The organism is Parahaliea mediterranea, assembly GCF_017255185.1.
Lineage (GTDB): Bacteria > Pseudomonadota > Gammaproteobacteria > Pseudomonadales > Halieaceae > JAFKCZ01.
On record NZ_JAFKCZ010000016.1, the window covers coordinates 1 to 57,366 of the forward strand.

Annotated in this window: 52 protein-coding genes and 1 tRNA gene (1 of these 53 only partly in view); 40 read left to right on the forward strand and 13 right to left on the reverse strand. The window is 65.8% G+C overall.

Features of this window, described 5'->3' with window-relative positions; all coding sequences use genetic code 11:
* The first annotated feature begins 565 nt into the window (after positions 1-565).
* The 11 genes from JYP50_RS18160 to lipB all read left to right on the forward strand — a co-directional run bounded on the left by JYP50_RS18160 (position 566) and on the right by lipB (position 10,461).
* Complete coding sequence (locus tag JYP50_RS18160) at positions 566-1,822, forward strand: glutamate-5-semialdehyde dehydrogenase (RefSeq protein ID WP_206561982.1); 1,257 nt, start codon at positions 566-568, stop codon at positions 1,820-1,822.
* A gap of 8 nt (positions 1,823-1,830) precedes the next feature.
* On the forward strand, positions 1,831-2,514 hold the full coding sequence (gene nadD / locus JYP50_RS18165; RefSeq protein ID WP_206561983.1) for a nicotinate-nucleotide adenylyltransferase: 684 nt from the start codon (positions 1,831-1,833) through the stop codon (positions 2,512-2,514).
* 5 nt (positions 2,515-2,519) lie between these two features.
* The gene (rsfS, locus tag JYP50_RS18170; RefSeq protein ID WP_206561984.1) at positions 2,520-2,858 is read left to right on the forward strand and encodes a ribosome silencing factor; all 339 of its coding nucleotides are present in this window, start codon (positions 2,520-2,522) and stop codon (positions 2,856-2,858) included.
* Positions 2,859-2,873: 15 nt separating this feature from the next.
* Positions 2,874-3,344, forward strand: a complete 471-nt coding sequence (rlmH, locus tag JYP50_RS18175; RefSeq protein ID WP_206561985.1) for a 23S rRNA (pseudouridine(1915)-N(3))-methyltransferase RlmH — start codon at positions 2,874-2,876, stop codon at positions 3,342-3,344.
* Between the two features lie 81 nt (positions 3,345-3,425).
* Positions 3,426-5,297, forward strand: a complete 1,872-nt coding sequence (mrdA, locus tag JYP50_RS18180; protein ID WP_206561986.1) for a penicillin-binding protein 2 — start codon at positions 3,426-3,428, stop codon at positions 5,295-5,297.
* Positions 5,297-6,436, forward strand: a complete 1,140-nt coding sequence (rodA, locus tag JYP50_RS18185) for a rod shape-determining protein RodA (protein WP_206561987.1) — start codon at positions 5,297-5,299, stop codon at positions 6,434-6,436. Before mrdA ends, rodA begins: the two co-directional genes overlap by 1 nt.
* Before the next feature lie 23 nt (positions 6,437-6,459).
* On the forward strand, positions 6,460-7,443 hold the full coding sequence (gene mltB / locus JYP50_RS18190; RefSeq protein ID WP_206561988.1) for a lytic murein transglycosylase B: 984 nt from the start codon (positions 6,460-6,462) through the stop codon (positions 7,441-7,443).
* Complete coding sequence (locus JYP50_RS18195; protein ID WP_206561989.1) at positions 7,443-8,246, forward strand: septal ring lytic transglycosylase RlpA family protein; 804 nt, start codon at positions 7,443-7,445, stop codon at positions 8,244-8,246. The genes mltB and JYP50_RS18195 overlap by 1 nt, the downstream gene beginning before the upstream one ends.
* Positions 8,247-8,340: 94 nt before the next feature.
* Complete coding sequence (locus JYP50_RS18200; RefSeq protein ID WP_206561990.1) at positions 8,341-9,504, forward strand: D-alanyl-D-alanine carboxypeptidase family protein; 1,164 nt, start codon at positions 8,341-8,343, stop codon at positions 9,502-9,504.
* Positions 9,505-9,538: 34 nt separating this feature from the next.
* Positions 9,539-9,826: an HP0495 family protein gene (locus tag JYP50_RS18205; protein WP_206561991.1), complete on the forward strand. Its 288-nt coding sequence runs from the start codon at positions 9,539-9,541 to the stop codon at positions 9,824-9,826.
* Complete coding sequence (lipB, locus tag JYP50_RS18210; protein WP_206561992.1) at positions 9,826-10,461, forward strand: lipoyl(octanoyl) transferase LipB; 636 nt, start codon at positions 9,826-9,828, stop codon at positions 10,459-10,461. The genes JYP50_RS18205 and lipB overlap by 1 nt, the downstream gene beginning before the upstream one ends.
* On the opposite strand, the gene JYP50_RS18215 is transcribed toward lipB, so the two are convergent.
* On the reverse strand, positions 10,458-10,985 hold the full coding sequence (locus JYP50_RS18215) for a response regulator transcription factor (RefSeq protein WP_206561993.1): 528 nt from the start codon (positions 10,983-10,985) through the stop codon (positions 10,458-10,460). The genes lipB and JYP50_RS18215 overlap by 4 nt on opposite strands.
* Positions 10,982-12,280, reverse strand: coding sequence for an ATP-binding protein (locus JYP50_RS22185; RefSeq protein WP_206561994.1), 1,299 nt, complete (start codon positions 12,278-12,280; stop codon positions 10,982-10,984). The genes JYP50_RS18215 and JYP50_RS22185 overlap by 4 nt, the downstream gene beginning before the upstream one ends.
* A gap of 137 nt (positions 12,281-12,417) precedes the next feature.
* Here JYP50_RS22185 and malQ point away from each other — a divergent pair, with 137 nt between their 5' ends.
* The 7 genes from malQ to JYP50_RS22190 all read left to right on the forward strand — a co-directional run bounded on the left by malQ (position 12,418) and on the right by JYP50_RS22190 (position 26,079).
* On the forward strand, positions 12,418-14,499 hold the full coding sequence (malQ, locus tag JYP50_RS18225) for a 4-alpha-glucanotransferase (RefSeq protein ID WP_206561995.1): 2,082 nt from the start codon (positions 12,418-12,420) through the stop codon (positions 14,497-14,499).
* A complete protein-coding gene (glgB, locus tag JYP50_RS18230) occupies positions 14,496-16,730 on the forward strand; it encodes a 1,4-alpha-glucan branching protein GlgB (RefSeq protein WP_241263301.1) in 2,235 nt (744 codons plus the stop codon). Before malQ ends, glgB begins: the two co-directional genes overlap by 4 nt.
* Positions 16,727-18,859: a glycogen debranching protein GlgX gene (gene glgX, locus JYP50_RS18235; RefSeq protein WP_206561996.1), complete on the forward strand. Its 2,133-nt coding sequence runs from the start codon at positions 16,727-16,729 to the stop codon at positions 18,857-18,859. The genes glgB and glgX overlap by 4 nt, the downstream gene beginning before the upstream one ends.
* Entirely contained in the window at positions 18,856-21,357 is a 2,502-nt protein-coding gene (locus JYP50_RS18240; protein ID WP_206561997.1) for a glycogen/starch/alpha-glucan phosphorylase, read from the forward strand. Before glgX ends, JYP50_RS18240 begins: the two co-directional genes overlap by 4 nt.
* Complete coding sequence (locus JYP50_RS18245; RefSeq protein WP_206561998.1) at positions 21,354-22,895, forward strand: glycogen/starch synthase; 1,542 nt, start codon at positions 21,354-21,356, stop codon at positions 22,893-22,895. The genes JYP50_RS18240 and JYP50_RS18245 overlap by 4 nt, the downstream gene beginning before the upstream one ends.
* A 100-nt stretch (positions 22,896-22,995) precedes the next feature.
* Entirely contained in the window at positions 22,996-24,573 is a 1,578-nt protein-coding gene (locus JYP50_RS18250) for a peptide chain release factor 3 (protein WP_206561999.1), read from the forward strand.
* Between the two features lie 447 nt (positions 24,574-25,020).
* Positions 25,021-26,079: a diguanylate cyclase gene (locus tag JYP50_RS22190; protein ID WP_206562000.1), complete on the forward strand. Its 1,059-nt coding sequence runs from the start codon at positions 25,021-25,023 to the stop codon at positions 26,077-26,079.
* 45 nt (positions 26,080-26,124) lie between these two features.
* Here JYP50_RS22190 and JYP50_RS18260 read toward each other — a convergent pair whose 3' ends face one another.
* The gene (locus JYP50_RS18260) at positions 26,125-26,610 is read right to left on the reverse strand and encodes a glutathione peroxidase (RefSeq protein WP_206562001.1); all 486 of its coding nucleotides are present in this window, start codon (positions 26,608-26,610) and stop codon (positions 26,125-26,127) included.
* A gap of 138 nt (positions 26,611-26,748) precedes the next feature.
* A complete protein-coding gene (locus JYP50_RS18265; protein WP_206562002.1) occupies positions 26,749-27,921 on the reverse strand; it encodes a fatty acid desaturase in 1,173 nt (390 codons plus the stop codon).
* Positions 27,922-28,195: 274 nt separating this feature from the next.
* Between JYP50_RS18265 and JYP50_RS18270 the strand changes: the two genes are divergently transcribed.
* Positions 28,196-29,587 carry an MATE family efflux transporter gene (locus tag JYP50_RS18270; RefSeq protein WP_206562003.1) on the forward strand — a complete coding sequence of 464 codons (1,392 nt, stop codon included), beginning with the start codon at positions 28,196-28,198 and terminating at the stop codon, positions 29,585-29,587.
* Positions 29,588-29,656: 69 nt separating this feature from the next.
* Here the strand turns inward: JYP50_RS18270 and JYP50_RS18275 are convergent, their stop codons facing one another.
* Positions 29,657-30,553 carry a LysR substrate-binding domain-containing protein gene (locus JYP50_RS18275; protein WP_206562004.1) on the reverse strand — a complete coding sequence of 299 codons (897 nt, stop codon included), beginning with the start codon at positions 30,551-30,553 and terminating at the stop codon, positions 29,657-29,659.
* Between the two features lie 116 nt (positions 30,554-30,669).
* Here JYP50_RS18275 and JYP50_RS18280 point away from each other — a divergent pair, with 116 nt between their 5' ends.
* Complete coding sequence (locus tag JYP50_RS18280; RefSeq protein WP_206562005.1) at positions 30,670-31,380, forward strand: FMN-dependent NADH-azoreductase; 711 nt, start codon at positions 30,670-30,672, stop codon at positions 31,378-31,380.
* Here JYP50_RS18280 and JYP50_RS18285 read toward each other — a convergent pair.
* Together JYP50_RS18285 and JYP50_RS18290 are read right to left on the reverse strand one after the other, a co-directional pair.
* Positions 31,377-32,723, reverse strand: a complete 1,347-nt coding sequence (locus tag JYP50_RS18285) for a glutamine synthetase family protein (RefSeq protein ID WP_206562006.1) — start codon at positions 32,721-32,723, stop codon at positions 31,377-31,379. The genes JYP50_RS18280 and JYP50_RS18285 overlap by 4 nt on opposite strands.
* Before the next feature lie 92 nt (positions 32,724-32,815).
* Positions 32,816-33,661: a helix-turn-helix transcriptional regulator gene (locus JYP50_RS18290; RefSeq protein ID WP_206562007.1), complete on the reverse strand. Its 846-nt coding sequence runs from the start codon at positions 33,659-33,661 to the stop codon at positions 32,816-32,818.
* A 203-nt stretch (positions 33,662-33,864) separates the two neighbouring features.
* Here JYP50_RS18290 and JYP50_RS18295 point away from each other — a divergent pair, with 203 nt between their 5' ends.
* Positions 33,865-34,917, forward strand: coding sequence for an AraC family transcriptional regulator ligand-binding domain-containing protein (locus tag JYP50_RS18295; protein WP_206562008.1), 1,053 nt, complete (start codon positions 33,865-33,867; stop codon positions 34,915-34,917).
* Between the two features lie 186 nt (positions 34,918-35,103).
* Here the strand turns inward: JYP50_RS18295 and JYP50_RS18300 are convergent, their stop codons facing one another.
* On the reverse strand, positions 35,104-35,721 hold the full coding sequence (locus tag JYP50_RS18300) for a lytic transglycosylase domain-containing protein (protein WP_241263302.1): 618 nt from the start codon (positions 35,719-35,721) through the stop codon (positions 35,104-35,106).
* 8 nt (positions 35,722-35,729) lie between these two features.
* The gene (locus tag JYP50_RS18305) at positions 35,730-37,442 is read right to left on the reverse strand and encodes a proline--tRNA ligase (protein WP_206562009.1); all 1,713 of its coding nucleotides are present in this window, start codon (positions 37,440-37,442) and stop codon (positions 35,730-35,732) included.
* A gap of 302 nt (positions 37,443-37,744) precedes the next feature.
* Here JYP50_RS18305 and JYP50_RS18310 point away from each other — a divergent pair, with 302 nt between their 5' ends.
* From JYP50_RS18310 to JYP50_RS18390, 17 genes are all read left to right on the forward strand, one after another.
* The gene (locus JYP50_RS18310; RefSeq protein ID WP_206562010.1) at positions 37,745-38,176 is read left to right on the forward strand and encodes an HU family DNA-binding protein; all 432 of its coding nucleotides are present in this window, start codon (positions 37,745-37,747) and stop codon (positions 38,174-38,176) included.
* A 203-nt stretch (positions 38,177-38,379) separates the two neighbouring features.
* Positions 38,380-38,685 carry an FmdB family zinc ribbon protein gene (locus JYP50_RS18315; protein WP_206562011.1) on the forward strand — a complete coding sequence of 102 codons (306 nt, stop codon included), beginning with the start codon at positions 38,380-38,382 and terminating at the stop codon, positions 38,683-38,685.
* Between the two features lie 40 nt (positions 38,686-38,725).
* Positions 38,726-40,522, forward strand: a complete 1,797-nt coding sequence (gene aspS / locus JYP50_RS18320) for an aspartate--tRNA ligase (RefSeq protein ID WP_206562012.1) — start codon at positions 38,726-38,728, stop codon at positions 40,520-40,522.
* Between the two features lie 47 nt (positions 40,523-40,569).
* On the forward strand, positions 40,570-41,313 hold the full coding sequence (locus JYP50_RS18325) for a YebC/PmpR family DNA-binding transcriptional regulator (protein ID WP_206562013.1): 744 nt from the start codon (positions 40,570-40,572) through the stop codon (positions 41,311-41,313).
* 205 nt (positions 41,314-41,518) lie between these two features.
* Complete coding sequence (gene ruvC, locus JYP50_RS18330; protein ID WP_206562014.1) at positions 41,519-42,037, forward strand: crossover junction endodeoxyribonuclease RuvC; 519 nt, start codon at positions 41,519-41,521, stop codon at positions 42,035-42,037.
* A 12-nt stretch (positions 42,038-42,049) separates the two neighbouring features.
* A complete protein-coding gene (ruvA, locus tag JYP50_RS18335) occupies positions 42,050-42,667 on the forward strand; it encodes a Holliday junction branch migration protein RuvA (protein WP_206562015.1) in 618 nt (205 codons plus the stop codon).
* An 11-nt stretch (positions 42,668-42,678) separates the two neighbouring features.
* On the forward strand, positions 42,679-43,755 hold the full coding sequence (gene ruvB / locus JYP50_RS18340) for a Holliday junction branch migration DNA helicase RuvB (RefSeq protein ID WP_206562016.1): 1,077 nt from the start codon (positions 42,679-42,681) through the stop codon (positions 43,753-43,755).
* The gene (ybgC, locus tag JYP50_RS18345) at positions 43,752-44,183 is read left to right on the forward strand and encodes a tol-pal system-associated acyl-CoA thioesterase (protein WP_206562017.1); all 432 of its coding nucleotides are present in this window, start codon (positions 43,752-43,754) and stop codon (positions 44,181-44,183) included. Before ruvB ends, ybgC begins: the two co-directional genes overlap by 4 nt.
* The gene (gene tolQ, locus JYP50_RS18350) at positions 44,184-44,894 is read left to right on the forward strand and encodes a protein TolQ (RefSeq protein ID WP_206562018.1); all 711 of its coding nucleotides are present in this window, start codon (positions 44,184-44,186) and stop codon (positions 44,892-44,894) included.
* 39 nt (positions 44,895-44,933) lie between these two features.
* Positions 44,934-45,332, forward strand: coding sequence for a protein TolR (gene tolR, locus JYP50_RS18355; RefSeq protein WP_206562019.1), 399 nt, complete (start codon positions 44,934-44,936; stop codon positions 45,330-45,332).
* On the forward strand, positions 45,329-46,084 hold the full coding sequence (locus JYP50_RS18360) for a TonB family protein (RefSeq protein ID WP_206562020.1): 756 nt from the start codon (positions 45,329-45,331) through the stop codon (positions 46,082-46,084). The genes tolR and JYP50_RS18360 overlap by 4 nt, the downstream gene beginning before the upstream one ends.
* A complete protein-coding gene (gene tolB / locus JYP50_RS18365) occupies positions 46,084-47,370 on the forward strand; it encodes a Tol-Pal system beta propeller repeat protein TolB (protein ID WP_206562021.1) in 1,287 nt (428 codons plus the stop codon). The genes JYP50_RS18360 and tolB overlap by 1 nt, the downstream gene beginning before the upstream one ends.
* A 68-nt stretch (positions 47,371-47,438) precedes the next feature.
* Positions 47,439-47,966: a peptidoglycan-associated lipoprotein Pal gene (gene pal, locus JYP50_RS18370; RefSeq protein WP_206562022.1), complete on the forward strand. Its 528-nt coding sequence runs from the start codon at positions 47,439-47,441 to the stop codon at positions 47,964-47,966.
* Between the two features lie 12 nt (positions 47,967-47,978).
* Positions 47,979-48,911 carry a tol-pal system protein YbgF gene (gene ybgF, locus JYP50_RS18375; protein WP_206562023.1) on the forward strand — a complete coding sequence of 311 codons (933 nt, stop codon included), beginning with the start codon at positions 47,979-47,981 and terminating at the stop codon, positions 48,909-48,911.
* A 26-nt stretch (positions 48,912-48,937) separates the two neighbouring features.
* Positions 48,938-49,630, forward strand: a complete 693-nt coding sequence (queE, locus tag JYP50_RS18380; protein WP_206562024.1) for a 7-carboxy-7-deazaguanine synthase QueE — start codon at positions 48,938-48,940, stop codon at positions 49,628-49,630.
* Positions 49,631-49,650: 20 nt separating this feature from the next.
* On the forward strand, positions 49,651-50,334 hold the full coding sequence (gene queC / locus JYP50_RS18385; protein ID WP_206562025.1) for a 7-cyano-7-deazaguanine synthase QueC: 684 nt from the start codon (positions 49,651-49,653) through the stop codon (positions 50,332-50,334).
* Positions 50,335-50,444: 110 nt separating this feature from the next.
* A tRNA-Lys gene (locus JYP50_RS18390) sits at positions 50,445-50,520 on the forward strand.
* Positions 50,521-50,618: 98 nt separating this feature from the next.
* Here the strand turns inward: JYP50_RS18390 and JYP50_RS18395 are convergent.
* The 4 genes from JYP50_RS18395 to JYP50_RS18410 form a co-directional block, all read right to left on the reverse strand.
* The gene (locus JYP50_RS18395) at positions 50,619-51,068 is read right to left on the reverse strand and encodes an SRPBCC family protein (RefSeq protein ID WP_206562026.1); all 450 of its coding nucleotides are present in this window, start codon (positions 51,066-51,068) and stop codon (positions 50,619-50,621) included.
* A 152-nt stretch (positions 51,069-51,220) separates the two neighbouring features.
* Complete coding sequence (locus JYP50_RS18400) at positions 51,221-51,802, reverse strand: DUF1415 family protein (RefSeq protein WP_206562027.1); 582 nt, start codon at positions 51,800-51,802, stop codon at positions 51,221-51,223.
* Positions 51,796-52,332: a DUF2058 domain-containing protein gene (locus JYP50_RS18405; RefSeq protein WP_206562028.1), complete on the reverse strand. Its 537-nt coding sequence runs from the start codon at positions 52,330-52,332 to the stop codon at positions 51,796-51,798. Before JYP50_RS18405 ends, JYP50_RS18400 begins: the two co-directional genes overlap by 7 nt.
* Positions 52,333-52,470: 138 nt before the next feature.
* Entirely contained in the window at positions 52,471-53,853 is a 1,383-nt protein-coding gene (locus tag JYP50_RS18410; RefSeq protein WP_206562029.1) for a diguanylate cyclase, read from the reverse strand.
* A 457-nt stretch (positions 53,854-54,310) separates the two neighbouring features.
* On the opposite strand from JYP50_RS18410, the gene JYP50_RS18415 reads away from it, so the two are divergent.
* The gene (locus JYP50_RS18415; RefSeq protein ID WP_206562030.1) at positions 54,311-55,261 is read left to right on the forward strand and encodes a M14 family metallopeptidase; all 951 of its coding nucleotides are present in this window, start codon (positions 54,311-54,313) and stop codon (positions 55,259-55,261) included.
* Between the two features lie 189 nt (positions 55,262-55,450).
* Positions 55,451-57,366, forward strand: the 5' portion of a protein-coding gene (katG, locus tag JYP50_RS18420) for a catalase/peroxidase HPI (RefSeq protein ID WP_206562031.1). It continues 259 nt past the right edge of the window; only the first 1,916 of its 2,175 coding nucleotides appear in the window; its start codon is at positions 55,451-55,453; the stop codon falls past the right edge of the window.

Sequence of the window (57,366 nt, forward strand, 5' to 3'; positions counted from 1 at the left end):
TCCAGCGGACTACCGAGGTTACGAAGCCCTAAAGCCATGCCCGGCAATCAGGCCATTCGAAGTTAGGAGCAACTCGCCACATTAAGAAGTAAGGAGGCAGACGCGCCGCATGCTCCCCGGAGCGGAACAAAAGAGGCACCGCCTGCCGGGGCACGACGCAGCGGCCGCAGGCCGCTTCTACGCAGGCCGCTTCTACGCAGGCCGCTTCTACGCAGGCCGCTTCTACGCAGGCCGCTTCTACGCAGGCCGCTTCTACGCAGGCCGCCTCTAAGTGAAGCGCACCAACAACATGGTTTGGATCCTATACTGCATGCTCCGCATGGCGAAACAGCATATCGTATCCCTTGCGGTGGGGCCCGACGTAGCGGCCAAAAGGTTGCCTCCCAGAAAGGATTCAACAAAAGCGGAGCAGAAGCTGCCCCTTTGCCCCGGTATGAGGCCGCGATCGCCAGGCCGACGCCTCCAACGCCGCCAAATGACCAAATCCAGGCCCCCACCAACCTACCGCATTCCCCCACCTTATCAGGTATAATGCCCGCCCTTTAAATGCCCAAGACCGGATGAGATGGACATAGAGCAGTACATGCAGAGCGTTGGCCGCGCGGCCCGGGAGGCCTCGGCGAAAGTCGCTGCCTCGTCCACCGCCGCGCGCAACGCCGCCCTGCTGGCCGCCCGGGACGCCCTCGACGGAGCGCGGGAGGCACTGGCCGAGGCCAATGCGCGGGACATGGCGCGCGGGCGCGACAACGACCTGGATGCGCCGCTGCTCGACCGGCTCGAACTCACTCCGGCGCGCATCGACGCCATGCTCGAGGGCCTGGCGCAGGTTGCTGCGCTGCCCGATCCGGTCGGCAGTATCAGCGACATGAACACCATGCCCAGCGGCATTTGCGTGGGCAAAATGCGTGTGCCCCTGGGGGTGATCGGCATCATCTACGAGTCCCGGCCCAACGTCACCGTCGAGGCCGCCAGCCTGTGCCTCAAGTCCGGCAATGCCACCATTCTCCGCGGCGGCTCCGAGGCGCTGTCTTCCAACTGCGCCATCGCCGCCTGCCTGGCCGAGGGCCTGCGCGGCGCCGGCCTGCCGGAGGCCGCGGTGCAGGTGCTCGAGACCGCCGACCGGGCGGCCGTGGGGCAGTTGATTGCCATGCCCGAGTTCGTCGACGTCATCGTACCCCGGGGCGGCAAGGGCCTGATCGAGCGTATCAGTCGCGACGCCCGGGTGCCGGTGATCAAGCACCTCGACGGCGTATGCCACGTGTATATCGATGAGGGCGCCGACCTCGACATGGCCCTCGACATCGCCGTCAACGCCAAGACCCATCGCTACGGTACCTGCAACACCATGGAGACCCTGCTGGTGTCCGCCGCCGAGGCCGCGGCGGTGCTGCCGCGGCTGGCGGTGGCCTACGCCGACGCCGGGGTGGAGCTGCGGGGTTGCGAGCGCACCCGGCGGGTGCTGTCGGGTGTCGCCGTCGCCAGTGAACAGGACTGGTACGAGGAGTACCTGGCGCCAGTGCTGGCGGTGAAGGTGGTGGACGGCCTGGAGCCGGCCATTGCCCACATCAACCGCTACGGTTCGCACCACACCGACAGCATTGTCACCCGCGATCACGGCCGCGCCATGCGCTTCCTGCGGGAAGTGGATTCCAGCTCGGTAATGATCAATGCCTCGACCCGCTTCGCCGACGGTTTCGAGTACGGCCTGGGCGCCGAGATCGGCATTTCCACCGACAAGCTGCACGCCCGCGGCCCGGTGGGCCTGGAAGGCCTGACATCGCAGAAATACGTGGTGCTGGGCGAGGGGCAGGTCCGCTCTTGACCCCGGCTGTGGCGTCCGGCCCCGTCGGGGTGTTCGGCGGAACCTTCAACCCGGTCCACCTCGGCCACCTGCGTTCGGCGGTGGAGCTGGTGGAGCTGCTGGGGCTCGACTACCTGAACCTGATGCCCTGCGCGCGGCCGCCGCACCGGGAGGCGCCGGATTGCAGCGCGGAGGACCGCGCGCGCATGGTGGAGCTGGCGGTGCGCGACGAGCCGCGGCTGCGCTGCGACCGGCGCGAACTGCGGCGCGCCGGCGCCTCCTACAGCGTGGATTCCCTGGCCGAGCTGCGCGCGGAGCTGGGCCCCGGGCGCAGTCTCTGCCTGGTGGTGGGTTTCGACGCGGTGGCGGCGCTGGACAGTTGGCACCGCTGGCGGGCGTTGCTCGATCACGCCCACCTGGTGGTGATCGCCCGCCCCGGCTGGCAACTGCCAGCGGAGGGGGACGTGGCCCGCTGGCTGCGCGAACACCGCGCCCGGGACGGCGCGGCGCTCGCCGCGAGTCCCGCCGGGCGGGTGCTGGTGGCGGAGCTGCGCCCGCTGGATATCTCCTCCACCGAGATCCGCGCGCTGCTGGCGGCCGGGCGCTCGGCGCGCTTCCTGCTGCCGGAGCCGGTCCTGGACTATATTGAGAGTCACCACCTTTATCGACGCGGGAGTCCCGCCCATGACAACACCGGAAATACCACTGGATAAGCTGGATGCAAGCTGAACAACTCAAACAGATCGTTAACGACGCACTGGACGACCTCAAGGCCGTGAACGCGGTCACCCTCGATGTCACTGGCCTCACCGATGTCATGGACTACCTGGTCATCGCCAGCGGCACCTCCAACCGCCACGTGAAGTCCCTGGCCGACAACGTGTGCATGGAGGCCAAGAAGCAGGGGGTACGCCCGCTCGGCGTGGAGGGGGAGGACGCCGGTGAGTGGGTGCTGGTGGATTTCGGTGACGTGGTGGTGCATGTGATGCTGCCCGCCACCCGGGATTTCTACGACCTCGAGCGCCTTTGGGTGAAACCGGAGGTCGAGCAACAGTAGCGTGAGCCCTTCCTGATGCGCCTCACCGTCATCTGCGTGGGCGGCAAGATGCCTGGCTGGGTGAACGCCGGCGTCGATGAATACGGCCGGCGCCTGCCCCGCGAGTTCAAACTCGCCTGGCGCGAGATTCCGCTGGCCCGCCGGGGCAAGGACAGCAAGCCCGAGGCCCTGCGCCGGGCCGAGGGGGAGCAGATCCTCAAGGCCATCCCCGTGGGCGACCGGGTGATTGCCCTGGATGTGGCGGGACGACCCTGGACCACCCCGGAACTGGCGCGGCAACTCGACGACTGGCAGATGTCCGGCGACAACTTCAGCTTGCTGATCGGCGGGCCGGACGGCCTGTCCGGCGACTGCCTGGCGCGGGCCGAGCGGCGCTGGTCCCTGAGCCCCCTGACCCTGCCGCACCCGCTGGTGCGCATTGTTTTGGCGGAACAGCTCTATCGGGCTTGGACAATCACCGTCAACCACCCTTATCATCGCGACTAGATAGTCGCCGTCAACAACCCGCGCCCGCCGCGCTGTTTCGCGGCAACCCTGGTTCGCAGACTTCCCGGAAAACACCGCTGAATGCCGCAACACATCGCCCTCAAGGATCCGCATCGGGAAGCCCGGATCTACAGTGCGCGCACGGTTACCGCGATTTTTATCGTGCTCGGCCTGATGGCGGTGATCCTGGCGCGCTACTACGCGCTGCAGATTACCGAGTACGAAACCTACCGCACCCAGTCCGAGCGCAACCGGGTGCAGTTGCAGCCGCTGCCGCCCAAGCGCGGCCTGATCTACGACCGCAACGGTGTGTTGCTGGCCGACAACCGCCCCAGTCACCTGCTGTCGGTGGTGGTGGAGCGGAGCCCGGATCTCGAGCACACCCTCGATGAGCTGCGCAAACTGGTCCCCATCTCTGAGTCGGACCTGGAAAATTTCTACGACAAAAAGGCGCGGCGTCGCCCCTACGAGCCGGTGCCCCTGCGTTTCCGTCTCACCGAGGCCGAGCGCGCGATCCTGGCGGTGAATCGCCATCGCCTGCCGGGGGTGACGGTCGACGCCCAGTTGTTGCGGCACTATCCCCACGGCGCCCTGTTTTCCCACGCCGTCGGCTACGTCGGGCGCATCAACGAGCGCGAGGCCTTCGAACTGGACGCCTCGGACTACCGCGGCACCTTCCACGTCGGCAAGGTGGGGGTGGAGAAGTTCTACGAGGACACCCTGCACGGCGATGTGGGCTACCAGAACGTGGAAACCAATGCCCACGGCCGGGTACTGCGGGTGCTGGAGCGCTACGACCCGACACCGGGGGCCGACCTGACCCTGCACCTGGATATCGCCCTGCAGCGCACCGCCCACGAGGCCCTGGGCGAGCAGCGCGGCGCGGTGGTGGCCATGGACCCGAAGAGCGGCGGGGTGCTGGCGCTGGTCTCCACGCCCGGCTTCGATACCAACCTGTTCGTCAACGGCATCAGTTCGGCGGATTACGGGGCGCTGCGCGACTCCCCCGACGTGCCGCTGTTCAACCGCGCGGTGCAGGGGCAGTACCCCCCGGGGTCGACCATCAAGCCGCTGATGGCCCTGGCGGGCCTGGAATCCGGCCTGGTGACTCCCGAGTACACGGTGCCCGATCCCGGCTGGTACCGCCTGCCGGGGGACTCCCGCCGCTACCGCGACTGGATCCTCAAGATTCGCGGCACCGGTCACGCCCCGCGGGTGGATTTGGAAATGGCGGTGGAGGAGTCCTGTGACGTGTACTTCTACGACCTGGCGCGGCGTCTCACCATCGACGGCATGTACGAATACCTGCACCCCTTCGGCCTGGGCGAGCGCACCGGCATCGACACCACCAACGAGCGGCGGGGGGTGCTGCCCTCCACCCGCTGGAAGCGAGACAATATGAACCAGGCCTGGTACCCGGGCGAAACCCTCAGCGCGGGCATCGGCCAGGGCTACATGCTGGCCACGCCGGTGCAATTGGCGGTGGCGGTGACGGCCCTGGCCTCCGAGGGTCGGCACTTTTCACCGCGGCTGGTGAAGTCCGTCGACGGAGAGGCGGTGCCGGCACCGGAGCTGGCGCCGGTCGCGGCCACCGCGGATCACTGGCAGGTGGTGCAGGCGGCGATGCGCGAGGTGGTGCACGGCAAGCGTGGTTCGGCGCGCAGGATCGCCAAGGGCATCGAGTACGAGATGGCGGGCAAGACCGGCACCGCGCAGGTGATCGGTATCGCCCAGGGGGAAATCTATCGCGAGGAGGAAGTGGCTGAGCGGCATCGCAACCACGGCCTGTTCATTGCCTTCGCCCCCTACGAGGATCCCACCATCGCGGTGGCGGTGATCGTGGAAAACGGCGGTGGCAGCAGCGCGGCCTATCCCATCGCGCGTCGGGTTATCGACACCTGGCTGCTGGGCGAGGAGATCGCGGCAGTGGCGGCGACGGGGGAGGCCGGCTGATGGGGGATTATGTACGCCAGTTGCCGGGGCACTCCGCCGACCTGGCGCGGCCCACCGGCACCGCCCAGCGCCTGCACCTGGACCTGCCGCTGCTGGGCTTGTTGCTGACACTGACTACCTTCGGCCTGGTGGTGTTGTACAGCGCCTCCGGCCAGGACATGGGGGCGGTGATTCGCCAGGGGCGCTTTTTCCTGGTGGGGTTCATGGTGATGATCGTGGCCGCGCAGATCAGCCTGCAGCGCTTCCAGCGCTGGGGCCCCTGGTTCTACCTCGGCGGCATCGGCCTGCTGGTGGCGGTGGATGTCGCCGGCGTGGGGGCCAAGGGCGCGCAGCGCTGGCTGTCGCTGGGGGGCTTCCGTTTCCAGCCCTCGGAGCTGATGAAGCTGGTGGTGCCGATGACCGTGGCCTGGTACCTGGCGGACCGCACCCTGCCGCCGCGTTTCAAGTACATCATGGCCTGCCTGGCCATTATCGCCCTGCCCGCGGCGCTGATCCTGATTCAGCCCGACCTCGGCACCGCGCTGCTGATTGCCGCCAGCGGACTGTTCGTGGTGTTCATGGCGGGCCTGGGCTGGCGCTACATCGTCAGCGCCGTGGTGCTGGCCTGCGCCTCCGCCTGGCCGGTGTGGATGTACGGCCTCAAGGACTACCAGAAACAGCGCATTCTCACCCTGCTCAGTCCCGAGAGCGACAAGCTGGGGGCCGGTTGGAACATTATCCAGTCCAAGACCGCCATCGGTTCCGGTGGCTGGGACGGCAAGGGCTGGATGAAGGGGACCCAGTCGCAGCTGGATTTCCTGCCCGAGAGCCACACCGACTTCATTATAGCGGTACTGGCCGAGGAGTGGGGCCTGCGCGGCGTGATCATGCTGGCGGGCCTGTACCTGCTGTTGCTGCTGCGCGGCTTCTGGATCGGCCTGCACGCCCGCAGCACCTATGGGCGGCTGATGGCGGGCAGCCTGACGCTGACGTTTTTCGTATACATCTTTGTTAACATGGGCATGGTCGCTGGCTTGCTGCCGGTGGTGGGTGTACCGCTGCCCCTGGTGAGCGCGGGCGGGACCTCTGTGGTCAGCCTGCTGGCCGGCTTCGGCCTGCTGATGGCGGTGAGCACCGAGCAGCGCATGGTGGCCCGTTGACCCGATTTTCCGGAGGAGCTTCAATGGCACGACACCTGTTCCTGGCGATGGCGGCAATGGTTTGCTGGCCCATCATGGCCTGCGCCGCCGACAACTACGGCGACAATCCCTCTGCACGGGCTCTCATCGAGGAGCTGGTGACCGAGCAGGGCTTCGACCGGGGCAACCTGGAGGCGGTGTTCGCCAACGCCGAGCGCCAGGAGAGCATCCTCGAGGCGATCGCCCGGCCGGCGGAGAAGACCAAGCCCTGGCACGAGTACCGCCAAATATTCCTCACCGAGAAACGCGAGCGCGAGGGGCGGGAGTTTTTCGCCGCGCACCGCGAAACCCTCGCCCGCGCCGAGGCCGAAACCGGGGTGCCGGCGGAAATCATCGTGGCCATTATCGGCGTGGAGACTTTCTACGGCCGTATCACCGGCAGCTACCGGGTGATCGACGCCCTGTCCACCCTGGCTTTCGATTATCCGCGCCGCTCGGCCTTTTTCACCAAGGAGCTGAAAAATTACCTGCTGCTCACCCGCGACCAGGGCCTGGACCCGCTGGCCATGAAGGGCTCCTATGCCGGGGCCATGGGGTACGGCCAGTTCATGCCCAGCAGCTACCGCAGCTACGCGGTGGATTTCGATGGCGACGGTTTCACCGATATCTGGAACAACCCCGAGGACGCCATTGGCAGCGTGGCCAATTACTTCAAGCGCCACGGCTGGCGGCCCGGTGAGCAGGTGGTGACCGCCGCCACCCTGGGCGGCGAGGTGCCCGACGACTGGTTCAACAGCGGGCTCAAGCCCGCGCGCGCCGCCGGCGAATATCTGGAGGCGGGCCTGCAACCGGCGATGGCGCTGGACCCGGCGGTGGCGGTGACCGCGATGAAGTTCGACGGTGACGAGGGCTTCGAATACTGGTTGGGACTGCACAATTTCTACGTCATCACCCGTTACAACCACAGCGCCATGTACGCCATGAGCGTGTACCAGCTCAGCCAGCGCCTGGCGGGAGGGCGAGGGTGATGGCGCCGCGCCTCGCGGGGGCGCTGTTGATCGCCGCGCTGGTGGGCGCGGGCTGTACCACGACCCGCGACCCGGGTCCGGGTCCGGCGCCGCCCGATGTGGTCGATGGCGCGCCAAGGGGAAGCATCGCCCCCGGGGACGTGGTCGACGCGGTCCCGCGTCCCGACCCCATCCTCGCCCAGGGCAACAAGAGCCCCTACACCGTCAACGGTGTGACCTACGAGGTGCTGGCCGATCACAGCGGCTATCGCGAGCGCGGTATCGCCTCCTGGTACGGCACCAAGTTCGACGGCAGGAAAACCTCGAACGGTGAAATCTTCGACCTCTATGCCGCCACCGCCGCCCACAAGACACTGCCCATTCCCTGCTACGCCCGGGTTACCAACCTCGACAACGGGCGCAGCGTGATTGTGCGGGTCAACGATCGCGGTCCGTTTCATTCGGACCGATTGATTGACCTTTCTTACGGCGCCGCGGTCAAACTCGGCTACATGGCACAGGGCACCGCCCCGGTGGAGGTCGAGGTGCTCGAGGTGGTCGGCGTGGACGATCGCCGCGATACCCCGCTGGGCAGCTATCGCTACCTGCAGCTGGGGGCCTTCGGTTCGGAGGATTCGGCCCGGCGCCTGCGTCGGGAACTGGCCGGGCGCATTGACGCGCCGGTGTTCGTGGCGCCGGTGAACGACGGCGGCAAGCAGTTGTACCGGGTGCGCGTGGGTCCGCTGGACAACAACGAGGCCCTGCTGGCCCTGCAGCGGGAATTGCAGGCCGGCGGTTACGGCGCCGGCCAGCTGCTGCCCTGAGGTCGCCGTCCGCGGCGAGGTCTGTGACGCGGGCTGTTTTTTTACGGCCCGCCAATACTTTACGATTCAAGCAAGCGACAAGGTTTTGAGCTCTATGAAGCGCTTTACACTCTTTATTTTTCTGCTCTGTTCCACCCTCGGCGCCGGGGCGGCCACCGTTGTGCCGTCGCCGCCGCAGGTGGCGGCGGAGTCCTACATCCTCATGGATGCCGATAGCGGTGCGGTACTGGTGGAGCACAATGCCGATGTGCCGCTGCCGCCCGCCAGCCTGACCAAGATGATGACCGCCTACGTGCTGGCCGGCGAGATCGAGGCCGGCCGCGTCAAGCGCGACGACAAGGTGGTGGTCAGCGAAAACGCCTGGTCCCAGAACCCCGTGTTCGCGGGTTCGTCGCTGATGTGGATCGAGCCGGGCAAGGACGTCACCATCGAGGACCTCGAGCGCGGCATCATCGTGTCCTCCGGCAACGACGCCACGGTCGCTGTGGCCGAGCACATCGCGGGTAGCGAGGCCGCCTTTGCCGAGCTGATGAACAGCAACGCGGAAGCCCTGGGCATGAGGAACTCGTATTTCGTGAACTCCCACGGCCTGCAGGACGCCGATCACGTCACCACCGCCCGCGACCTGGCCATTCTCGCGCGGGCGATGATCGAGGATTATCCCACTCACTACGCCCTCTACAAGGAGCGGGACTTCACCTACAACGGCATCAAGCAGTACAACCGCAACACGCTGATGGCGGAAGACCCCAGTGTGGACGGGCTCAAGACCGGCCACACCGATGCCGCCGGCTACTGCCTGGTGGCCTCGGCCAAGCGCCGCGACATGCGGCTAATTTCGGTGGTGATGGGGACCGCGAGCCCGAATTCGCGCAAGAACGAGTCGCGCAGCCTGCTCAATTACGGTTTCCGCTTCTATGAAACCGTGAACCTGTTCGACGCCGGGCAGGAACTGGAGAAACCCCGCATCTGGAAAGGCGCCGAGGACTACGTGGCCGTGGGTCTGCTGGACGGGGCGGTGGCCACCCTGCCGCGGGGCAAGCGCGACCAGCTCAGCACCGAGCTGGAGTTGCGCCAGCCGCTGGAGGCGCCGCTCTCCCGCGGCGACGAGGTCGGCACCGTGCGCCTGACCCTGGATGGCGAGCCGGTGTTCCAGTCCCCGGTGGTGGCGCTGCAGTCGGTGGAGTCCGGCGGCTTCTTCGCCCGGCTCTGGGACATGGTGCTGATGTGGATCAGCTCCCTGTTCAGCGCCGGGTAAATGCCGGCCGCGACGCGGGCGAAAGGAGGTCACTATGACAGATAGGATAGAGGGAACAGAACAGGAACCGCCCAAGATCGAGTTTCCCTGCGAGTACCCGATCAAGGTGCTGGGACGCCAGCAGGCGGATTTCGAAACCGTGGTGATCGAGGTGTTCGAGCGCCACGCGCCGGGCTTCGACAGCGAGACCATTGTCGCCAAGGCCTCCAGCAAGGGGACCTTTATCTCGCTCACCATCACCATCATCGCCACCGGGCCGGAGCAGCTCAAGGCCCTGCACGAGGAGCTGATGGCCACCGGCCAGGTGCAGATGGTCATCTGATGCCGCCGCTGGAATTCAAGCGCCTGGGCGCCGAGGTCGATTACCTCGCCACATTCGAGGCGATGAAGGCCTTCACCGACCAGCGCGGGCCGGATACCCCGGATGAACTCTGGCTGCTGCAACATCCGCGGGTGTTCACCCAGGGCCAGGCGGGCAAGGCGGAGCATGTGCTGGCCCCGGGAGATATTCCGGTGGTGCAGGTGGATCGCGGCGGACAGGTGACCTATCACGGCCCCGGCCAGTGGGTGCTGTACCCGCTGGTGGATATCCGCCGGCTGGGCATCGGTGTGCGCGCCCTGGTGGACGTGATCGAGCGCGGCATTGTGCGCCTGCTGGCGGACTACGGCATCGCGGCCGCGCCCAAGGCCGAGGCCCCCGGTGTCTATGTGGGAGCGGACAAGATCGCCTCCCTGGGGCTGCGGGTGCGCCGCGGCTGCAGTTACCACGGCCTGTCCCTCAACGTCGACATGGACCTGGAGCCTTTCAATCGCATCAACCCCTGTGGCTACGCGGGCCTGCAGATCACTTCCATGGCGCGCTGCCTGCCGGGGCGCGAGCTGGACATGGACGCGGTCGGAGACGCCCTGCTGGCCGCCCTGGCCACCGAGCTGGAATTGGCCCGAAGGGAGAACTAGCGCCTGACCGGCCGCTTTTGCAGCTTGCGCTGCAGGGTGCGCCGGTGCATGCCCAGGGCGCGGGCGGTGGCGGAGATGTTGCCCTCGTTTTCGTTCAATACCCGCTGGATGTGTTCCCACTCCAGCCGGTCCAGCGAGGTGGGTTGCCGCGCTTCCGCTTCCGGGGCCTCGCCGCTGAAGGCGCGCAGGATGTCCTCCACCGTCGCCGGCTTGCACAGGTATTGGGTGGCGCCGGCCTTGATCGCCTCCACTGCGGTGGCGATGGAGGAGTAGCCGGTCAGTACCACCAGGCGCGCCCGCGGCGCGGCCGCCAGCAGTTGCGGCAGCGCCGCCAGGCCCGACAGCTCGGGCATGTTCAAGTCCAGCAGGATGTGACTGGGCCGAAAGTCCGCGCAGGCCCGCACCGCTTCCAGCCCGTTGTGGCACTCCCGGGTGTCGAAGCCGCGGCGCTGGAAACCCCGGGCGAGCACGCCGCAGAACACCGCGTCGTCGTCCACCAGCAGGATGCGATTCGCACTGTTCATCGATTATCGCTCCCGGTCCTCGCCAGTGGCAGGGTGACGGTGGCCACCGTGCCGCCGCCGGGGGCCGCCTCCAGGCGCAGCTCGCCGCCGTGGCGTTCCACCGTGGCGCGACTCAGGATCAGGCCGATACCCAGGCCGCCGCCGTTGTCGCCAGCGGCGGGCGCGCGCAGTTGCCGGCGCACCGCTTCCGGCACTCCCGGCCCGCGGTCGCGCACCGCGATGCGGGCCTGCCGCCGGTCCCAGTCCAGTTGCACCTGGATGTGCTCGCTGCCGGTGTCGGCGGCGTTGTTCAGCAGGTTTTCCAGCGCCTGGGGCAGGGTCTGGTCGAAGGCGATGGCCGGCTGCCGCGCCTCGCGTGGCCACTGCGTGGTGCAGGAGACCCGGGGCCGCCGCGCTGCCCAGTGCTGCACCGTCGCTTCCAGGAATTCACCTACCGGGCGCTGCTGGCGCCGGCCCGCGGCGCTGGCCTCGGCGGTCTGGCTGAGGTCCGCCAGGATGTCGCGGCACTGCCCGAGCTGGCTCTGCAGCAGCTCGCAGTCCCGGCGCTGTTCCTCGCCCAGTGCGGGGTCCTGCCGCATTTCCTCGACCACCACGGTCATGGTGGACAGCGGCGTGCCCAGCTCGTGGGCGGTGCCGGCGGCCAGGCTGGCCACCGCCATAATCTGGTCGTTGCGCAGGCGCTCCTCGCGCAGCGCCGCCTCGCGAGTCTCCTGGCGGCGCAGCTCCGCGGCCATGCGCACCACGAAATAGGTGATGAGCCCAACGCTGAACAGGAAGTTGAACCACATGCCCAGCCGGTGCACGCCGCCGCTGTCGCCGTGCATGCCGCCGGCGTGGGGGGAGAACAGGGGGAAGGGCTGGCGAATGTACAGCAGCAGGCTGTAGGCCAGCACCGAGGCGCCGGCGATCAGCCAGGTGTGGCGCCAGGGCAGCACCGCCGCCGCCACCACCACCGGCACAATGTAATAGGACACGAAAGGATTGTCGGCGCCGCCGGAGAAGTACATCAGCGCCGTCCAGCCCAGTACGTCCACCAGCAGCTGTGCCAGGAACTCGGCGTGGGACACCGGGCGCGGGCGGGTGGTGCGCCACAGGCTGGCGGCCGTCACCAGGGCCAGCAGCACCAGGCTCGCCGCCAGGCCAGCCATGCTCTGGGTGGTGCGGCTGGCCAGCAGTACGTAGGCCAGCACACCCGCCTGGCCGAGCAGGGCGATGGCGCGGATGGCCAACAGGCTGCGCAGGTTGGCCACCGATGGCGTGAACGCGGGTGACTGAATGGAGGAAGCGGTATTCACCGGCCCAGTATACCGCCAGTGGCGGGCGCTGCCCCGCGACAATGTGTCACACCCGGGTCATGCGCCGCGCGGCGAGTCATTCCCCCGGGGCGAAATCTTCGCGGCCAGTTGCCCGCTTCTGTCTACACTTCCCATACATGGACGCACTCGAAAAGCTTTTGTACCTGTCTGGCATTTCCGCGGATTTCCTCGGTTACGACGGGCAGCGGCAGGCCGTTTCCCGGGAGGACCGCTTGCGGGCGCTGCGGGCAATGGGCTACGACGCGGGGGACCCGGAGGCGGTCGATCGCGCGATCGCCGAGCTCGACGCGGAACCCTGGCGCGATGTGCTGCGGCCATGCTATATCGTGGAGGCCGAGGCGGCGCATGTTGCCCTGCAGCTTCCTCCCGGGCAGGGGCAGCGGGACTTTGACTGGGTACTGCAGTTAGAGGGCGGCGCGCGGCGCTCGGGACGTTGCCGGCCCGGGCAACTGCCGGAAGTGGGGGAGTACCGCATCGGGGATCGGCGCTACGCGGCGCACCGGCTCGCGCTGGGACAATTGCCGCCGGGTTACCACCAACTTTGCCTGCATGACGGGGAGGGGGACATCCGCGCGCAGGTCATCGCCTGCCCCTCCCGGGCCCACGACATGCCCGGCGAGGATCGCTTCTGGGGTGCTACCTGCCAATTGTACACGCTGCGTTCGGCGCGCAATTGGGGGGTGGGGGACTTCACCGACCTCACGGAGCTGGTGAATCAACTGGCGGGGCTGGGCGCCGACCTGGTGGGACTCAATCCGCTGCACGCCCCATGCAGTGACAGCCCCGATGCCGCGAGTCCCTACAGTCCCTCCGACCGGCGTTTCCTCAACCCGGTTTACCTGGACCCGGAGTGCATGCCCGACTGGCAGGAGTGCGGCGGCGCGGCGCTGTTGACCGCGGCGCGCGTCGCGCGGCGGCGCGCGCTGCACGATGCCGCGCGCGTGGACTACCACGGCGTCAATACACTCAAATACGAACTCTACGAGGCACTGTTCGCCCATTTTCTCGAGTGTCACCTGGATGGCGGCAGTGCGCGCGCCGACGAGTTCAGGGCCTTTGTCGATACCCGGGGGGCGGCGCTCGAGCACTTTGTCGCCCACGAAATGGCGCACAATCCCTATGCCCGTCGGTTTCGTGACTGTCCCCGGTTTTTCGGCTACCTGCAATGGCAGGCGCAGGCGCAGCTGGCCCGGTGTCACCAGCAGGCCTTGGACGCGGGCATGCGCATCGGCCTGATGCGTGACCTCGCGGTGGGCGCGGTGCGCCCGGGCAGCGAGGTCGCTCAGTTTCGCGGCCTGTTCCTGCCCGGTGTCACGGTTGGCGCGCCGCCGGATCCGCTGGGGCCCCTGGGCCAGGATTGGGGGTTTCCGGCCATGAGCCCGCTGGCGATGCGCCGCCAGCGCTTCGGTCACTTTATCGAGCTGCTGCGCAGCAACATGGCGGCTGCCGGCGCGCTGCGCATCGACCATGCAATGGCGCTGGAGCGGCTCTGGTGGTGCTTGCCGGAATCCGCGCAGGGGCCGCGCTCGGGTCTGTATGTGTACTATCCGCGGGAGGAACTGCTGGCCCTGCTGCGGCTGGAAAGCCAGCGCAGCGGGTGCCTGGTGATCGGAGAGGACCTGGGGGTGGTGCCGGAGGGCTTTCGCCGACGGATGCGCGAGAGCCATATTTACGGCAATCGCCTGCTGTATTTTGACACCCACCTGGACGGTCGCCAGCGCCTGCCATGGGAGCAGGTGCCTGACACGCTGCTGATGGTGACCAATCACGATGTGCCGACCCTGGCCGACTGGTGGTCGGGAAGCGATCTGCGGCGTCGCTTCGAGCTGGGCCTGATCGCATGCCCGGAGGTGTTGGAAGCGGCGCGGGCGCGGCGCCGGGAGGAAAAGACGCGGCTGCTGGACTGGTTGGTACACAGCGGGGTGTGGGCGGAGCCGTCGGAGTCCCTCGACCCCGACCGGGTGTTCGACATGGCGCTGTGCCGGGCCATCCACCAAGCCTGCGCCCGGGGCCGGTCGCGGCTGTTGCTGTTGCAGCTCGAGGACCTGCAGCTGCTGCGCGAGCCGGTGAATATTCCGGGCACCTGGCGCGAGTATCCCAACTGGCGTCGCAAACAGGGCGCCGATACGCGATCACTGCTGGCCGACCCCCAGGTCCGCGATCTGCTCGCGGCGGTGGACCGGGAGCGCAAATCTTGAACCGGCGGGCCGGGGCAGGCAGCGCCACCCTGTCGCGGGAAACGGTGGAGGCGCTGGTGCAAGGCCGGCACGGAGACCCGTTTTCCGTCCTCGGGCCCCAACCGCGGGGGCGGGACCTGGTGGTGCGCGCCTTCCTGCCCGGCGCCACCGCCATCGCGCTGCTCCCCGGGGATGGCGACGGATCCGCGCGGGCCATGTGCCAGCTCCATCCCGCCGGCCTGTACGAATGCACTTTGGCGCAGTGCCCCCGAGACCTTGTTTACCGCTTGCAGGCGCACTGGGGGGAGCGGCAGTGGCTGCTGGAGGACCCCTACCGCTTTCCGCCCTGCCTGAGCGACGGGGACTTTTACTATTTTGCCGAGGGTTCGGAGGAAACGGCCTGGCGCTATCTCGGCGCCAACCAGCGCACGGTGGACGGCGTGGCGGGGGTGCTGTTCGCGGTCTGGGCGCCCAATGCGCGGCGGGTCTCTGTCGTGGGGGACTTCAACGGCTGGGACGGCCGGCGGCACGTCATGCGCCGACACCCGGCCAGTGGCGTCTGGGAGCTGTTTATACCGCAGGTGGCGGAGCTGTCCCTGTACAAGTACGAGCTTGTCGACGCCGCCGGCGTCGTGCTGCCACTGAAGGCCGATCCCTTCGCGCGCTCCATGCAGCACCCGCCGCAGACCGCCTGTCGCGTGCCGGGCGCGGGCAACTTCAACTGGCGAGACGGGGCGTGGCTGGAGCGGCGCGCGGCCGCGCGCGCGGTGGCGGAGGCGATCAGTATCTACGAGGTCCACGCCGCTTCCTGGCGGCGGCGGGTTACCGAGGGCAACCGCTACCTGAGCTACCTGGAACTGGCCGACGAACTGATCCCCTACGTCGTGGAGCAGGGTTTTACCCACATCCAGCTGCTGCCGCTGAGCGAATACCCCTTCGACGGTTCATGGGGCTACCAGCCCCTGGGCCTGTATGCGCCATCGATCCGTTTTGGCGCGCCCGACGAATTGCGCACCTTTGTCGACCGCTGTCACGTCAGCGGTATCGGTGTCCTGCTGGACTGGGTGCCCGGTCACTTTCCCGCGGACGACCATGGCCTGGGCCGTTTTGACGGCACCGCGCTGTACGAGCACGAGGACCCGCGCCAGGGCCTCCACCCGGACTGGAATACGCTGATCTACAATTATGGTCGGGGAGAGGTCATCAGCTACCTGCTTAGCAACGCCAACTACTGGCTGGAGGAGTTTCATATTGACGGCCTGCGGGTGGACGCCGTGGCTTCAATGCTATACCTGGACTACAGCCGCCGGCAGGGGGAGTGGATACCCAACCCGCACGGTGGCCGGGAAAATCTGGCGGCCATCACCCTGCTGCGCGAGGTCAATCGGCGCATGTACGCGCGCCACCCGGGTATCCTGATGGTGGCCGAGGAGTCCACTGCCTGGTCCGGGGTGTCCCGGCCAGTGGATGCCGGAGGCCTGGGTTTCGGCTTCAAGTGGAACATGGGTTGGATGAACGATTCCCTGCGCTATATGGCGAGAGACCCGGTGCACCGCAGTTACCACCACGAGGAAATGACCTTCGGCATTCTCTACGCCTGGGACGAGAATTTCATTCTGCCCCTCAGCCACGACGAGGTGGTGCACGGCAAACACTCGCTGCTGGAAAAGATGCCCGGCGACGACTGGCGGCAGTTCGCCAACCTGCGTGCCTACCTGGGTTTCATGTGGGCCTATCCGGGCAAGAAACTGCTGTTTATGGGCGGTGAAATCGCCCAGCGCAGGGAATGGAACCACGACCGGGAACTGGACTGGGAGCTGCTTGCCCAGGGCACCCACCGCGGCGTGCAGCAGTTGGTGCGCGATCTGAACCGGGTCTACCGCGACCTTGCGGCCCTGTATCGCCGGGACTGCGAGCCCGGGGGCTTCACCTGGCTGCAACCCGACCGGCGGGGGATGTCGCTGTTCGCCTGGTTGCGTCTGGGCGGGGAGGGCGCCCCCCCGGTCGTGGTGGTGGCGAACTTCACCCCGCGGGTGCATCACGGCTACCGGGTGGGCGCGCCCCGCGCCGGCTGGTACGCCGAATGCCTGAATACCGACGCCAGTGAATACGGGGGCAGTGGCCAGGGCAACCTCGGTGGGGCGATGGCCGACGACCGCGGGGCGGATGGGCAGCCCTGCTCCCTGGCGATCACGGTGCCGCCGCTGGCCACGTTGATACTGGTTCACCGCCCGGGCGGGGAGGCCTTGTGAAAATCACCGCTGGCAATGCGACCGCGCTGGGAGCGACCCACGATGGCGCCGGTACCAACTTCGCGCTGTTCTCGGCCCACGCCGAGGCTGTCGAGTTGTGCGTATACGCCCCCGACGGCCGGGAGGAACTGGCGCGGTTGCCGCTGCCGGAGAGGACCCACGATATCTGGCACGGCTATGTCGAGGACCTGGGGGAGGGCTACTGCTACGGCTACCGCGTGCACGGGCCCTACGAGCCCCGTGCCGGCCACCGTTTCAATCCCCACAAACTGCTGCTCGACCCCTACGCCAGGGCCCTGCGGGGGCAGTACCGCTGGCACGACGCCAATTTCGGTTTCCAACACGACCACCCGGACCAGGACCTGGGCTTCGATACCCGCGACAATGCCGACCACGTTCCGCGCGCCGTGATCCAGGCCGCCTTCGAGCGCCGCGACCGGGCACCACTCCCCGTCGTGCCCTGGCACAAAACGGTGATCTACGAGGCGCACGTGCGCGGTTTCACCCGGCAGAACCCCGAAGTGCCCGCGGCGCTGCGGGGCACTTTTGGCGGCCTGGCCCAGCCGGCGGTGATCGACTACCTGAAGGCCCTGGGCGTCACCAGCGTGGAACTGTTGCCGGTGCACGCCTTTATCGACGAACACGCGCTCCACCTGCGCGGGCTCCGCAACTACTGGGGCTATAACACGCTGGCTTTCTTCGCCCCCCATCCCGCCTACCTCGGCGGTGCCGGACCGGAGGCCTTCCGCGACATGGTGGCGCGCTTCCACGACGCCGGCCTGGAGGTGATCCTCGACGTGGTGTACAACCACAGCTGCGAGGGCAATCACCTCGGTCCCACCCTCAGCCTCCGGGGCATCGACAACCTGTCCTACTACCAGCTGCTGCCCGGCGACCGCCGCTTCTACGTGAACGACACCGGCTGTGGCAATACCCTCAATATCGCCCATCCGCGGGTGATGCAACTGGTGACCGACAGCCTGCGCTACTGGGCCGGAACCATGGGGGTCGACGGCTTTCGCTTTGACCTGGCCACCGTGCTGGGCCGCCGGGAACAGGGCTTTGACAACGGCGCGGCTTTTTTCCAGGTGCTGGCCCAGGACCCGCTGCTGTCCACCCGCAAGCTGATCGCGGAACCCTGGGACGTCGGCCCCGGGGGCTATCAACTGGGACACTTTCCCGCGGGCTGGAGCGAGTGGAACGACCGCTACCGGGATACGATCCGCCGCTTCTGGCGGGGCGAGCCGGGTCAACTCCCGGAGCTGGCCCGGCGCCTGCACGGCTCGGGGGATATCTTCGAACACGCCGGTCGCCGCCCCTCCGCCAGCATCAATTTCGTGACCAGCCACGACGGCTTTACCCTGCGCGACCTGGTGAGCTACGCCCACCGCCACAACGAGGCCAACGGCGAAAACAACGAGGACGGGCACAGTGAAAACCTGAGCGCCAACCAGGGTGTGGAAGGCCCTTCCGCCGACCCCGCGATCGAGGCCCGGCGCTGGCGCATGCAGCGCAACTTCCTCGCCACGCTGTGCGTGTCCCAGGGGGTGCCGATGCTGCTGGCCGGCGACGAACTGGGGCGGAGCCAGCAGGGCAACAACAACGCCTACTGCCAGGACAACCGGCTGAACTGGGTCGACTGGCCCGGTCTGGACGGCGAGGCCCGGGCCCTGATCGCCTTTACCCGCAGGTTGCTGGCCCTGCGCCACCAGTTCCCGGTGCTGCAACCCAGCGTGTACCGCCACCAGCCGAACGACCCGACCGACGACAGTATCCAGTGGCTCAACAGCGAGGGGCGGCCCATGCGCGACAGGCACTGGCACGAGCCCGACAAGCGGGTACTCGGTTACCTGCTCACCGAGAGCGCCGACGCCGGCCACCCGGGTTCCCGCTTCCTACTGGTGTTGTTCAATGTCGATGAGCGGGCGCGGCGCTTTGTTTTGCCCGCGGTCCCGGTCGGGCATTGGTGGTTGTATGCCGATACCGCCGCCCCGGCCGCGCTGGCAACGGCCAGCCCCATCCCCTGCGGCGACCACATCCACCTGGAGCCGGTCTCGGTGCAGATCCTGACCGCGGGCCTGGCGCCGACGCTGGTCAGCGGCAACGACGAGAGAGTGACCCCCCTATGAACGCAGAGAAGTTGGCGGCGCGACCGCAATCCGGCATTGGCGATGACCTGCAACGGCACTACGCCCTGACCCTGGGGCGGGACGACGCCGGCTGCTCCCACCACTACCTCTACCAGGCATTGGTGCTGACCGTGCGGGACCGGCTGGTGGCCCAGTGGCGCGTTACCCGGGAGCGCTACCAGCGCGAGCCGGTCAAGGCGGTCAACTACCTGTCGCTGGAATTCCTGATGGGGCGCAGCCTCAACAACGCACTGCTCAACCTCGACATCCAGCCCGGGGTCCGGGAGGCCCTGCAAGCCTGGGCCTGCGACCTGGAGGCGGTGGAGGACGAGGAACTGGATGCCGGTTTGGGCAATGGCGGCCTGGGCCGGCTGGCGGCCTGTTTTCTCGACAGTTGCGCCACCATGTCGCTGCCTGTCACCGGCTACGGCATCCGCTACGAATACGGCATGTTCCACCAGCGCATCGAGAACGGCTACCAGGTGGAGTTCCCGGATCGCTGGCTGCGACACGGCAACCCCTGGGAGATCGAGTGCCCGGAGTTTACGCGCCGGGTGCTGTTTGGCGGCCGCACGGAATTCTACCGCGAGTCCGACGGTTCCCAGCGCGCGCGCTGGGTGGATACCCACGATGTGCTCGCCATCCCCTACGATATCCCGGTGCCCGGTTATCGCAACGGTACGGTCAATACGCTGCGCCTGTGGAAGGCGGAGGCCACCGACGAATTCGACCTCGAGGAATTCAATGCCGGAAGTTATACCGACGCGGTGGCGGCCAAGAACCAGGCGGAACAGATCACCATGGTGCTGTATCCGAACGACGCCAGCGAAGCGGGCAAGGAGTTGCGCCTGCGCCAGCAGTACTTCCTGGCCTCGGCCAGCCTGCAGGACGTGTTGCAGCAGTGGATTGCGCGCCGCGGGAATGATTTCAGCGAGTTCGCGGCCCACAATGCGTTCCAGCTCAACGACACCCATCCCACGGTGGCGGTCCCCGAACTGATGCGGCTGCTGATGGATCTCCACGGGCTGGACTGGGACCGGGCCTGGGCCATCACCACCGGCACCATGGCCTACACCAACCACACACTGCTGCCGGAAGCGCTGGAGGTGTGGTCGGTCAGCCTGTTCGGCGAATTGCTGCCGCGGCTGCTGGATATCATCTACGAGATCAACGCCCGCTTTCTGGGCGAGGTCGCGGATCGCTGGCCCGGCGACATCGAGCGCCAGGCGCGCATGTCGCTCATTCAGGAGGCGCCCGAACCGGTGGTGCGCATGGCCTACCTGGGCATCGTCGGCAGCCACTCGGTCAACGGCGTTGCCGCGCTGCACACGCAATTGTTGAAGCAGGGCCTGTTCAGGGATTTTCACGCGTTCAGTCCGGAGAAATTCAACAATAAAACCAATGGCGTGACTCCGCGGCGTTGGCTGGCGCACTGTAACCCGCGGCTCAAGGCCCTGCTGAGCGACACGGTCGGCAACGCCTGGATCGGGAATCTCGAGCAGCTGGCGGCGCTGGCGCCCCGCGCCGGGGACGCCGCTTTTACCGAACGCTTCCTGGCGGTCAAGCGCGACAACAAACGCGACCTGGCCGAGCTGGTGGAGCGGGAATGCGGCATTCGTTTTGATCTCGACATGATGTTCGATGTCCAGGTCAAGCGCATCCACGAGTACAAGCGGCAACTGTTGAATGTGCTGCACGTCATTCACGTGTACGACCGCGTCCAGCGTGGCGACACCGACGGCCTGCACCCGCGCTGCGTGTTGATTGGCGGCAAGGCGGCGCCGGGTTACGCCATGGCCAAGCGCATCATCAAGCTGGTGAACAACGTGGCCACCGTGGTGAACCGCGATCCCCGCATGCGGGATTGGCTGCGCATTGCCTTCGTACCCGATTACCGGGTCTCGACCATGGAGGTGATTTGCCCGGGCACCGACCTCTCGGAGCAGATTTCCACCGCGGGCAAGGAGGCCTCGGGAACCGGCAACATGAAATTCATGATGAACGGCGCGGTGACTATCGGCACCCTGGATGGCGCCAATATCGAGATCCGCGAGGCGGTGGGCGAGGACAATTTCTTTCTCTTTGGCCTCACCGCCACCGAGGTGGAGGCGGCCCGGCAATCCTGTGATCCCTCGGCCATTATCGCCGGCGACGAGGACCTCGCGCGGGTGGTAAACCTGCTGGAGTGTGGCCACTTCAACCTGCTGGAGGGCGGGATTTTCGAGCCGGTGTGCGCGGCCTTGCGAGCCCCCGGCGATCCGTGGATGACCGCCGCGGATTTTCGCAGTTACGTGGACGCGCAGCGCCGTGTCGATGCGAGCTTCGCCGACCGGCGCGCGTGGGGACGGATGAGCGTCCTCAACACCGCCTTCAGCGGCCGATTCTCCAGTGACCGGACCATTGCCCAGTACCGCGATGAGATCTGGCGCACCCGGGCGCTACCGGTGAGTGCCCATTCCCCCGGTGTCGGTCCGGCGGTTGGCGGCGCCGCCCCGTGAAGCTGTTGATGGTGGCGGTGGAGAACGGCGCCCTGCCCGGCGGCAAGGTCGGTGGCATGGGCGATGTGCTGCGCGATGTCCCCCGCGCGCTGGCGGCCCTGGGCCACGAGGTTGCGGTGGTCACCCCCGGTTACCAGCGCTTCTCCCGGCTGCCGGGGGCGGAGCGGGTGGCCACCGTGGCCCTGCCCTTCCGCGGTCGGCTGGAACACGTCGGGGTCTATCGCCTGCCACCGCGGGCGGCCGCTGCTGTCCGGTTCTGGGTATTGGAACACCCCCTGTTCGCGGCGTGCGGCGCTATCTACTGCGACGACCCGCCAGGGCGCCCGTTCGCCACCGATGCGTCGCGTTTCGCGCTGTTTTGCAGCGCGGTGGTTCACGCCCTGGTCGCGCAGCAGCTGCCGCGACCGGACGTCATTCACCTGCACGACTGGCACACCGCCCTGGTGGCGCTGTTGCTGCACGGCGACCGCGCCGCCGCCGCGCTCGCCGACACCCGTCGGGTTTTCAGTATCCACAACCTCGCCCTGCAGGGCATCAGGCCCTTTGCCGGCGACGAGTCGGCCCTGTACAGCTGGTTTCCCGGCCTCACCGTGCCGCGGGGAATGGTGGCGGACCCCCGCTATCCGGACTGTGTCAACCTCATGCGCGCCGGCATCAATCTGTGCCACAAGGTGCACGCGGTGTCGCCCACCTACGCCCGGGAGATACTCCGCCACGGCGAGGAGGGCGGCGGTGGCGCCGGCCTGGAGGTGGATTTGCAGGCGGCGGACCGGGAGGGCCGGCTCGAAGGCATTCTCAATGGCTGCGAGTACCCGGCGCCGGCGCCGGCGCCGCCCTTCGAGGCGTGGCCCGGTATCATCCGTCCCGAGCTGATGTGCTGGCTGGGGCGGTCGGATCAGGTGCGTTCCTGCGACCTGCTGGGCCTGCGGCGGCTGGACGACTGGGAGCGCGCCGGATGCGCGCGCCCGGCCCTGGTCGCGACGTCGGTGGGCCGCATGACCGCGCAGAAACTCAGTCTGCTCGCGCGGCCGATGGCGGACGGGCGCCCCGCCCTGGAGCATGTGCTGGACACGCTGGGCGAGGAGCGGTTGCTGGTGGTGCTCGGCAGTGGCGAGCCGGCGTTGGAGCGCCTGCTGACCCGCTGCGCCGGTGAACGCGGTAACCTGCTGTTTCTTGGGGGGTACTCGGAAACCCTGGCGGAGCTCCTTTACACCGGCGGCGACCTGTTCCTGATGCCCAGCAGTTTCGAGCCCTGCGGCATCAGCCAGATGCTGGCGATGCGCGCCGGGCAGCCCTGCCTGGTGCACGCTGTTGGCGGGCTGGTGGACACGGTGGTCGACGGCGAGACCGGGTTCCGTTTCGGTGGCGACGGGCCCGGGGCCCAGGCGGACGCGATGCTGGGCCGTTTGCGGGACGCTCTCGCGCTGCACGCGCGGCCGCGGGATTGGGCCGCCTTGTGTCGCCGCGCCGCGGCGGCGCGCTTTCCCTGGGAGGAGGTGGCCCGGCAGTACCAGGAACGGCTCTATCGCGGGGCGTGAAGGCCCGCCCCCGGGGCGGACCGTCGCGCCCGGCGCGGCCGCCGCTGCGCCCGGCCGCCATAAGGCGTATAATCCGCGCTTTTTCACCCCGGCAGGATCCATGTCAGAGCTCAGCAAGGACATCAGCAGTCGCCGCACCTTCGCGATCATCTCCCACCCGGACGCCGGTAAGACAACGATTACCGAGAAACTGCTGCTGCTCGGCCAGGCGATCCAGGTGGCGGGCAGCGTCAAGGGCAAGAAAGGCCCCCACGCCACTTCCGACTGGATGAGCATGGAGCAGGAGCGGGGCATCTCGGTGACCTCCTCGGTGATGCAGTTTCCCTACCGCGAACGCACCGTGAACCTGCTCGACACGCCCGGTCACGAGGATTTCTCCGAGGATACCTACCGCACGCTGACCGCGGTGGACTCCGCGCTGATGGTGATCGATGGCGCCAAGGGGGTGGAGGATCGCACCATCAAGCTGATGAACGTGTGCCGCCTGCGGGACACGCCGATCTTCAGCTTCGTCAACAAGATGGACCGGGATATTCGCGACCCCATCGAGCTGCTGGACGAGATCGAGGAAGTGCTGGCGATCCAGGGCGCGCCGATCAACTGGCCGATCGGCATGGGCAGCCTGTTCAAGGGGGTCTACAACCTCTACACCGACGTGATCCACCAGTACACCCCGGGGCAGGGCAGCGTGCTGCCCGAGGACAAGCGCATCGCGGGACTGGACTCCGAGGCCGCCCGCGAGCTGCTGGGGGAGGACTACGAGGATTTCGTGGACGAGATCGAACTGGTGCGCGGCGCCAGCCATACCTTCGACCTCGAGGCTTTTCTCGCCGGCAAGCTGAGCCCGGTGTTCTTCGGCACCGCGCTGGGCAACTTCGGCGTGCGGGAGATGCTCGACGACTTTGTACAGTGGGCCCCGCCGCCCCAGGACCGCGAAGCCACCAGCCGCCCGGTGGGCGCCGGCGAGGAGAGCTTTTCGGGCTTTGTGTTCAAGATCCAGGCCAATATGGACCCGCGCCACCGCGACCGCATCGCCTTTCTGCGCGTGTGTTCCGGCGAGTACCGCAAAGGCATGAAAATGCGCCATACGCGTATCGCCAAGGATGTGAAGATCGCCGACGCGGTGACCTTCAAGGCCGGCGAACGGGTGCTGGTGGAGCGGGCCGTCTCTGGCGATATCATCGGCCTGCACAACCACGGCACCATCCAGATCGGCGATACCTTCACCGAGGGCGAGGAGCTGCAGTTCACGGGCATTCCCCATTTCGCCCCGGAGCTGTTCCGCCGTATTCGCCTCAAGGACCCGATGAAGTCCAAACAGTTGCAAAAGGGCCTGCAACAGCTCTCCGAGGAGGGTTCGACCCAGGTTTTCGCGCCGATCAAATCCACCGACCTGATCGTGGGCGCCGTCGGCCAGTTGCAGTTCGACGTGGTGTCCTACCGGCTCAAGGACGAGTACAAGGTGGAGGCGATGTACGAGCCGGTCAACGTGTACACCGCGCGCTGGGTTTACTGTGACGACGAGCGCAAGCTGGAAGAGTTCCGCAAGAAGGCGGCGGACCAGCTCTCCATCGACGGCGGCGGCTACCTCACCTATCTGGCGCCCACCCGGGTCAACCTGTCGCTGATGGAGGAGCGCTGGCCGGATATCGAGTTCCGCGCCACCCGCGAGCACTGAGGCCTCACGGCGCGGCCCCGTGCCGTGTGGTGCCGAGGGTGCCTTGGTCGAATGAATTCGACCCTACAGGGTGTGGAGTGGGCCTCCCTGTAGGGCGGACAGCGGGCCCCTCTTTTCGGGTCATTCATTCCGCCGCTTTTTGGTCGAATAAATTCGACCCTACAGGGAGAGTGGGCTGCCTTGGTCGAATAAATTCGACCCTACATGGGGCTTTCTGTAGGGCTGAATTTAGTCGGCCATTCGCGCGCGGTGGTGGCCGAAAGCCGCCCTGCAAGCGCGGGGTCGCCAACCGCGTCACACTTCAGCGATCCGGCGCGCCGCTTGCATAGTGACCACAGTGACTGTGTGGGATACTTGTGCTGGTTCTGAGTGCCGTCTTGGGGAATCCCCATACTGAGCGTTGCTCTGCGCAGAGCCGACACCGATTCGAAAGATAGGCAAGCTCCCGTGCTCTGGCGCCACCACCACCCGGACATCACTGTCGACGACCCGCGCTACCGCCAGGTGGCGCTGCTCTACGCCTTTATTTTGATCATGGCGCTGTATTTCGGCGTCATCGGTACTCTCAACCTGGTCCTGTTCGGCGACGAGGCTATCGCCCTGTTCGATTTCGCCGGTTTCGCCTGCACCTTGGGTATTTACGCCTACACGCGCCGCACCGCGCAATTCCGGCGCGCCAGCTGGGCCGCGGTGCTCACCCTGATCGGCGTTCTTGCCGGCTTTACCTGGTTGGCCCGGGGGGCGAGCTATTCCCTGCTGTGGATTACGGTATTGCCGCCCATCGCCTTTTTCCTGCTGGGGGTGCGCGCCGGATCGTGGGTGACCGGCCTGTTTTTCACGTTTGTCATGGTCTTCCTGGCGGTGGTCGAGCCCAACTGGCACCAGGTGCACCTCAGCCAGGGGGCGCTGTTGAACTTTGCCGAGGTGATGACCGCCCACTGGTTCCTGTTTCGCCACTACGAAATATCCCGCACCGAGGCCTACCAGCAACTGAAGGAGAGCGCGGCCATCGATCGCCTGACCGGTTTGTGGAACCGCATGCGGCTCGACGAGGCGCTTGCCGACACGCTGGCGCTGGCGCGCAGGACCGGGCGCGGTACCGCGGTATTGCTGGCGGATGTCGATCACTTCAAGCAGATCAACGACGTCCACGGGCACCTGATGGGCGACGATGTGTTGCGTGAAATCGCCCGTATTTTACAGCGCGGTATCCGCCACACCGACCGTGTGGGCCGCTGGGGCGGCGAGGAGTTCCTGGTGTTGTGCCCCGACACCGATGCCGAGGGCGCGCGTATCCTGGCGGAGAAGGTTCGCGCGGCGGTGGCCGCGGGCGACTACCCCGCCGGGGTGGCGGTCACCGTCAGTGTGGGGGTGGCCGCGGCTCGCGGCGACCTCGACGCGGACCAGTTCCTGCAAATCGCCGACCGGCAGCTGTACCGCGCCAAGGCTGGGGGCCGCGATTGCGTCATGGTCGAGCAGTCCGACGGGGCGACGGTAAAGCCGTGAGTCGGGGGGCTGCGCCGCCCGGTTCGCGGCGGCGCACGGCGACACTCAGCCCAGGAGGGCGTCGATATCCTTTTCGATATCCCCCGGCTTGGTCATCGGCGCGTAGCGCTTGATGACCTTGCCGGAGCCGTCCACCAGGAACTTGGTGAAATTCCATTTGATGCGCTGGGAGCCAAGGGCGCCGGGGGCCGCTTTTTTGAGGTGCTTGTACAGCGGGTCGGCGGCGTCGCCATTGACCTCGATCTTGCCGAACATGGGGAAGCTGACACCGTAGTTGAGCTGGCAGAACTCCATGATCTCGCCGTTGCTGCCGGGGTCCTGCTTGCCGAACTGGTTGCAGGGGAAGCCGAGAATCTCCAGGCCGCGCTCGCGGTATTTCTGGTACAGCTGCTCCAGGCCTTCGAACTGGGGGGTAAAGCCGCACTTGGAGGCGGTATTTACCACCAGCAGTACCTTGCCTCTGTAATCACCCAGCGATCTGGCCTCGCCGGTGGGTGACTGGCAGGTGAAGTCGTAGATGGAATCGGTCATGTGGTCCCCTTGTTATTGGCTGGCTCGGCGCCATTATGGCACTCCGGTCTCCTACGCGGAAAGCGGCCAGCCGGATCAGGCGGCTTGCGATCAGGCGGTCTGCGATCAGGGGAAAGGCCGCGCTCAGGCGGCCTGCGCTCAGGCGGCCTGGGGCTGGACTTGCTGCATCAGCATCGACAGGCGCTTGCGCTGCATCTTCAACGAGTACTCCAGCTCCTTGAACTTGGTGCGCAGGGCGGCGTGTTCCCACTTGTGCAGCAGGGCCAGCTTGCGCTCCTCGATGGCGCCTTCGAGTTCCGCCACCTTGCGTTCGTAGCGCTCCGCCTGCAGGGCCTTCCACTGGTTCACCGACTCGGTGAAGAGCTGGTATTCGCGTTCCAGGCTCGCCAGCAGGGGGGCGGGATTCTCGGCCCGCTCCAGCTTGCGCCGCGCGCGCTCGAACTGGGTGTCGAGGATGGCGCGCTGGATCTTGAAGTTGGGGATCCGGGTCAGGTTCCGGGCCAGGCCCAGGCGGGAACAGAGATTGATCATCCACTTGGTGGGATCCCACTGGTACCAGCGGATGCCGTTGCGGTAGTCGGTTTGGAAGATGTGGTGGTAGTTGTGGTAGCCCTCGCCGTAGGTGAGGAAGGCCAAAAAGCCGTTGTCCCGGGCGCTGTTGGACTCGGTGTAGGGACGGCTGCCCCAGAAATGGGCCAGGGAGTTGATGAAAAAGGTCACATGGTGGTTGACCACCAGCCGCAGCAGGCCCACTAGCAACAGGGTGCCGATGATATCGCCGTGCCAGACGCCCAGCAGCAGCGGCAGGCCCACGTTCATGAACACCGTCAGCGCTACGTAGTGCCGGTGCTGCCACATCACTACCGGATCGCGCTGCAGGTCCCGCGCGTTGCTGAAATCGGGGTCGTTGCTGTTGTACTTGCGCAGCATCCAGCCCATATGGCTGAACCACAGTCCGCGGCTGGCGGAGTAGGGGTCGCGGTGGTCGTCGTCCACGTGGCGGTGGTGGCGGCGGTGATCGGAAGCCCAGATCAGGATACTGTTCTGCAGGGCGCCCGCGCCCCAGAAGGCAAAAAACCACTTCAGCGCCGGGTGGGCCTCGTAGGCTTTGTGGGCCCACAGGCGGTGGTAGCCCCCGGTGATGGACATGCCATTTAGGTAGAGAAAGGCCAGGGCCCACAGCCACTGGAAACCATCGTAGCCGCGGTACAGGCCCCACAGGGGCACCAGCACCAGCGCGGCGAGCGGAAGGCCGACGAAAATGGTCACGTTGACCGGGTTTAGCGGCGGCTTGGGGGTCGGTTGGGTCATCGCCGGAACGGACCTCGCAGATCGTAAAAGAAGCGAATGGTAACTTTTTTGGCCGAAAAAGTCTTCCGGCGCACTCGGGGCAGTGTGGCAGCTCGCAGGCGCCAATGCCATGATTTCCGCCCGCGAATTGCCGCCGCAGGTGGCGGTCGGATACAGTATCATGCGCTCTTCCGCGGGGGGCCGTCGCCCGCCAGTGCCAATGCCGCCACCATTTTCGCCAACGTCGCCGCCACTCGTGAGTGCGCGGTCGCCACAAGGGGAAACGAGGGAATCCATGACCCAGGCCAAGTTCACCCGGGGCTCCACCATGCGCCATGTGCTGGCCATGACCGGCGCCTCCGCCACCGGCCTCATCGCCATGTTCGGGGTCGATCTAGTGGACATGTATTTTCTCACCTTGCTGGACGATCACTCGCTGGTGGCGGCGGTGGGCTACGCCGGCACGCTGATCTACTTCCTGGTGTCGGTGAGCATCGGTTTGCAGATCGCCCTGGGCGCCCTGGTGGCCCGGGCCGAGGGCGCGCATCGGCGCGATCTCGCCGGGCGCTACTGCGGCAATGGCCTGCTGTTCAATTTCCTGGTATCGATGCTGATCAGCGTGGTGGCCTGGTTTTACCTGCGCGAGTTGTTGTCGCTGCTGGGAGCCGCGGGGCCGGCGCTGGAATACGCGCAGAGCTACGGCGGCATCCTGTTGCCGAATATTCCGGTGATGGTGCTGGGCATGAGCGCCGCCGCCGGGGTGCGCGCCATCGGCGACGCCCGGCGCTCGATGTGGGCGACCCTGATCGGCTCGGCGGTGAACGCGGCGCTGGACCCGCTGTTTATTTTTACCTTTGGCTGGGGGCTCGAAGGTGCCGCGGTGGCGTCAGTGATCTCGCGCTGGGCAGTGTTGCTGGTGGCCTGGCGCGCCGTGTATCACGTCCACCGCCTGCCGCGACGCGGCAGTCTCCGGGAGTTTCGCACCGACCTGCGGCCCCTGCTGGCGATCGCCGGGCCGGCAGTGCTCACCAACCTCGCCACCCCCATTGGTAACAGCGTCGTGCTGCGCACCATGTCCCAGTTCGGCGACGGGGCGGTGGCCGGGGCGGCCATCCTCGGTCGCATCAGCCCGGTGGCTTTCGCCGCGGTGTTCGCCCTCTCCGGGGCGGTGGGGCCGATCATCGGCCAGAACGCCGGCGCCGGCCTGTTCGGCCGGGTGCGCGAGACCCTGGTCAATGCCCTGGTTTTCAATGCCGGCTATGTCCTGCTGGTGTGGGGCCTGCTGTGGCTGGGCAGCGGCCTGATCGTTTCCGCCTTCTCCGCCGAGCCCGCGGCGGCGGAGTTGATCCTGTTCTACTGTCACGCGCTGGTGTGGGCCTTTTTCTTCAACGGCGGCCTGTTCGTGGCCAACGCCAGTTTCAACAACCTGCACCATCCCCATTGGGCCACCGCCTTCAACTTCGGCAAGGTGCTGCTGGGTATCGTGCCCGCGGTGTACCTGGGCGCGCAGTGGTACGGTGCCCGCGGCGTGCTGGCCGGCGAGGCTGTCGGCATGGTGGTGTTCGGGCTGTTTGGCGCGGTGGCGAGTTTCGCGCTGGTATCCCGGCTGGAGCGGGACTACCAGCCCCTGCCCGGGGCGGGCCTGGCGGCGGCCCCGCGCGTCGCCGGCCTGCGCTCTTCCAGCTGACCGCGGAGGGATGCCCCGGGGGAGTCGCCTGGGGTCGGGACGCGGGGCATCGCGGCACAACGGCCCTTTTTATGTAGTCTGAACAGGCCCCAGCTGCTCCCGCAGCCATGTCTGTAGCGCGTCGACAGCCCGAACCCCCTGGCTCCGCTCGGGCACGACTGTGTAGTAGTGCAATCTCGGCAGTAGCGCGGTGACGTCTTCCAGTCCGGCGGTCAGCCAGCCGTTGGCCAGCGCCGTGCCGATCAGCACGCGGCTGACGACCGCGATACCCTGGCCGGCCAGTGCCGCCTGTACGGTTTGGTTTTCATCATCGAAATAGTGCACGTCGAAGCCTTGCGGTAGCGGCCAGTGCGGGGTCATCAGTGCTTTGAGGTCCGGGGAGGGCAGGTCGGGGTTTTTCATGCGGGTCGCAAACAGGGTGGCGGCGGCCTGCCGCGTCAGCGCCGTCCAGTAGCCGGGGCTCGCGAAGCAGCCCACCGATTCCTGTAGCAGGGAGGTGGCTCCCGCGGCCGCAGCGGGGTACTCCCCGTAGCGCACGGCCATATCGATATCCCCCTCCCGGGACAGGTCAAGCACCGCGTCCTCCGCGGCAATTTTTACCGTGATATCCGGATGCCGGCGCTGAAAGTCAGGCAGGTTCGCCGCCAGCCACAATGCGGCGAACGAGCGGGTCGTGCTGATCGTCACCGCCTGCGGCGAGGCGCCCAGGCGATTCACCGCGAGTTGCAGCTCGCGCAACGCAGTGTGGGCCGCCAGCGCCAGGGCTTCGCCCTCGCGGGTCAGGGTGACTTGCCGTGTCCCGCGATCAAACAGCGTGACTTTCAGGTGCCGTTCGAGGGCGCGAATCTGGTGCGAAACCGCCGTTGGCGAGACGTGCAGTTCGGCCGCGGCGTGCTTGAAGCTTAGCCTTCTGGCGGCGGATTCGAAGGTCCTGATGCTGCTCAGGGAGGGGAGTCGTGTGAACACCGGGCAACCTATAGATGAGTTTAATTCATGCTATGGAAAATATTTTACCTTTGTCAACTGGCTGATGTGGAAAGAAAATTTCCGGGTATTGAGCGACTAACCCCAGAGGAAATTACATGAAAACCATTTTGCATATTGATTCCAGTGCTCGGCGCGGCGACAACCCGGTGTCTGGACATGGCTCCATCTCCAGGCGCCTCGGTGCGCGATTCATCAGGGAATGGACACAACATTCGTCGGCGCATAGGGTCATTCATCGCGACGTGGGCCTTTGCCCGCCCCCCTTTATTTCGCAGGACTGGATCGCCGCGGCCTTCACCCCGCCGGCGCAGCGCAGTCCGGCGCAGGTGGAGCTATTGGCGCTCTCTGACCAGTTGATTGATGAAGTGCGCCGGGCAGATGTCATCGTCATTACCGCTCCCATGTACAACTACGGGATGCCGGCGGCGCTGAAGGCCTGGTTTGACCAGATTGTGCGCGTCAACGAAACCTTTACCTTTGACCTCGACAGGGGAGATTTTCCCCTGGCTCCGGTGTTCTCGGGCAAGACCCTGGTGCTGCTGGCCTCGACCGGCGAGTTTGGCTTTGGCCTTGGTGGCGTGCGTGAACACATGAACCATCTCGGTCCGCACATCGAGGTTCTCGGTCACTATCTGGGTGTTGAGCGCTTTCATGAAATCCGCGTGGAGTACCAGGAGTTTGGCGATGACCGCCACGCGGCCTCCATCGAGCGCGCGCGGCGGGCGGTGGTCGATCTCGCCGGTGAGTTGATCGGCTCAACGCCGAAGAAGTGGCCGCCGGATACCGCCAGTGCAGCGCTTCGCTAGAGTCGTTCGAGGTAGCTCTGGTATTCCAGGGCGGTGATGCGCCGCCGGAACTCGTCGATTTCCTGGGTTTTGGTGAGGGTAAAGATGCGCTGCAGTTCGCCGCCCAGGGCCGAGCGGATAAAGTCCGATTGGCTGAACAGTTCCAGCGCCTCGTGCATGTAGCCCGGCAGGGGCGGAATCCCCTGCACGGCGTAGCCGTCGCCGTTGGTGGGTTTGGGCGCCGGCATTTGTTGCTCCATGCCCTCGAGCATGGCGCCGAGTATCACCGCGAGCAACAGGTAGGGGTTGGCGTCGGCGCCGGCCACCCGGTGCTCCAGGCGTCGCGCGGCGTGGCTGCCGGCGGGCACGCGCACCGCGACGGTGCGATTCTCGTAGCCCCAGGTGGCGTAGATCGGTGCGTGGGAGCCGCTCTGGAAGCGTCGATAGCCGTTGTAGCTCGGCGCGAAAATCGCCAGCGACTCCGGCATGTGGCGCAGGCAGCCGGCGATGGCGTGGTGCAACAGGGGCGTGCCGCGTTCGCTGCCGTCATCGAAAACATTGTTGCCGTTTGCGTCCAGCAGGCTGCAGTGCACATGCAGGCCGTTGCCGGATTCATCCTCGAAGGGTTTGGGCATGAAGCTGGCCACCAGGCCGTAGCGGGCCGCCACGCCCTTGATCAGCCGCTTCATCATCAGGATCTGCTTGGCCGCCAGCACCGGGTTGTCGACGTGGTGCATGTTGATTTCGTACTGGGAGGGGGCGGACTCCTTCACCACGCCGTCGAAGGGCAGGTCCTGGAGCTCGCAGGCGCGGCGCAGTTCATCCATCATTTCCCGGTGCTGGTTGAGCACGTCCAGGGCGTACATGTTGCCGCCCACCGGGTTGTGGCCGGCGGGGGCCGGGCAGCTGTGGCGGGGGTTGTCGGCATCCACGGTCAGCAGGCTGAATTCCAGTTCCGCGGCGACCACCGGGGTCCAGCCCGCCTCCTGGTAGCGGGACACCACCTGCTTGAGGACGTGTCGCGGGTCGCCGAGGTAGGGCGTGCCATCGGCCTCGAACATCGACAGCATGATCTGGCCGTGCTGTCCGCCAGGGGCCCAGGGCGCGGGGAGCAGGGAACCCTCCACCGGTCGGCAGATACCGTCGGCGTCGCCGGAGGCGAACACCAACTCCTCCACGTCGCGACCCCAGATGTCGAGGCTCAGCGCGGTGCGGGGGAGTTTGAGTTCGCCGTCGAAAATCTTGCCCAGTTTGTGCCGTGGCAGCCATTTGCCGCGCATGATCCCGTTGCAGTCGGGCAGCAGGGCTTCGATTGTGGTGATTTCGGGGTGAGCCCGTAAAAACCAGTCGGCTTCCAGGGACATCGGGGCTCCGTAGCGGTGGGTTAGCGCGTACTATCGGGGCGCGCGTGGCTTTGCTCAATACCCCGGATTGGGCAGCGTTGGCAGTGGCTGATCTAGCGCGGCGCCATGTACACGCTGAGCGGGTCGCCACCGGCGGCCTCGCCGAGGCAGCTCATGGCGTTGATGAACAGGGAGAACAGGTCGGTCTGGGAACTGACGTCCAGCTTGCGGTAAATACTCTTGCGGTGGCGGCGCACGGTTTCCACCGCGATCTCGAGCTTTTGCGCCGAGACATCGGTGCCGTAGCCCCGCAGCATCATCTCCAGCACGTCTTTTTCCCGAGGCGAGAGCATGGACGCGCCGAATGTGCGGAAGGCGAGGTCGATCTGGTGATTGATGCCGGGCTGGATCAGATTGTTGACCGCGAAGTCATTGTGCTCGGAGTGGGTCTTGAGCAGTTCCGATACCGGCTCCGCCAGCAGGTAGAGGGTTTCGTATTCCTCGTCGCTGAACTCGCCGTGCCCGGGCAGGCGCATCATGCACAGGTTGATCACGTTGCCCGCGGCGAGCTTGGCCAGGTAGACCGCTTCGTCCACGGTGCCGGTGTCGGCGTAGTAGTCCCGGTAGTAGTCAGATTCCTTGATCTTGTTGTGAGTCAGGCGCGCGAGGCGGTAGATCTTGGACCGGGGCTGGTTCATGGAGGCCTGGTAGAAGGGGTCTTCCCGGTAGGGGCCGTCGAGATACTGGTCCACCTGGGAGGCGACGGCGCGCTCGGGTATTTCGTGGTACAGCACCCGGGGCGGAAGGTCGCGGTGGTACAGCCAGATTTGCGGGTAATCGATGCGCACCTGGCCGCGAATGGCCGCGATAAGGGCGGGAAAAAATTGATCGCTGCCAAGCGCGCCGATGGCGCGGGAGATATCCCGGTTCCACTTGCTCAGCTGCTGGATGTTACTCATCTGCTGTTATTTTTGGCTCGCCCCGAGCGGACATATTGGGCAGCCCCCGGGGGGATGTCAAATGGCGTCCAACAGCCGCGATCGCCGGACGGCGGAGGCGGGAAAGCGGTCGCCGGTTCAATAAGCTGTATAGCCCGCCTGTGGCGCCCGCTCGGGGGCGCTATACTGGGGCCCGAAAAGCATATCACAGGAGGCATCGGGGCGTGGCGGAGAGGCTCTCAAATGTCGGGCGGTGGCGCGGCGAGGTAGCCGCGGGTTTTGTCGAGGCCCTGCTGGCCCAGGGCGGGGCCGCGGGCCATAATCCGGCGGAATTGCTGCGCCGGGCCCGCTTCCCCTATGACCCCCTGCGCCGGGCCAGTGTCACCGCGGTGGTTTCCCGGCGCCAGTACAGCCGTTTGGCCGCGGCCCTGTTCCGGGCCCTGGACGACGAGGCCGGTGGCGGCATGCCCGACGGCCCCACGCCGGTGGGTACCGCCCGCATGCTGGCGTTCAGTATTCTCGGCAGCCAAAACCTGGCCATGGCGCTGCGCCGGGCCATAGAGTTCAATCGCTGCTGCCGCCTGAGCCGGGGCGTGGTCGCGGACAATGTCCTGGCGGTTGACCAGGACACGCGCCTGGCGACCCTGAGTTACCACATGCCGGGCTCGCCCGGGGCACAGCAGCGACTGCTGTGCGGCCTGGCGATCTGGCTGCGCTTCTGCGGCTGGTTGATCGGCCAGCACATCGATGTGGTCGGGGCGCGATGCGCCGCCGATGCGCCGGCAAACCCGATGGAACTGCGGCACTTTTTTCCCTGTCCGGTCAGTTTTGGCGCCGCTGACAACGCGGTGACCTTTTCCTCGCGTCACCTGGAAGCGGAATTGCTGCGCGACGAGGGCGAGCTGGAAAGCTACCTGGCCATGGCGCCGTACTATCTGGTGGTGGAGCCCAAGCCCAGCGCGCGGAGTATCACCCATCGCATCCGCGAATTGCTGGGCGATGATTTTCGCTGCGACATGCCGAGTTTCGACGAACTCACCGGCTTGCTGAACATGTCGGCGCGTACCCTGCGTCGCCGTCTCGAGCGCGAGGGCACCTCCTATCAGCGGATAAAGGACAACGCGCGCCGCGATGCCGCTATCGCGATGCTGGGGCGCGAGGGGATGACCGTGGGCGAGGTAGCGGAGTGGGTGGGCTTTTCCGACCCCAGTGCGTTCCACCGTTCCTTCAAGAAATGGACCGGAGTGTCGCCGGGGGCTTTCCGCCGGAGTTCGTAACAGCGGCCTGAAAAAGCCCTTTGGACTTTTTCAGGTCATCCTTGCCGCGCATCCGCGCAACAAAACACACACGGGCAATCATGCGCCAGTGGCCTTGAGGTCGCCCGCCACCGCCGTGGGCGACGGCAAAAGCGGCCATTCAATGGCCGGCTGTTCAATCGCCGGCCGGCAAGGCAGTCAATCGGATCAGGGAGCCCAGTGCAGGGGCTGGGTGCGCCAGCGGCTTTTCCAGGCACGTTTTACCTTGTCGCTGTAGCGTCGGCTGCCGCTGCTGCCGTTGTAGGCGGCCAGCGCGCGATGCAGGTGGCCGTCTTCGCGCTCCAGGTAAAACTGCAGGATGCGGCAGCCGTACTCGAGATTGGTGAGGTTGTCCGTCAGGTTGTCATCGGGGCGACCGATCTCGTCCTTCCAGAACGGCATGACCTGCATCATGCCCTGCGCGCCGACGCGGGAGATGGCGAAGCGGTCGAAGTGGCTTTCCACCTCGATGACCGCCAGTACCAGTTCGGGGGGTAGCGCGGCGCGAATGGCGGCGGCGTGGACCTGGCGCAGCAGTACCAGGCGTCGCGAGGGGTCGTCCACAAAGCGGCTGAGCCGGGCCGACATGTCCACCAGCCACACCTCCGCGTCGTAGCGGTCCTGGAAACTGTCGGCGCTGTTGATGGTGCGTTCGAGAAAGCGGCGTAACTCGGCCCGTTCCTGCGAGTCGGCCGGTTGTGCCGCGATCGCGCTGGCCCAGAGGTTGGTCAGCAACAGGCACAGGCCTGCCCACATCCGCGGGCCGGGATGGCGCAGGCGCCGCATCACCGCCGTCAGCGGTCCAGTTTGCGCATCACGTCGGCGAACACGCTGTCCCGTGACAACAATTGCGCCTCGTCGTCGCGGCGGCCCTTGTATTCAATGTTGTCGTCCGCCAGCGCGCGGTCTCCCACCACCAGGCGGTGGGGAATGCCGATCAGTTCCATGTCCGCGAACTTGACGCCGGGGCGCTCGTTGCGATCATCGAGCAGTACCTCCACCCCGGCCTCGCGGAACTGCTGGTACAGCGCCAGGGCGCACTCCGCGACAGCCTCTGATTTGTGCATGTTCAACGGCACGATTACCAGTTCGAAGGGCGCCATTGCCGCCGGCCAGGTGATGCCCCTGTCATCGTGATTCTGCTCGATGGCGGCCGCCACGATGCGGCTGACGCCGATGCCGTAGCACCCCATGGCCATGGTGACGCTCTTGCCGTTTTCGTCCAGCACCGTGGCGTCCATCGCCTCGCTGTACTTGGTGCCCAGCTGGAAGATATGGCCGACCTCGATGCCGCGCTTGATTTGCAGGGTGCCCATGCCGTCGGGGCTGGGGTCGCCGGCCATGACCTCGCGCAGGTCCTCCACGCGTGCCAGCGCGCAGTCGCGCTCCCAGTTCACGCCGGTGAGATGCGCCTCCTCGCGATTGGCGCCGCAGGTGAAATCCGCCAGGTGAGCCGCGCTGCGATCGACGATTACCGGTATGGACAGCCCAACAGGGCCGAGCGAGCCAAAGCCCGCGCCGCAGGTTTTGCGCACGGTGTCCTCGTCGGCCATGGTCAGGGGGTTGGCGATGCCGGCGAGTTTTTCCGCCTTGATTTCATTGAGCTGGTGATCGCCCCGCAGCACCAGCGCCACCAGTACTCCCTCCTCCTCGCCGTTCACCACCAGCGTCTTGACCGTGGTGGCGGGATCGACCTTGAGGAAGCGGGCGAGATCGTCGATGGTTTTGACGCCGGGGGTGGCCACTTCCTGCATTTCCGCTCCGGGTGCGGGGCGTTCGCCCGCCGGTGCCAGGGCCTCGGCCATTTCCACGTTGGCGGCGTAGTCGCTCTGGTCGCTGAAGGCGATGTCGTCCTCGCCGGAACTGGCCAGTACGTGAAACTCGTGCGAGGCGCTGCCGCCGATGCTGCCGGTATCGGCGATGACCGGGCGAAAGTCGAGGCCCAGGCGGGTGAAGATATTGCTGTAGGCGCGGTGCATGACCTCGTAGGTCGCGCCCAGCGACTCGCTGTCGGCGTGGAAGGAGTAGGCGTCCTTCATCAGGAATTCCCGCGAGCGCATGATGCCGAAGCGCGGGCGAATTTCGTCGCGCACCTTGGTCTGGATCTGGTACAGGTTCACCGGCAGCTGCTTGTAGCTTTTGACTTCGTTGCGCACGAGGTCGGTAATGACCTCTTCATGGGTGGGGCCGAGGCAGAAGTCGCGCTCGTGCCGGTCCTTGATGCGCAGCAGCTCGGGGCCGTACTGTTCCCAGCGCCCGGACTCCTGCCACAGCTCCGCGGGTTGCACCATGGGCATGCTCACTTCCAGCGCGCCCGAGCGATCCATTTCCTCGCGCACCACTTGTTCCACCTTGCGCAGAACTTTCAGGCCCAGTGGCAGCCAGGTGTAAAGGCCTGCCGCGAGTTTGCGAATCAACCCGGCCCGGAGCATCAATTGGTGACTGATGACCTCGGCGTCGGCGGGGGTCTCCTTCTGCGTTGCAATGAAGTACTCGGTGGTGCGCATGACGGTTCCAGTGATGTAAAAAAGCGGGCTGTGTAGTTTACGTCCGAACACCTTGTCGGTACAGCTTGGCGCGGGGCTGCCGATATTGCCTCCCTGTCGCGGTGAATTGGGGTGCGATAAGGGCGCTAACACTGAAAAAACAGGGGTTATTTTCGCAGAATGCTCCTAAAACGCTTGTATTGCAGCTTTTCATGATTTATACATTGTCCGAGCCTGGCGTCGGCGCTGATTTCCGCGGTTCGGGGAGCGGGCAGTCAGGGTTTCATGCATGTCCATTTACGTAAAGGAAGGTTGAAAACAACATGGCTACCAGAAAAGCACCAGCGAAGAAAAAGGCTCCGGCCAAGAAGGCAGTGGCTAAAAAAGCTCCCGTCAGGAAAGCACCGGCCAAAAAGGCCGCTCCGGCCAAGAAGGCTACTGCGCTCAAGGACAAAATGACCAAGAGCCAGATTGTCACCAGCATTGCCGAGAGCACCGAGCTGAGCAAGAAACAGGTAGGCGACGTACTGGCCGAGCTGGAAACCCTTATCGAGCGCAGCATCAAGAAGCGTTCCGTGGGCGAGTTCACCCTGCCGGGCCTGATGAAGATCACCACCGTGAAGAAGCCCGCCCGCAAGGCGCGCAAGGGCATCAACCCCTTCACCGGTGAGGAAACCACCTTCAAGGCCAAGCCGGCCAGCGTGGCGGTCAAGGTTCGCCCGCTGAAGAAAATGAAAGAGTTCGCGGCCTCCTAAGGCCCGTTCTCCCGCCAGCTCCCCGCCGGTGCCGGTGGGGAGCTGGCAAGCCCCCCCTGCTTTTCGTGCCGCTTCCGGCGCGAAGGGTTCCCGACCCTCCAAATTCCCGCAGCCCGCGAACTTCTTGGCCTCGATGGCCCCATGGGGTAAAATCCGCGCCTCGATTTTTCTCTGATGCCCCTGTTTAACTGGCGAGAACCCCCATGCCTATCTATGAGTACCAGTGCCAGGCCTGCGGCGAGCTGCACGAGGCCTTGCAGAAGATCAGCGACGACCCCCTGCTGGATTGCCCGGCCTGTGGCGAGCCGCAGTTGAAAAAGAAAGTCTCCGCCGCCGCTTTCCGCCTCAAGGGCGGTGGCTGGTATGAGACGGATTTCAAAACTGGCAGCAAGAAGAACCTCGCCGGCGGACAGGAAGGCGGCGACGGTAAAAGCAAGGACAGCGGCGCCTCGAAAGCCGAGGCCAAGAAAAGCAGCGGCGGCGAAAGCAAGAGCAGCAACCCCGCCTGACCCCGGCCCACTCACCCGATACAGCAACGGAACCTGAATTATGCGCAGTCATTATTGTGGCGCCCTCGGAACTGGCAACATCGATGAAACGGTCACCCTGTGCGGGTGGGTGGATCGTCGCCGCGACCACGGGGGCGTCATCTTTCTCGATCTGCGCGACCGGGAGGGTATTGTCCAGGTGGTTTTCGACCCGGATACCGAGGAGCACTTCCAGCGCGCCGACCGGGTGCGTAGCGAATACGTGCTGAAAGTCACCGGCCGGGTACGGGCCCGCGGCGAGTCCACCGTGAACCCCAATATGGCGACCGGTGAAATCGAGGTGCTGGGCAAGGAGCTGGAAATTCTCAACAGTGCCGCGACCCCGCCCTTCCAGCTGGACGAGCACACCGCGGTGGGCGAGGACGTGCGGCTGAAATACCGCTATATGGATCTGCGCCGCCCGGAAATGCAAAACCGGCTGATCCTGCGTGCCAGGATCACCTCCGCCGTGCGCCAGTTCCTCGATGGCGAGGGTTTCCTCGACATCGAAACGCCGATCCTGACCCGCGCCACGCCCGAGGGCGCGCGGGACTACCTGGTGCCCAGCCGCACCCATCCGGGGCAGTTTTTCGCCCTGCCGCAGTCTCCGCAGCTGTTCAAGCAGTTGTTGATGGTGTCGGGTTTCGATCGCTACTACCAGGTGGCCAAGTGTTTCCGCGACGAGGATCTGCGCGCGGACCGCCAGCCCGAGTTCACCCAGATCGATATCGAGACCGCCTTCCTGGAAGAGCCGGAGATCATGGCGATCACCGAGCGCATGGTGCGCGAGCTGTTCAGCGCGGTGCTGGACGTGGATCTCGGCGAGTTCCCCCACATGAGCTACGCCGAGGCCATGGAGCGCTACGGTTCCGACAAGCCGGACCTGCGCATACCGCTGGAGCTGGTGTCGCTGGACGATCTGATGCAGCAGGTGGATTTCAAGGTCTTCCGCGGGCCGGCGGACGATCCCGCGGGGCGCGTGGCGGCGCTCAAGGTGCCCGGTGGTACCACCATCAGCCGCAAGGAAATCGACGACTACACCAAGTATGTCTCCATCTTTGGCGCGCGCGGTCTGGCCTGGATCAAGGTCAACGACCTGGCGGCCGGCATCGCGGGGCTGCAGTCGCCCATTCTCAAGTTCATGCCGGAGGAGGTGGTCAATGAGATGATGGCCCGCCTCGAGGCAAAAGACGGCGACATCATTTTCTTTGGCGCCGACAAGGCCGGCGTGGTCAACGAGTCGCTCGGCGCGCTGCGCCTGAAAGTGGCCGAGGATTTGAACCTGGTGGGCGAGGGCTGGGCGCCCCTGTGGGTGGTGGACTTCCCCATGTTCGAGGGCGACGGCAACGGCGGCTGGTCTCCCCTGCACCATCCCTTTACCGCCCCGGCCTGTTCCCCCGAGGAGCTGGAGGCGAATCCCGGCTCGGCCCTGTCCCGCGCCTATGACATGGTGCTCAATGGCACCGAGCTGGGTGGCGGCAGCGTGCGTATCCATCAGCGCGACATGCAGGAGGCGGTATTCCGCCTGCTGGGTATCGCCGAGGACGAGGCCCGCGAGAAATTCGGCTTCCTGCTCGACGCCCTGCAGTACGGCGCCCCGCCCCACGGCGGCCTGGCCTTCGGCCTGGATCGCCTGGTCATGCTGATGACCGGCTCGCACTCCATTCGCGATGTGATTGCCTTCCCCAAAACCCAGACCGCGGCCTGCATCATGACCGACGCTCCCGGGGAGGTCGGCGCCCAGCAGCTGCGCGAACTCAATATCCGCCTGCGCCAGGTCGCGCAGGAAGGCGGCGCCGGACAGGGCGAGGCGGGTTGAGCGGGGCGGCCCTGAGTTTATTCCGTATATAAAGAAGGGAGATTGCGATGGCTGGCCACAGCAAGTGGGCCAATATCAAGCACCGCAAGGCGGCCCAGGATGCCAAGCGGGGCAAGATCTTTACCAAGCTGATTCGCGAACTGGTGGTGGCCGCCAAGCAGGGCGGCCCGCTGCCGGAGGACAACCCTCGCCTGCGCGCGGCGATGGACAAGGCCCTTGGCGCCAACATGACCAAGGACACCATCGAGCGCGCCATTGCCCGCGGCGCGGGCGGCAACGACACCGACAACATGGACGAGCTCACCTACGAGGGCTATGCGCCCGGCGGGGTGGCGGTGTTGGTGGAGGTGATGACCGATAACCGCAATCGCACCGTGGCCGAGGTGCGCCACGCCTTCAGCAAACGCGGCGGCAATCTGGGCACCGACGGTTCAGTGGCCTACCTGTTCAGCAAGAAGGGCCAAATCAGTTTCGCCCCCGGGGCCGACGAGGAGGCCATCATGGAGGTGGCGCTGGAGGCCGGTGCCGAGGACATCGAAACCAATGACGATGGCTCCGTTGACCTGACCACGCCCTGGGAACAGTTTTCCGCGGTGAAAGAGGCCCTGGAAAAGGCGGGCCTGGCGCCGGAGGGCGGCGAGGTGACCATGGTGGCTTCCACCTACGTGCCCCTGGATGTCGAGGGAGCCACATCGGTGATCGGCCTGGTGGACGCGCTCGAGGACCTGGACGACGTGCAGAACGTCTATACCAATGCCGACATCCCCGAGGCGGTCTACGCCGATCTTTGACCGGGCGCATCGCCGCCGCCGGTAGTGCATCCGGGCGGACAATGCTGTATATATGTACATGACGCCCCGGGCTTTGTATCGCGCCGGGCGGGTCGTGGCGCGGGGGCATTCAGGGCGATCGCGACGCTCGCGGGGTGGGGCCTGCCACCATTGGCCGCGGGCCAATGCATGGCAACACAGACAACGGCGGTGGGCGGCGCGCACTATGGCGGTCATCCTGGGGATAGACCCCGGTTCCCGAAAAACCGGCTTCGGCATCATCAACTTCGATGGCGGACGCAGCGAGTACGTGACCAGCGGGGTGATCCGCCTGCCGCAGGGGTCCCTGCCGGAGCGGCTCGGTGTCATCCACGCCAGTGTCAGTGAACTGATCGAGCTGCACTGCCCCCAGGAGGCGGCGGTGGAGCGGGTGTTCGTGGCCAAGAGCGCCGATTCGGCGCTCAAGCTGGGGCAGGCCCGCGGCGCGGCCATTGTCGCCTGCGTGGCCCGCGCGATGGCGGTGTCGGAGTACTCGGCGCGCCAGATCAAGCAGTCGGTGGTAGGCACGGGCGCCGCGGACAAGGCGCAGGTGCAGCATATGGTGAAGGTGTTGCTGAAACTGCCGGCGGCACCCCAGGAGGACGCGGCGGACGCCCTGGCCACCGCCCTGTGTCATGCCCACACCCAACAAAGTATGATCAACATGGCCGGCGCCACTTCGGTGCGCCGGCGGCGTTTGCGCTAGCGGGAATATTCTATGATCGGCAGGATTCGCGGCACCCTGGTGCACAAGCAGCCCCCGGACATCCTGGTGGATGTGGCCGGTGTCGGCTACGAGTTGCAGGTGCCCATGACCACCTTGTTCCAGCTGCCCGCCCTGGGCGGCGAGGTGACGCTGCTCACCCATTTCGCGGTGCGCGAGGATGCCCAGCAGCTCTACGGCTTTATCGACGAGCGCGACCGGGGCCTGTTTCGCCAGCTGATCAAGGTCAGTGGCGTGGGGCCCAAGTTGGCGCTCACCATTCTCTCGGGCATGGACGCGACGAGTTTCGCGCGCTGCGTGCAGCGCGGCGACCTGTCCTCCCTGGTGGCGCTGCCCGGCGTGGGCAAGAAAACCGCCGAGCGCCTGCTGGTGGAAATGCGCGACAAGCTCAAGGGCTGGCTGGAGGAAATGGACGCGCGGGCCCCGGAGCTCCCCGGCGCCGCCGCGCAGGTCCGGCCGGCGGACAAGGTCGCCGACGCCGAGGGCGCCCTGGTGGCGCTGGGCTACAAGCCGGCGGAGGCCAGCCGGGCGGTGGCGGCGGTGAACGACGACGGCGTCGACAACAGCGAGGAGCTGATTCGCCGGGCCCTGAAATCCATGGTCAGCGCCTGAGGAAATGACCGGTGATTGAAACCGACCGCCTGATCGCCCCCGAGGCCCGCGAGCGCGAGGATGCACAGGACCGCGCCATTCGCCCGAAGAGCCTGGCCGAGTACGTCGGCCAGCCGACCGTGCGCGACCAGATGTCGATTTTCCTGGAGGCCGCGCTCGGCCGCGGCGAGCCCCTCGATCACACCCTGATTTTCGGGCCGCCGGGCCTGGGCAAGACCACCCTGGCGACCATCATCGCCAATGAAATGGGCGTGTCGCTGAAAACCACCTCCGGCCCGGTGCTGGAAAAGGCCGGCGATATCGCCGCCTTGATGACCAACCTCGAGCCCGGTGACGTGTTGTTCATCGACGAGATCCACCGCCTGAGCCCCTATGTGGAGGAGGTGCTCTACCCGGCGATGGAGGATTACCAGCTCGACATTATGATCGGCGAGGGGCCGGCGGCGCGCTCGATCAAGCTCGACCTGCCGCCCTTTACCCTGGTCGGCGCCACCACCCGGGCGGGACTGCTGACCTCGCCGCTGCGGGATCGCTTCGGCATCGTGCAGCGCCTGGAGTTCTACCAGGTGGCGGACCTGGCCCGCATCGTGGCGCGCTCGGCGCAGATCCTCGGCATCGGCATCGACGAGGCGGGGGCGACGGAGGTCGCGCGCCGCGCCCGGGGCACGCCGCGCATCGCCAACCGCCTGCTGCGGCGGGTGCGGGATTTCGCCGAAGTGCGCGCCGACGGTAATATTACCGCGGAGGTCGCGGACCAGGCCCTGGACATGCTCAGCGTGGACCACCGTGGTTTCGATCACCAGGACCGCCGTTTGCTGCTGGCCATGATCGAGAAATTCGATGGCGGGCCGGTGGGTGTCGACAGCCTCGCCGCGGCGATCTCCGAGGAACGGGGCACGATCGAGGACGTTCTCGAGCCCTACCTCATTCAGCAGGGTTACATGGTGCGCACCCCGCGGGGGCGTATGGTGACCCGCAATGCCTACCTGCACTTCGGGCTGCCCGCGGCAACGCCCTCGACCGCCGGTGCTGCCGGCGATAGCCCGCCCCTGGACGGCGAGCTGGGTGGAGGTAACGGGGCGTCGTGAGCGGGGCGGAATTTTCCTATAAGCTGCGAGTCTACATTGAGGATACCGATGCCGGGGGCATCGTGTATTACGTCAACTACCTGAAATTCATGGAGCGCGCCCGCACCGAGATGATGCGTGCGCTGGGTTTCGGCAAGGACTACATATTCAACCACGATCTGATGTTCGTGGTGCGCGACGTGGCGGTGCGCTACCGCCTGCCGGCGCAACTGGACGACGAATTGGTGGCGACCGCGACAATCCGGGAATTAAGCGGCGCCGCCATGCGTTTACAACAGACCATCAGGCGCGGCGACCAGCTGCTGGCGGAGGGCGAGGTCACCATCGCCTGTGTCGATCGCGCGGGAGTGAAGCCGCGGCGCCTGCCGCGGGAGATGTCGCAGCGACTGCGCGAGGCGCGCGCTGCCGGGAGCGAAGGGGAGCCCTAAGTGGAAGAACAACTCAGCCTGATAGATTTGGTATTGCACGCCAGCTTTACCGTGCAGCTGGTAATGGCGCTGCTGTTGCTGGCGTCGATGCTGTCCTGGTACATGATCGTGCAGCGGATTATCTACTTCCGCAATTCCCACGACGACATGATCAACTTCGAGGAGCAGTTCTGGTCCGGCATCGACCTCTCCCAGTTGTACCGGGAGGGCAATGAGCGCGCCGCCGAGGGCCAGACCATCGTCGGCATGGAGAGCATCTTCCGCGCCGGTTTCAAGGAGTTCTCGCGCCTGGCCCAGCAGCCGGGGATGGACTCCGAGGCGGTGATCGAGGGCTCCCGGCGCACCATGCGGGTAGCCATGCTGCGCGAGGAGGAGCGCCTGGAGCGCCACTTGCCCTTCCTGGCCTCGGTGGGCTCCACCAGCCCCTACATCGGCCTGTTCGGTACCGTGTGGGGCATCATGCACTCCTTCCGCGGCCTGGCCAACGCCACCCAGGCGACCCTGGCCACGGTGGCGCCGGGCATTTCCGAGGCCCTGGTGGCCACTGCCATGGGCCTGTTCGCGGCGATCCCCGCGGTCATGGCCTACAACCGGTTCGCCGCCAGGGTGGATATGTTCACCAACCGCTACGACACCTTCGTGGACGAGTTCTCCAGCATTCTCTACCGGCAGGCCTACGCCCTGCGCTCCCGCGAGAAGAAGGCGGGGTAGGGTCGCGTCGTGGCGAGGTCCAACAAAAAACACCGGCCGATGGCCGAAATCAACGTGGTGCCCTACATCGACGTGATGTTGGTGCTGTTGATCATCTTCATGGTCACGGCCCCCATGCTGATGCAGGGCGTGAAGGTGGAGCTGCCCGAGGCCAGCGCCGAACCGGTCGAGGACCAGGACAGCGAGCCGTTGATTGTCTCGGTGGATGCCGGCGGCCAGCTGTTTCTCAACCTCGGCGACGAAAAACAGGTGTTGAACCTGGCCACCGTGCGCGAGCGCGTGTCGGTGGTGATGCGGCGCAGTCCGGAAAAGCCGGTGTTGATCTGGGGTGACCGCGCGGTGCCCTACGGCAAGGTGGTGACCGTGATGGCGGCGCTGCAGGAGGCGGGCGCGCCGAGCGTCGGCCTGGTGACGGAGAACCCCGGGAATCCCGAGTGAGCGCCTCGATCTACGCCAGGCCCGTTCTGCCGCGCATCATCGTCAGGCCGCTGCTGGCGACCCTGGCCCTGCACGGCCTGGTGGTTTACCTGCTCACCGCCAACTGGAGCAGCTTTGAGGAGAAGACCATCACGCCTCAGGTGATCCCCAAGGCCATCGACGCCCGCCTGGTGGATGTGAGCGAGATCCTGCCCGAACCCGAGCCGGTGAAGAAACCCGCGCCACAGCCGAAGCCAAAGCCGAAGCCCCAGCCCAAACCGCAGCCGGCCGCACCAAAACCCAAGCCAAAGCCGGAGCCCAAGCCGGTGCCGGAGCCGGCCGCGCCGAAACCGAAGCCGGAACCGAAGCCCGATCCGGAGCCCTCCCGCGAGGAGCTGCTGCGCGAGCAGCGTGAGCAGATGGCCGAATCGCTGGCGCGGGAGGAGGCCGCCCGGGCCGCCGCCACCGCCGATGAAATGGCGGCCAGTTACGCCGCGCTGATCCAGCGCACCGTGACCGGCTACTGGAGCCGGCCGCCCAGCGCCCGCAACGGCATGGAAGTGCTGCTGCAGCTGCAATTGATCCCCACCGGCGAGATCGTCGACGTGCGGGTGCTCAAGAGCAGCGGCGACACGGCCTTTGACCGCTCGGCGATGAATGCGGTAGAAAGGGCGGGCCGTTTCCCCGAGCTGAAGAATCTGCCGCCGCGCAAATTTGAAGAGACCTTCAGGCGTTTCCGCCTGTTATTCCGACCAGAGGATTTACGTTACTGATGACACGGCTACTTTTGAGTCTGGTACTACTGTTGACCGCACTGGGCGCCCGCGCGGAGCTGCTTATTGAAATCACCCAGGGCCAGGACAACCCCACGCCCATCGCGGTATCGCCCTTCGCCTGGCAGGGCGCGGGCGCGGCCTCGGAGGATGTCGCCGCGGTGATCGACAGCGACCTGACGCGCAGCGGCCAGTTTGCCCCGGTCAAGCGCGCCAACATGCTGAGCCGGCCCAGCACCGAGCAGGAGATTTACTACCGCGACTGGCGGGCGATCAATACCCAGTACCTGCTGATTGGGCGGGTGTCGGGCGCGGAGCAGATGCGCATCGAATTCGAGCTGTTCGACGTCGATCGCCAAACCAAAATCTATGCCGGCAGCGAGAGCGGCCCCGCCAGCGAGGCGCGCATGCTGGCCCACCGGGTGTCGGACAAGGTCTACGAGAAGCTCACCGGCATCCCCGGCGCCTTCGCCACCCGCCTGCTGTATGTCTCGGTTACCCGCAATCCGGGCGGCAAGGATTACTACCGCCTCACCCTGGCGGACTCAGACGGCGCCCGGCCCATCGTGCTGCTGGAGTCCCGGGAGCCGGTGCTGGCGCCCACCTGGTCGCCGGACGGCAAGGAAATCGCCTACGTGTCCTTCGAGACCAGCCGGCCGGCCATCTTCCGCCAGAACCTGGCCACCGGCCAGCGCGAGCAGCTGACCAACTTCAAGGGCCTGAACAGCTCCCCCGCCTGGTCGCCGGACGGCAACACCATGGCCATGGTGCTGTCCAAGGACGGCAGCCCGGACATCTATCTGATGGATCTGTCCAGCAAGCGCCTGACCCGGGTCACCCGGCACTACGCCATCGACACCGAGCCCACCTGGATGCCCGATGGCAATTCGTTACTTTTCACCTCCGACCGCGGTGGACGGCCGCAGATTTATCGCTATGATTTGCGCAGCGGCGCCACCGAGCGGGTGACCTACGAAGGTGTCTACAACGCCCGGGCGCGGGTGGCCCAGGACGGCCGCAATGTGGCGCTGGTACACCAGGATAACGGCAATTTCCACATTGCGGTTCACGACCTGAAGACCAACCGCCTGCATGTGTTGACCGGTACCGCGCTGGACGAAAGTCCCAGTATCGCGCCCAATGGCTCTATGGTATTGTACGCTACGAAGTCGGGAGATCGCGGCATTTTAGCGGCGGTTTCCGTAGACGGGGGAGTGAAATTCCGGTTGCCGGCCCGCGAGGGGGATGTCCGGGAGCCGGCGTGGTCACCTTACATGAGCCGCTGATAGCGATCGCCGCCTATCGGGGGTGTAACTTTGATCATTGACTACAAAAAACGCTTAAGGATGGGACTATGAAACACGTAACAGTTGCCGGCAAGGCGCTCACGCTGTTGTTCACCGCGGCATTCCTGGCCGCCTGTGGCAGCACCGATACCCAGGAGGATACCTCCGCGGCGGAAGCCGCGGCGGAGCGGGCGCGGATTGAGGCCCAGCAAGCCGATGAGGCCCGCATCGCCGAGGAGCAGCGGCAACAGCGCATGCTGGAAGATGAAGCCGAACGCGTGGGTAACATCTTCTACTTCGAGTTCGACAGCTCCACGCTGAAGCCCGAGGCCCAGGCGGCCCTGGACAAGCACATCGCACTGCTCAAGACCAGCGACAAGAGCGTGCGCCTCGAGGGCCACACCGACGAGCGCGGTACCCGCGAGTACAACCTCGCCCTGGGTGAGCGCCGCGCCAACTCCGTGCGCGACTACATGGTGGTCAATGGCATCGCCAGCTACCGCATCGAGACGGTGAGCTACGGCGAGGAACAGCCCGAGGCCTACGGTTCCGGCGAGGCCAACTGGTCCCAGAACCGCCGTGTGGTACTGAAGTAAGCCGGGGAGCCCATGCGCAAGCGCATTGCCAAATCCCTGGTCCTGAGCGGGCTGGCCCTGGTGGCCAGCCCGTTCTGCCTTGTGGCCCAGGCCCAGGACTACATCGATGTGGAGGCCGAGCGCCGTGCCGAGCAGGAGCAGCGTGGGCAGCCGCAGCAGCAGGCGCCGCGGGACCCCTACGGCGTGAAGCCCGCGCAGTCCTATCCGGCCACCAGTTACGGCGCGAACAGCGGTCCGGCTGGCGGTGGCTTTGACCAGGGCGGCGCCGCGGCCCCGGTCCCCTCGCAAGGGGTGTCCGGCGGCAGCAATGTGGGCCAGCTATTGCTGCAGGTGCAGCAATTGCAGCAGGAAGTCATGCGCCTTAACGGCAAGGTCGAGGAGCAGGCCCACGAGCTGCGGACCTTGAAAGAACAAAGCCTGGAGCGCTATGTCGATCTCGACCGCCGGGTCAGTGCCCTGACCACCGGTGGCGAGGTTCCTGCCTCCAGTGGCGCCTCGGTCGCTACGGCAGGTGGCGATTCCTCGTCCACCATCGGGGCCGCCGATGTCAGCGCCCAGCCCGGCGAGGCCGCGGCCTACCAGGCCGCCTACGACCTGGTGCGCACGCAGCAATTCGACCAGGCCGTGGCCGCCTTCAACCAGTTTTTGCGCCAGTACCCCTCAGGCCGTTTCGCCCCCAACGCCCACTATTGGCTTGGCGAGTTGTACCTGGTGGTGCAGCCGGTGGACCTCGAGTCCTCGCGGCAGGCCTTTACCCTGCTGCTGGACGAGTACCCCGACAACGCCAAGGTGCCGGACGCCATGTACAAGCTGGGTCGGGTACACTTCATGAAGGGCAACCGCGACCGCGCCCGCGAGTACCTCGACCGGGTGGTTCGCGACTATGGTGGCAGCAACAGCGCCGCCGCCAGGCTGGCCCAGGAATTTATCGACGAGAACTACTGAGGCGTCAGTAGGTCAGTAAGCCCGCTATGAACAAGCCGCTGCAGCACGGCGAGGATACCGCCCCCGACACCACGGGGGCGGCCCTGCGCATCACCGAAATTTTCTACTCCCTGCAGGGCGAGGCCCGCACCGTGGGCCTGCCCACCGTGTTTGTGCGCCTGACCGGTTGCCCGCTGCGCTGCGAATACTGCGATACGGCCTACGCCTTTAGCGGCGGCGAGATGATGGCGCTGGAGCGCATTCTCGAGCGGGTGGCCGCCTACCGGCCCCGCTATGTCACCGTGACCGGCGGCGAGCCCCTGGCCCAGCCCAACTGCCTGCCCCTGCTCAGCCACTTGTGCGATGCCGGCTACGAGGTTTCCCTGGAGACCAGCGGCGCCATGACCGTGGCCGGGGTGGACCCGCGGGTGGTCAAGGTGCTGGACCTGAAAACCCCCGCGTCCGCCGAGATGCACCGCAACGACTACGGCAATATTCCGCTGTTGACGCCCCGCGACCAGGTGAAGTTCGTGATTTGCGACCGCGCCGATTTCGAGTGGGCGCGCTTCAAGCTCGACGAGTACACCCTGGCGGGCCGGGTTTCCGACGTCCTGTTTTCCCCCAGCCATGGCGCGCTGCCCGGTCGTCAGTTGGCGGAGTGGATTCTTGAGGACAACCTGCCGGTGCGCATGCAGCTGCAGCTGCACAAATACCTGTGGGATGACGCCCCCGGGCACTAGCAAGGTTTCCTGGAAGCACTATGGCTGATAACAAACGCGCGGTCATCCTCGTCTCCGGTGGCCTGGACTCCACCACGGTGCTGGCCATGGCCCGGAAGCAGGGCTTTGACTGCTATACCCTGAGTTTCGACTACGGTCAGCGCCATCGGGCGGAACTGCTCGCGGCGGAGCGGGTGTCGGCCTCCCTGGGCGACGTCGAGCACAAGGTGGTCAAGTTGAACCTCGACAGCATTGGCGGGTCGGCGCTAACCGATACCGGCATCGCCGTGCCGGAGGAGGAAACCAGCGGTATTCCGGTAACCTACGTGCCGGCCCGCAACACGGTGTTTTTATCCATCGCCCTGGGTTGGGCTGAAGTGCTGGGCGCCGACGATATCTTCATCGGTGTCAACGCCGTGGACTACTCGGGCTACCCGGACTGTCGCCCCGCCTACATCGCCGCCTACGAGGCCATGGCCAACCTCGCCACCCGCGCGGGGGTGGAGGGGCATAACCTGCGCATCCACGCGCCCCTGATGGATATGGGCAAGGGCGAGATCATCCGCGCCGGCATTGCCCTGGGGGTGGATTACAGCCTGACCGTGTCCTGCTACCAGGCCACAGGGGAGGGCCTGGCCTGCGGCCGCTGCGACAGCTGCCGCCTGCGGCGGCAGGGTTTTGTCGACGCCGGGGTCCCCGATCCCACGCGCTACACGGCGGGGTAAAAAAAATTGCCCGTCCGCGGCGGAAATGGCTTGTTTTTTGCCGCTGAATCAGTACTATACGCACCTCGTTCGCGGTGAGCCTTCAGGTTTACCCGGCACGTCCCCTTTCAGGGCCGTTAGCTCAGTTGGTAGAGCAGTTGGCTTTTAACCAATTGGTCGATGGTTCGAGCCCATCACGGCCCACCATATTCCGGTTTGAAACCGTTTCTTTAAAGCTCCGCTCTGCGGGGCTTTTTTTTTGATACCTACCTTTCCCAGTGACGACTTCCCTGGCTCAATAGCGTTCAGGTCTCGTCGGGAATATCCGCCTCCACCAGTTTCGCCAATAACGCCAGTGACTCCTGCCAACCCAGGTAGCAGGCCTCCGCGGGGATGACGTCGGGTACGCCCTCCTGGCGAACACGTAACTCGGCACCCACAGCCACCGCCCGTATCTCGACGGTAACCTGCATCGATCCGGGGAGGCCGGGGTCATCGAATTCGTCGGTGTAGCGTATTCGCTGCCCCGGCACCAGTTCCAGGTACTCGCCGCCGAAGGCATGGCTGGAGCAGGTGCCGAAGTTGGTAAACGACATCCTGTGCTTGCCCCCCTCGCGAGCATCCAGCTGGTGGACTTTGCCGGTGAAGCCATTGGGTGGCAGCCACTTGACGAGCGCTTCCGGGTCCAGGAAGGCCTTGTAGACGCGCTCCGGCGTGGTTTGCAGTACGCGATGAAGTTCGATGCTGTGCGGCATGGGGTATCCTCTTTCGTAGATCGCAGTTGTTGTGCTCATTCATTGGTCGGCCGGCGTTGTCACAAATCGACACTCGTCCGCGGTTTTCCGACAGGAGGATCGGGTCCGGCGCCCTCCGGAAGCAGGACGTGCTACCCGGAATGCCATATACGTCAGCGCGAAGGGGGGCAATAGGCGGGATCGAGATAAGGAAAGAGCGCGCGTATTTGCTGTGGGGTAAGTGCCTCCACGCGGCGAATATTCGCCGCCGGAATGCCCTCCGGGTCGGGGTGGCCCGCCAGGGCCCCTTCGATACTGGCCTCGCGGAGCAGGTGCAGGATGGGATAGGGCGCGCGGTTGGTCAGGTTTTCGGCATCGCCGGCATCGGTGCCGGCGAACTGGTAGTGGGGGTGGAACGTGGCCAGTTGGTAAACGCCCGCGTACCCGTACTGTTCCAGCAGCGCCTCCGCCAGATCGAGGAATTGGTTGAAATCGAGAAAGTCCGGCAGGTAATCGGGGATCACCAGGAGCGTGGTCTCGGTGGTCGCCGGCGGCTGGCTGTCGAGGTGTTGCAGCTCGGAGAGCAAATCCGACAACAGGGCCTCGGCGCCGCGGGCGGTACTGACGCTCACCCGCACCTGCCCGCCGTCCACGGGCTTGCGCGCGAAGGGGCAGAGGTTCAGGCCCAGCACCACCGCGTTGAGCCAGCGGTCGACCTCGGCCGTGATCCGGTCCCGCCGCTGGTGGTCTACCACATCAGGTCGTCCGGGATCTGGTAGTCGGCGTAGGGGTCGTCTTCGTCGACGGGGCCGCTGTCCTGGGGGGGCTGGATCACGGCGTTGGGATCCCGTTCGGCGATTTTCTCGGCAATCACCCGAGGTACCAACTCAAACTGTCCCTGGCTATGGACGATCATCAACTTGCCGGTGGCCAGGTGTTCGTGGACGGTCTGGGTGACGTAGAGTTTTTTGATTTTCCGCTCGAAGACGAAGTTATAGGCGATGTCGCCGTTACCCTTGGGCTGCTTGTTGCAGGCCACCAACTGCTGTATTTGCGCCGCGATCGCCTTCTGCTGGGCGGCCGCGTCGCGCTCGGCGTTGAGCGCGCGGTCGCGCTCGGCTTTCTCGGCGCGGGCACGGGCGACGGCCACCTTGGTCGCATCCTCGACCTGCTCGCCGCTACTCTTGGCAATACGCCGCTGTTTGCGCTTTTCCTTGTCGGCCTGCTTGGCCTTTTTGCCGTCGATCAGGCCGGCTTTCAGTAACTGGTCTTGAAGTGAGCTCATGAGTCCTGAACCAATCTGGGGGAGGGGGCCGGAGGCCATTCAAACGGGGACTTTAAACCGAATCGTCGAACAATGGCACCCTGTACCCTCGCCTGGCTCCGCGCCCTCCCCGACGGCCGATTGCCAACCCGCGGTGCACTAGCCGCCATCAATCGCCACCTGGTTGCGGCCGCCGTTCTTGGCCCGGTACAGCGCATCGTCCGCGCGGCTCAATTGCCGCTGGTAATCGGGGTGGCCGTCAAAGAGCGCCAGGCCGATACTCACGGTTACCCTCAGGTGTCCGTCGGTCCCGGCGCTAAAGGACTCGCGGGCAATGGCTTCACGGAGTTCCTCCGCCCGGTGCGCCGCGCTCTTGCCGTCGATATCGACCATCAACACCAGGAATTCCTCGCCGCCGAGGCGGAACAGGTAGTCGCCGCCCCGGCATTGATTGATCAGCAAAACGGCCAGCTGCTGGAGCACCGCGTCGCCGGCTTCGTGGCCGTGGGTATCGTTGATCTGCTTGAAATGATCCACGTCAATCGCAAGCAGCGCGAACTGCTGGCCGTGGCGGTTGCAGTGGGCGACCTGGCGGGTGAGCACCACGGGCAAAAATTTGCGGTTCAGCAGCCGGGTCAGTACGTCGCGGCCGGATTCCAGCTCGTTGTTCTGCTCGAACAGGCGATCGAGATGGTAGGTGACGGCGCGCACCTGGTCGCGCAGTTCGCGCAGCCGGGCGATGTAGGTATCGCGGTCGTCCCGGGCGGCGAGCAGCGCCGGTAGCAGTGCGGTGTCGATGCGGTCCATGGTATCGAGGATGGTATTCACTTCCGAGGTGCCCTCAAAGGCATGGGCGCCCTTGTGGCTGAACCAGAGGCCGAACTCGGATGCGCGAATATCGGTAATCTGGTGTTCTCCCAGGCCAACGGCGTGCCCGAACATCAGTTGGTTCTCCCAGTCTAGAAGGGAGCTGCGCTGGCGCTCGCGCTCGCTGGCGATGTTCTGGGTGAGGGAGAACAGGCGGTAGCCTTCCTTTGCCTTGGAATTGCGGTCGTGGAAAGTGGAGTAGGCGTGGCTCATCACCTCCATGGCCAGGTCGATGGTGCCCACCGCAAGCCTGATGGCGGCGCTTTTTTCCTCCGGTGTAGTGCGGGGGCTGGCGCCGATGTGGCTGATAAAGGCGTCTTTCAGGTGGCGGGAGCCGCGCAATACAAGATGCACCGGCACCGATATGCGGGCGTGGACCTGGCCGATGGTCACCTGGTGGGTAATGGCTTCCCCGATCTCCTTTTCGCCCTGGCAGTTGAAAATCGCCAGGATCCACTGTTGCATGGAAGCGTGCAATCGCTCGCGCACCTGGTCGTGGGAAAGGAAGGCCTGGGCGGTGGCGTTTTCGAGCATTTTCTCGTAAAACACCGTTGCCAGCGCCTCGCAGTGCCGCCCGGCCAATTCCCTCACCAAGTCGTGGGTGCCTGCGGAAAAGCCGGAAAAGTACTCCTTCCACTCGGTGGTTAACTCTGCAATTGGCGTATGTTCGGGCATCTGGATTCCAAATTTCTGCTGATTTGCGGCCGTGGACAAGGCGCGCGGTGTGATCTTGAAGCGATCATGCCAAACCCCTCGCGGTGCCGGTCTGTCGATTAGCCGGCGCCCGATAAACCATTCCTGAAGACCGGGTTTGGCGCGGTGGATGTCCGCCGTTATCTTGCGCTACGGCTCGTGGGGACGGGGCGGAGGATTCGCTTGTTTGGCCACTGAACGCGCTATGCCGTTGGCCGCGTGTGTATTCTAAAGATTCCTGCAGTGACTGTCTTGTCGGTTGGCGGAACGTGTGGTTTTGGCCGCGGCCTCGACAATATCTGTCGACGCGAGCGGATTGCGGCGCCTTCGGAGTTCCGGCAGCGGACTTTTGCCGTCAAATCGCGCAGAATGGCCGCGAATCGTCACCTATCGTTGAATGGCCGGGGGCAACCCCGAGGCCACTTGCCTGGAGAATTTCATGTCCAACCAACAGAACTACCCCGTCGGCACACCGGGCACGCCCTGGGGTGAGAGTGAGAAGCAAGAGTGGTATGCGCGCCAGCGGGTACAGCGCCCGTATGCCGGGGAGGTGCTGGCGCAGCTGCAACCGCTGGCGGAGCGTTTTGACCTGGTGCAGTACGGCGTGCTGCCCATCGATCCCGAGCGCTATCCCCTGTTCGCCGCGCGCAGCCGCGACTGGACGGCGGCGAAGCCCTGTGTGCTGGTGACGGGAGGGGTTCACGGCTATGAAACCAGCGGTGTGCAGGGCGCGCTGCGCTTCCTGCAGACCGAGGCCGAGCGCTACGGTGAGCATTTTAACCTGTTGGTGGTGCCGGCCATCAGTCCCTGGGGCTATGAAACGATCAACCGCTGGAATCCCGGTGCCGTCGATCCCAACCGTTCCTTTTACGCCGACAGCGCGTCGCCCGAGGCGGCGGCGCTGATGGCGTTGCTGGAATCGCTGGATTGCGAATTCCAGGTGCACGTGGATTTGCACGAAACCACCGACACCGACAATTCCGAATTCCGCCCGGCCCTCGCGGCGCGTGACGGTATTGAAATGGCGGTGTGGGATATTCCCGACGGTTTCTACCTGGTGGGCGACACGTCCTGTCCCGCGCCGGAATTCCAGCGCGCGGTGGTCGCCGCGGTGGAGAAAGTCACCCATATCGCACCCGCCGATGCCGGTAACCGCCTGATCGGCGAGCCCCTGCAGCAGCACGGCGTTATCAACTACCAGGCCCGGGAACTGGGGTTGTGCATGGGGCTCACGGAGGCGCCGTATCGCACCACCACCGAGGTTTACCCGGACAGCGAGCGGGTAGACGGGGAAAATTGTATTCGCGCCCAGGTCGCGGCGGTTACCGGGGCCCTGGATTACGTGTTGGCGGTGTCCGGGTCCGGCGGTGAAACAACTCCCCTACGGTGAGCCGGCGCATGGTTCGGTAATTTCAATCGCATGCATCGACACAATCAATTTTCCTTACTCCCGGGCCTGGTCTAGGTTGTAAGACATGCCACGTGGGGGCGGTCCGTTCCACGAGGCGGTTGTCCCGGTCAGTAGCGGTTGGTCCGATTGCTACTGACCGGCAATGGCATCGATACGAGGGAGTGCACCATGGAAACAAAGGGTCAAAACAGTGGCGGCAAATGTCCGGTCATGCACGGTGGCGTGACCTCCACCGGGCGTTCCAATATGGACTGGTGGCCGGACAGCCTGAATCTGGACATCCTGCACCAACACGATAGCAAGACCAACCCACTGGGGGACGGGTTCGACTACCGCGAGGCGGTGAGCAGGCTCGATTTCGACGCGCTGAAGAAAGACCTGCACGCGCTGATGACCGACAGCCAGAGCTGGTGGCCGGCGGACTGGGGCCACTACGGCGGCCTGATGATTCGCCTGTCCTGGCATGCCGCCGGCAGCTACCGGGTCGCCGATGGCCGCGGTGGCGGCGGCACCGGTAACCAGCGCTTCGCGCCGCTCAACAGCTGGCCCGACAATGTAAGCCTGGACAAGGCCCGGCGCCTGCTGTGGCCGATCAAGAAGAAGTACGGCAACCGGCTGAGCTGGGCGGACCTGATCATCCTGGCCGGCACCGTTGCCTATGAGTCCATGGGCTTGAAAACCTACGGTTTCGCCTTTGGCCGCGAGGACATCTGGCACCCGGAGAAGGACACCTACTGGGGCTCCGAGAAGGAGTGGCTGGCGCCGTCGGACAACCCCGACAGCCGCTATTCGGGCGAGCGCGACCTGGAAAACCCCCTGGCGGCGGTGATGATGGGCCTGATCTACGTCAATCCGGAGGGGGTCGACGGCAAGCCCGACCCGCTGAAAACCGCGCGGGACGTGCGCGAGACCTTCGCGCGCATGGCGATGAACGACGAGGAAACCGTGGCCCTCACCGCTGGCGGTCACACCGTGGGCAAGTGCCACGGCAATGGCGACGCCAGCCTGCTGGGCCCGGACCCGGAGGCCGCCGATGTCGAGGAACAGGGCCTGGGCTGGCGCAACCCCAACGGCAAGGGGCTTGGCCGTGACACCATTACCAGCGGTATCGAGGGCGCCTGGACCACGCACCCCACCCGCTGGGACAACGGCTACTTCCACATGCTGTTCAACCACGAGTGGGAGTCGCGCAAGAGCCCCGCGGGGGCCTGGCAGTGGGAGCCGGTGGCTATCAAGGAAGAGGATATGCCGGCTGACGTGGAGGATCCCTCGATCCGTTGCAAGCCAATCATGACCGACGCCGATATGGCGATGATCAAGGATCCGGCTTACCGCGAGATATCCGAACGCTTTTACAAGGATCCGGATTACCTCTCGGAGGTCTTTGCCCGGGCCTGGTTCAAGCTCACCCACCGCGACATGGGTCCCAAGGCGCGATATATCGGCCCCGACGTGCCGCGGGAGGATTTAATCTGGCAGGATCCGGTGCCCGCGGGCAGTACCAGTTACGATGTGCCGGCGGTCAAGGCCAGGATCGCGGACAGCGGTCTGGCGATAGGCGACATGGTCGCCACCGCCTGGGACAACGCCCGCACCTTCCGCGGCTCGGATATGCGCGGTGGCGCCAATGGCGCGCGCATTCGCCTGGCGCCGCAGAGGGACTGGGAGGGCAACGAGCCTCAACGCCTGGCCAGGGTACTCGGTGTGTTGGAGAACATTGCCGCCGATACCGGTGCCAGCGTGGCGGACGTGATCGTGCTGGCTGGCAATGTCGGTATCGAGCAGGCGGCGAGGGCGGCCGGTCACGCGGTGGAGGTGCCTTTTGCGCCAGGGCGCGGGGACGCCTCCGATGCAATGACCGATGCCGAGTCCTTCGAGGTGTTGGAGCCCCTCGCCGACGGCTACCGCAACTGGTTGAAAAAGGACTACGTGGTGACGCCCGAGGAGCTGATGCTCGACCGCACGCAGCTGATGGGCCTCACCGCTCCGGAGATGACCGTGCTGGTTGGCGGCATGCGCGTGCTGGGCACCAATCACGGCGGTACTCGTCACGGGGTGTTCACCGACCGGGTCGGCGAGCTGAG

Bases quoted from the DNA above. Each gene is read 5' to 3' on its own strand.
- rodA (WP_206561987.1), top strand. From the start codon at position 5,297: ATGGGGGATTATGTACGCCAGTTGCCGGGGCACTCCGCCGACCTGGCG.
- mltB (WP_206561988.1), top strand. From the start codon at position 6,460: ATGGCACGACACCTGTTCCTGGCGATGGCGGCAATGGTTTGCTGGCCC.
- JYP50_RS18300 (WP_241263302.1), bottom strand. From the start codon at position 35,721: ATGCGGCGCCTGCGCCATCCCGGCCCGCGGATGTGGGCAGGCCTGTGC.
- JYP50_RS18410 (WP_206562029.1), bottom strand. From the start codon at position 53,853: ATGCCCGAACATACGCCAATTGCAGAGTTAACCACCGAGTGGAAGGAG.
- JYP50_RS18160 (WP_206561982.1), top strand. From the start codon at position 566: ATGGACATAGAGCAGTACATGCAGAGCGTTGGCCGCGCGGCCCGGGAG.
- malQ (WP_206561995.1), top strand. From the start codon at position 12,418: ATGGACGCACTCGAAAAGCTTTTGTACCTGTCTGGCATTTCCGCGGAT.
- queC (WP_206562025.1), top strand. From the start codon at position 49,651: ATGGCTGATAACAAACGCGCGGTCATCCTCGTCTCCGGTGGCCTGGAC.
- JYP50_RS18310 (WP_206562010.1), top strand. From the start codon at position 37,745: ATGGCTACCAGAAAAGCACCAGCGAAGAAAAAGGCTCCGGCCAAGAAG.
- JYP50_RS18305 (WP_206562009.1), bottom strand. From the start codon at position 37,442: ATGCGCACCACCGAGTACTTCATTGCAACGCAGAAGGAGACCCCCGCC.
- JYP50_RS18215 (WP_206561993.1), bottom strand. From the start codon at position 10,985: ATGAACAGTGCGAATCGCATCCTGCTGGTGGACGACGACGCGGTGTTC.
- JYP50_RS18285 (WP_206562006.1), bottom strand. From the start codon at position 32,723: ATGTCCCTGGAAGCCGACTGGTTTTTACGGGCTCACCCCGAAATCACC.
- JYP50_RS18260 (WP_206562001.1), bottom strand. From the start codon at position 26,610: ATGACCGATTCCATCTACGACTTCACCTGCCAGTCACCCACCGGCGAG.
- JYP50_RS18205 (WP_206561991.1), top strand. From the start codon at position 9,539: ATGACAGATAGGATAGAGGGAACAGAACAGGAACCGCCCAAGATCGAG.
- JYP50_RS18405 (WP_206562028.1), bottom strand. From the start codon at position 52,332: ATGAGCTCACTTCAAGACCAGTTACTGAAAGCCGGCCTGATCGACGGC.
- rlmH (WP_206561985.1), top strand. From the start codon at position 2,874: ATGCGCCTCACCGTCATCTGCGTGGGCGGCAAGATGCCTGGCTGGGTG.
- JYP50_RS18240 (WP_206561997.1), top strand. From the start codon at position 18,856: ATGAACGCAGAGAAGTTGGCGGCGCGACCGCAATCCGGCATTGGCGAT.
- ybgF (WP_206562023.1), top strand. From the start codon at position 47,979: ATGCGCAAGCGCATTGCCAAATCCCTGGTCCTGAGCGGGCTGGCCCTG.
- JYP50_RS18290 (WP_206562007.1), bottom strand. From the start codon at position 33,661: ATGAGTAACATCCAGCAGCTGAGCAAGTGGAACCGGGATATCTCCCGC.
- JYP50_RS18415 (WP_206562030.1), top strand. From the start codon at position 54,311: ATGTCCAACCAACAGAACTACCCCGTCGGCACACCGGGCACGCCCTGG.
- rsfS (WP_206561984.1), top strand. From the start codon at position 2,520: ATGCAAGCTGAACAACTCAAACAGATCGTTAACGACGCACTGGACGAC.
- JYP50_RS18395 (WP_206562026.1), bottom strand. From the start codon at position 51,068: ATGCCGCACAGCATCGAACTTCATCGCGTACTGCAAACCACGCCGGAG.
- JYP50_RS18325 (WP_206562013.1), top strand. From the start codon at position 40,570: ATGGCTGGCCACAGCAAGTGGGCCAATATCAAGCACCGCAAGGCGGCC.
- JYP50_RS18270 (WP_206562003.1), top strand. From the start codon at position 28,196: ATGACCCAGGCCAAGTTCACCCGGGGCTCCACCATGCGCCATGTGCTG.
- mrdA (WP_206561986.1), top strand. From the start codon at position 3,426: ATGCCGCAACACATCGCCCTCAAGGATCCGCATCGGGAAGCCCGGATC.
- JYP50_RS18250 (WP_206561999.1), top strand. From the start codon at position 22,996: ATGTCAGAGCTCAGCAAGGACATCAGCAGTCGCCGCACCTTCGCGATC.
- JYP50_RS18195 (WP_206561989.1), top strand. From the start codon at position 7,443: ATGGCGCCGCGCCTCGCGGGGGCGCTGTTGATCGCCGCGCTGGTGGGC.
- tolR (WP_206562019.1), top strand. From the start codon at position 44,934: ATGGCCGAAATCAACGTGGTGCCCTACATCGACGTGATGTTGGTGCTG.
- tolB (WP_206562021.1), top strand. From the start codon at position 46,084: ATGACACGGCTACTTTTGAGTCTGGTACTACTGTTGACCGCACTGGGC.
- JYP50_RS18200 (WP_206561990.1), top strand. From the start codon at position 8,341: ATGAAGCGCTTTACACTCTTTATTTTTCTGCTCTGTTCCACCCTCGGC.
- queE (WP_206562024.1), top strand. From the start codon at position 48,938: ATGAACAAGCCGCTGCAGCACGGCGAGGATACCGCCCCCGACACCACG.
- aspS (WP_206562012.1), top strand. From the start codon at position 38,726: ATGCGCAGTCATTATTGTGGCGCCCTCGGAACTGGCAACATCGATGAA.
- ruvA (WP_206562015.1), top strand. From the start codon at position 42,050: ATGATCGGCAGGATTCGCGGCACCCTGGTGCACAAGCAGCCCCCGGAC.
- ruvC (WP_206562014.1), top strand. From the start codon at position 41,519: ATGGCGGTCATCCTGGGGATAGACCCCGGTTCCCGAAAAACCGGCTTC.
- lipB (WP_206561992.1), top strand. From the start codon at position 9,826: ATGCCGCCGCTGGAATTCAAGCGCCTGGGCGCCGAGGTCGATTACCTC.
- pal (WP_206562022.1), top strand. From the start codon at position 47,439: ATGAAACACGTAACAGTTGCCGGCAAGGCGCTCACGCTGTTGTTCACC.
- JYP50_RS18280 (WP_206562005.1), top strand. From the start codon at position 30,670: ATGAAAACCATTTTGCATATTGATTCCAGTGCTCGGCGCGGCGACAAC.
- JYP50_RS18265 (WP_206562002.1), bottom strand. From the start codon at position 27,921: ATGACCCAACCGACCCCCAAGCCGCCGCTAAACCCGGTCAACGTGACC.
- JYP50_RS18315 (WP_206562011.1), top strand. From the start codon at position 38,380: ATGCCTATCTATGAGTACCAGTGCCAGGCCTGCGGCGAGCTGCACGAG.